Annotated in this window: 44 protein-coding genes and 1 pseudogene (1 of these 45 running past the window's edge); 24 read left to right on the top strand and 21 right to left on the bottom strand. The window is 67.2% G+C overall.

The window, feature by feature from the left end; genetic code table 11:
* From guaA to FM111_RS06245, 3 genes are all read left to right on the top strand, one after another.
* On the top strand, nucleotides 1-818 hold the 3' portion of the coding sequence (gene guaA / locus FM111_RS06255) for a glutamine-hydrolyzing GMP synthase (RefSeq protein WP_087140043.1). 745 nt of this gene lie to the left of the window's left edge; the window shows 818 of its 1,563 coding nt (coding positions 746-1,563); its start codon lies beyond the left edge, outside the window; the stop codon is at nucleotides 816-818.
* 355 nt (nucleotides 819-1,173) lie between these two features.
* Nucleotides 1,174-2,238, top strand: coding sequence for a hypothetical protein (locus tag FM111_RS06250; protein WP_143276052.1), 1,065 nt, complete (start codon nucleotides 1,174-1,176; stop codon nucleotides 2,236-2,238).
* Between the two features lie 144 nt (nucleotides 2,239-2,382).
* Nucleotides 2,383-4,896, top strand: a complete 2,514-nt coding sequence (locus tag FM111_RS06245) for a hypothetical protein (protein WP_087140040.1) — start codon at nucleotides 2,383-2,385, stop codon at nucleotides 4,894-4,896.
* Between the two features lie 19 nt (nucleotides 4,897-4,915).
* Here the strand turns inward: FM111_RS06245 and FM111_RS06240 are convergent, their stop codons facing one another.
* The 4 genes from FM111_RS06240 to FM111_RS06225 all read right to left on the bottom strand — a co-directional run bounded on the left by FM111_RS06240 (nucleotide 4,916) and on the right by FM111_RS06225 (nucleotide 9,359).
* A complete protein-coding gene (locus FM111_RS06240; RefSeq protein WP_087140038.1) occupies nucleotides 4,916-6,424 on the bottom strand; it encodes a type IV secretory system conjugative DNA transfer family protein in 1,509 nt (502 codons plus the stop codon).
* Nucleotides 6,421-7,851 (bottom strand): hypothetical protein, encoded by a 1,431-nt coding sequence (locus tag FM111_RS06235; RefSeq protein ID WP_087140036.1) that lies wholly within the window; start codon nucleotides 7,849-7,851, stop codon nucleotides 6,421-6,423. The genes FM111_RS06240 and FM111_RS06235 overlap by 4 nt, the downstream gene beginning before the upstream one ends.
* A 253-nt stretch (nucleotides 7,852-8,104) precedes the next feature.
* Nucleotides 8,105-9,019 carry a hypothetical protein gene (locus FM111_RS06230; RefSeq protein WP_087140034.1) on the bottom strand — a complete coding sequence of 305 codons (915 nt, stop codon included), beginning with the start codon at nucleotides 9,017-9,019 and terminating at the stop codon, nucleotides 8,105-8,107.
* Nucleotides 9,020-9,047: 28 nt separating this feature from the next.
* The gene (locus tag FM111_RS06225; protein ID WP_087140033.1) at nucleotides 9,048-9,359 is read right to left on the bottom strand and encodes a hypothetical protein; all 312 of its coding nucleotides are present in this window, start codon (nucleotides 9,357-9,359) and stop codon (nucleotides 9,048-9,050) included.
* A gap of 274 nt (nucleotides 9,360-9,633) precedes the next feature.
* Here FM111_RS06225 and FM111_RS06220 point away from each other — a divergent pair, with 274 nt between their 5' ends.
* Entirely contained in the window at nucleotides 9,634-12,273 is a 2,640-nt protein-coding gene (locus tag FM111_RS06220) for a tetratricopeptide repeat protein (RefSeq protein ID WP_179205040.1), read from the top strand.
* A 359-nt stretch (nucleotides 12,274-12,632) separates the two neighbouring features.
* Here FM111_RS06220 and FM111_RS06215 read toward each other — a convergent pair whose 3' ends face one another.
* Nucleotides 12,633-13,799 carry an MFS transporter gene (locus FM111_RS06215; RefSeq protein WP_087140029.1) on the bottom strand — a complete coding sequence of 389 codons (1,167 nt, stop codon included), beginning with the start codon at nucleotides 13,797-13,799 and terminating at the stop codon, nucleotides 12,633-12,635.
* 95 nt (nucleotides 13,800-13,894) lie between these two features.
* On the opposite strand from FM111_RS06215, the gene FM111_RS06210 reads away from it, so the two are divergent.
* From FM111_RS06210 to FM111_RS06185, 7 genes and pseudogenes are all read left to right on the top strand, one after another.
* The gene (locus tag FM111_RS06210) at nucleotides 13,895-14,842 is read left to right on the top strand and encodes a LysR family transcriptional regulator (protein WP_087140027.1); all 948 of its coding nucleotides are present in this window, start codon (nucleotides 13,895-13,897) and stop codon (nucleotides 14,840-14,842) included.
* Between the two features lie 236 nt (nucleotides 14,843-15,078).
* A complete protein-coding gene (locus FM111_RS06205) occupies nucleotides 15,079-17,682 on the top strand; it encodes a TonB-dependent receptor (protein ID WP_179205039.1) in 2,604 nt (867 codons plus the stop codon).
* A 17-nt stretch (nucleotides 17,683-17,699) separates the two neighbouring features.
* A complete protein-coding gene (locus FM111_RS06200) occupies nucleotides 17,700-19,787 on the top strand; it encodes an alpha/beta hydrolase family protein (protein WP_179205038.1) in 2,088 nt (695 codons plus the stop codon).
* A gap of 102 nt (nucleotides 19,788-19,889) precedes the next feature.
* Complete coding sequence (locus tag FM111_RS06195) at nucleotides 19,890-20,477, top strand: RNA polymerase sigma factor (protein WP_087140021.1); 588 nt, start codon at nucleotides 19,890-19,892, stop codon at nucleotides 20,475-20,477.
* Nucleotides 20,441-20,584 (top strand): annotated as a pseudogene (locus FM111_RS16505) (FecR/PupR family sigma factor regulator); the annotation flags it as partial. The gene FM111_RS06195 and the pseudogene FM111_RS16505, both read left to right, overlap by 37 nt.
* Before the next feature lie 192 nt (nucleotides 20,585-20,776).
* Nucleotides 20,777-21,460: a FecR family protein gene (locus FM111_RS06190; RefSeq protein ID WP_256968118.1), complete on the top strand. Its 684-nt coding sequence runs from the start codon at nucleotides 20,777-20,779 to the stop codon at nucleotides 21,458-21,460.
* A complete protein-coding gene (locus FM111_RS06185; RefSeq protein ID WP_087140017.1) occupies nucleotides 21,457-22,596 on the top strand; it encodes a metallophosphoesterase in 1,140 nt (379 codons plus the stop codon). The genes FM111_RS06190 and FM111_RS06185 overlap by 4 nt, the downstream gene beginning before the upstream one ends.
* A 121-nt stretch (nucleotides 22,597-22,717) precedes the next feature.
* Here FM111_RS06185 and FM111_RS06180 read toward each other — a convergent pair whose 3' ends face one another.
* Nucleotides 22,718-23,095: a MerC domain-containing protein gene (locus tag FM111_RS06180; protein ID WP_087140015.1), complete on the bottom strand. Its 378-nt coding sequence runs from the start codon at nucleotides 23,093-23,095 to the stop codon at nucleotides 22,718-22,720.
* Nucleotides 23,096-23,163: 68 nt separating this feature from the next.
* On the bottom strand, nucleotides 23,164-25,233 hold the full coding sequence (locus FM111_RS06175; protein WP_256968114.1) for a TonB-dependent receptor domain-containing protein: 2,070 nt from the start codon (nucleotides 25,231-25,233) through the stop codon (nucleotides 23,164-23,166).
* A 79-nt stretch (nucleotides 25,234-25,312) separates the two neighbouring features.
* Here FM111_RS06175 and FM111_RS06170 point away from each other — a divergent pair, with 79 nt between their 5' ends.
* From FM111_RS06170 to FM111_RS06130, 9 genes are all read left to right on the top strand, one after another.
* Nucleotides 25,313-25,594 (top strand): helix-turn-helix domain-containing protein, encoded by a 282-nt coding sequence (locus tag FM111_RS06170; protein WP_087140011.1) that lies wholly within the window; start codon nucleotides 25,313-25,315, stop codon nucleotides 25,592-25,594.
* Nucleotides 25,591-26,343, top strand: coding sequence for a hypothetical protein (locus FM111_RS06165; RefSeq protein ID WP_087140009.1), 753 nt, complete (start codon nucleotides 25,591-25,593; stop codon nucleotides 26,341-26,343). The genes FM111_RS06170 and FM111_RS06165 overlap by 4 nt, the downstream gene beginning before the upstream one ends.
* Nucleotides 26,344-26,428: 85 nt before the next feature.
* Entirely contained in the window at nucleotides 26,429-26,953 is a 525-nt protein-coding gene (locus FM111_RS06160; RefSeq protein ID WP_087140007.1) for an RNA polymerase sigma factor, read from the top strand.
* 68 nt (nucleotides 26,954-27,021) lie between these two features.
* Nucleotides 27,022-27,960, top strand: coding sequence for a FecR family protein (locus FM111_RS06155; protein WP_087140005.1), 939 nt, complete (start codon nucleotides 27,022-27,024; stop codon nucleotides 27,958-27,960).
* Nucleotides 27,961-28,060: 100 nt separating this feature from the next.
* Nucleotides 28,061-31,636, top strand: a complete 3,576-nt coding sequence (locus FM111_RS06150) for a TonB-dependent receptor domain-containing protein (RefSeq protein ID WP_087140003.1) — start codon at nucleotides 28,061-28,063, stop codon at nucleotides 31,634-31,636.
* Between the two features lie 13 nt (nucleotides 31,637-31,649).
* On the top strand, nucleotides 31,650-32,237 hold the full coding sequence (locus FM111_RS06145) for a biliverdin-producing heme oxygenase (RefSeq protein WP_218779180.1): 588 nt from the start codon (nucleotides 31,650-31,652) through the stop codon (nucleotides 32,235-32,237).
* Complete coding sequence (locus FM111_RS06140) at nucleotides 32,215-32,943, top strand: energy transducer TonB family protein (RefSeq protein ID WP_087139999.1); 729 nt, start codon at nucleotides 32,215-32,217, stop codon at nucleotides 32,941-32,943. Before FM111_RS06145 ends, FM111_RS06140 begins: the two co-directional genes overlap by 23 nt.
* Nucleotides 32,944-33,371: 428 nt before the next feature.
* Entirely contained in the window at nucleotides 33,372-36,308 is a 2,937-nt protein-coding gene (locus tag FM111_RS06135; protein ID WP_179205037.1) for a TonB-dependent receptor domain-containing protein, read from the top strand.
* Nucleotides 36,309-36,498: 190 nt separating this feature from the next.
* Entirely contained in the window at nucleotides 36,499-37,743 is a 1,245-nt protein-coding gene (locus FM111_RS06130; protein WP_087139996.1) for a metal-dependent hydrolase family protein, read from the top strand.
* A 77-nt stretch (nucleotides 37,744-37,820) separates the two neighbouring features.
* On the opposite strand, the gene FM111_RS06125 is transcribed toward FM111_RS06130, so the two are convergent.
* From FM111_RS06125 to FM111_RS06095, 7 genes are all read right to left on the bottom strand, one after another.
* A complete protein-coding gene (locus tag FM111_RS06125) occupies nucleotides 37,821-39,149 on the bottom strand; it encodes an ammonium transporter (protein ID WP_087139994.1) in 1,329 nt (442 codons plus the stop codon).
* 41 nt (nucleotides 39,150-39,190) lie between these two features.
* Nucleotides 39,191-43,717 (bottom strand): glutamate synthase large subunit, encoded by a 4,527-nt coding sequence (gltB, locus tag FM111_RS06120; RefSeq protein ID WP_087139991.1) that lies wholly within the window; start codon nucleotides 43,715-43,717, stop codon nucleotides 39,191-39,193.
* Nucleotides 43,714-45,147 (bottom strand): NAD(P)-dependent oxidoreductase, encoded by a 1,434-nt coding sequence (locus tag FM111_RS06115; protein ID WP_087139989.1) that lies wholly within the window; start codon nucleotides 45,145-45,147, stop codon nucleotides 43,714-43,716. The genes gltB and FM111_RS06115 overlap by 4 nt, the downstream gene beginning before the upstream one ends.
* A 180-nt stretch (nucleotides 45,148-45,327) precedes the next feature.
* Complete coding sequence (locus FM111_RS06110) at nucleotides 45,328-46,152, bottom strand: ankyrin repeat domain-containing protein (protein WP_179205036.1); 825 nt, start codon at nucleotides 46,150-46,152, stop codon at nucleotides 45,328-45,330.
* Between the two features lie 81 nt (nucleotides 46,153-46,233).
* The gene (locus tag FM111_RS06105) at nucleotides 46,234-47,139 is read right to left on the bottom strand and encodes a DUF2974 domain-containing protein (protein ID WP_087139986.1); all 906 of its coding nucleotides are present in this window, start codon (nucleotides 47,137-47,139) and stop codon (nucleotides 46,234-46,236) included.
* Nucleotides 47,140-47,220: 81 nt separating this feature from the next.
* Nucleotides 47,221-47,808 (bottom strand): hypothetical protein, encoded by a 588-nt coding sequence (locus tag FM111_RS06100; RefSeq protein WP_087139984.1) that lies wholly within the window; start codon nucleotides 47,806-47,808, stop codon nucleotides 47,221-47,223.
* 41 nt (nucleotides 47,809-47,849) lie between these two features.
* Nucleotides 47,850-49,301 carry a hypothetical protein gene (locus FM111_RS06095; RefSeq protein ID WP_087139983.1) on the bottom strand — a complete coding sequence of 484 codons (1,452 nt, stop codon included), beginning with the start codon at nucleotides 49,299-49,301 and terminating at the stop codon, nucleotides 47,850-47,852.
* Between the two features lie 206 nt (nucleotides 49,302-49,507).
* Here FM111_RS06095 and FM111_RS06090 point away from each other — a divergent pair, with 206 nt between their 5' ends.
* Together FM111_RS06090 and FM111_RS06085 are read left to right on the top strand one after the other, a co-directional pair.
* Nucleotides 49,508-50,617, top strand: coding sequence for a LysM peptidoglycan-binding domain-containing protein (locus tag FM111_RS06090; protein ID WP_179205035.1), 1,110 nt, complete (start codon nucleotides 49,508-49,510; stop codon nucleotides 50,615-50,617).
* 4 nt (nucleotides 50,618-50,621) lie between these two features.
* Nucleotides 50,622-51,140 (top strand): hypothetical protein, encoded by a 519-nt coding sequence (locus FM111_RS06085; RefSeq protein WP_087139979.1) that lies wholly within the window; start codon nucleotides 50,622-50,624, stop codon nucleotides 51,138-51,140.
* A 78-nt stretch (nucleotides 51,141-51,218) separates the two neighbouring features.
* Here the strand turns inward: FM111_RS06085 and FM111_RS06080 are convergent, their stop codons facing one another.
* The 7 genes from FM111_RS06080 to FM111_RS06050 form a co-directional block, all read right to left on the bottom strand.
* On the bottom strand, nucleotides 51,219-52,037 hold the full coding sequence (locus FM111_RS06080; protein WP_087139977.1) for a DUF1521 domain-containing protein: 819 nt from the start codon (nucleotides 52,035-52,037) through the stop codon (nucleotides 51,219-51,221).
* A gap of 98 nt (nucleotides 52,038-52,135) precedes the next feature.
* A complete protein-coding gene (gene sctT / locus FM111_RS06075) occupies nucleotides 52,136-52,933 on the bottom strand; it encodes a type III secretion system export apparatus subunit SctT (protein ID WP_087139975.1) in 798 nt (265 codons plus the stop codon).
* Nucleotides 52,934-53,206, bottom strand: a complete 273-nt coding sequence (sctS, locus tag FM111_RS06070; protein WP_003164547.1) for a type III secretion system export apparatus subunit SctS — start codon at nucleotides 53,204-53,206, stop codon at nucleotides 52,934-52,936. It abuts the gene before it with no gap.
* Between the two features lie 11 nt (nucleotides 53,207-53,217).
* Nucleotides 53,218-53,877 carry a type III secretion system export apparatus subunit SctR gene (gene sctR / locus FM111_RS06065; RefSeq protein WP_087139973.1) on the bottom strand — a complete coding sequence of 220 codons (660 nt, stop codon included), beginning with the start codon at nucleotides 53,875-53,877 and terminating at the stop codon, nucleotides 53,218-53,220.
* Nucleotide 53,878: 1 nt separating this feature from the next.
* Entirely contained in the window at nucleotides 53,879-54,850 is a 972-nt protein-coding gene (locus FM111_RS06060) for a FliM/FliN family flagellar motor switch protein (protein WP_087139971.1), read from the bottom strand.
* Nucleotides 54,851-54,852: 2 nt separating this feature from the next.
* The gene (locus FM111_RS06055) at nucleotides 54,853-55,512 is read right to left on the bottom strand and encodes a response regulator transcription factor (protein WP_087139969.1); all 660 of its coding nucleotides are present in this window, start codon (nucleotides 55,510-55,512) and stop codon (nucleotides 54,853-54,855) included.
* Nucleotides 55,509-56,609 carry a sensor histidine kinase gene (locus FM111_RS06050; protein WP_087139967.1) on the bottom strand — a complete coding sequence of 367 codons (1,101 nt, stop codon included), beginning with the start codon at nucleotides 56,607-56,609 and terminating at the stop codon, nucleotides 55,509-55,511. The genes FM111_RS06055 and FM111_RS06050 overlap by 4 nt, the downstream gene beginning before the upstream one ends.
* Nucleotides 56,610-56,719: 110 nt before the next feature.
* On the opposite strand from FM111_RS06050, the gene FM111_RS06045 reads away from it, so the two are divergent.
* Entirely contained in the window at nucleotides 56,720-56,962 is a 243-nt protein-coding gene (locus tag FM111_RS06045) for a hypothetical protein (RefSeq protein ID WP_087139965.1), read from the top strand.
* An 18-nt stretch (nucleotides 56,963-56,980) separates the two neighbouring features.
* Nucleotides 56,981-57,643 (top strand): hypothetical protein, encoded by a 663-nt coding sequence (locus tag FM111_RS06040; protein WP_087139963.1) that lies wholly within the window; start codon nucleotides 56,981-56,983, stop codon nucleotides 57,641-57,643.
* Nucleotides 57,644-57,671: the final 28 nt, after the last annotated feature.

Genomic DNA, 57,671 nt, shown 5'->3' with positions numbered 1-57,671 from the left:
AGCTGACCTGCGTCTTCGTCGACACCGGCCTGATGCGTAAGGGCGAGGCCGATCAGGTCACGACCCTGTTCCGCGAGCACTACAACATCCCGCTGGTGCACGTTGATGCGTCTAAGGAATTCCTCGGCGAACTGGCCGGGATTTCGGACCCGGAGACCAAGCGCAAGACCATTGGCCGCGTCTTCATCGAAACCTTCGATCGCGAAGCCGCCAAGATCGAAGGCGCCGCCTTCCTGGCCCAGGGCACCCTCTATCCCGACGTGATCGAGAGCGTGTCTCCGACCGGCGGCCCCTCGCATGTCATCAAGAGCCACCACAACGTCGGCGGCCTGCCGGACTTCATGAAGCTGAAGCTGGTCGAACCTCTGCGCGAACTGTTCAAGGACGAGGTCCGCGCCCTGGGCCGCGAACTGGGCCTGACGGACGCCTTCGTCGGCCGCCATCCGTTCCCCGGACCGGGCCTGGCCATCCGCATCCCCGGCGAGATCACGCCGGAGGCGGTCGCCACGCTTCAGGACGCGGACGCCATCTATCTGGACGAGATCCGCAAGGCGGGCCTGTATGACGACATCTGGCAGGCCTTCGCCGTGCTGCTTCCGGTCAAGACGGTCGGCGTCCAGGGCGACGCCCGCACCTATGAAAAGGTGCTGGCCCTGCGCGCCGTCACCTCGACCGACGGCATGACGGCTGACTTCTACCAGTTCCCGTGGGATGTGCTGGCCAAGACCGCCACGCGCATCATCAACGAGGTCCGCGGCGTCAACCGCGTCGTCTACGACGTGACGTCGAAGCCGCCCGGCACCATCGAGTGGGAATAATTCAGGCCTTTCGGCGGCTTTCGGCATCGCTTCCGAAAGTGCCGATAAGTCACTGACATAAAAATAAATTCTGACGAGACCCTTCGAAGCCTTTCGGAGGGTCTCTCTTTTGTGATGACGGCTTCCATGTCGTCTGCGATTTCGTCCTGGAAACTGCGGATCCCCTCGTTGAGGTCGTCGAACGCGTATTCACGGATCGGCCGATTCCCGCCTGCCCCGGATCCAAGTCGTAGCGACGTCCAAAGGCGGCTACGCGACGGCGCTGTTTGCGCCGCTTTAGAAAAGCTTGAGAACGACATTAAGATTATACGGCTCAAGATTCCTATTCCGGTCCTTCTTTTTGGAGGGCCAGGCCATGCGCGCAGTCGCAACCAGCAGACTGTTCAGAGTGATCGTCGGAGGAGGCCGCACGTCGTTCCTGCGGTCTGCTGCGACGACTTTGCGCAACGCCCTGGTCCCCGGCCCGATCTGCCGGGTCGCCCTGCTGGGTATGGCTCTGTCAGGAGCGGCCTGCGGGGCGGAGTCCGTCGCTGACGATGAGGGAAGCGCCGCCGCGGCTGAAGCGAACGCCGCTTCCGTTTCTGCCGCAGCTTCGGCGCTCCAGGTCGCTTCGACCTCTGCTCTTTCCGCTCAGGAGCGTGCGGCCGTCATGCACGCCGCCGGATTCGTCAGTCCCCAGCCCGACAGCCATTGGACCTGGCGCGATCCCGAGGACGCCGAGAACATCTGCGAAGGGGTTTGGGCTGAGATCGAAGAGGTCCGCGACCTGAACGGCGACGGTCGGCCCGAGGCCGTCGTTAAGGCCGATGGCGATCAGTGTTGGGGCATGAACCAGCATTTCGTTTCGGTTCTGCACCGCACCAGCGAGGGCTTGCGCTCCCTGATCGGGTTTCAGGCGCGGTTCGCGAACTACGGGTTCCATTCTCGGCGCGGCGTCGCCTGGCCCGATATCGAGATCGCCAACGGAGACGAAACCGGCTGCGTCGGCTTCCAGCGCTGGAACGGCCAGACGTATATCGATGGAGGCACGTCAGACGAGGGCGGCATCTGCACGCTGACGTCCGAGGGCCGCGCCGCAGGCGGCGGGGCCGCGCGGACACAGGGTCGGGTCGGGTTTCCGCCGATCGAGAAGGGCTACTACGCCATTGGCGTCAGCTGCGCCGAAGCCGTCGCCGACTCGACTGGCGTGCTCATGTACCTGGACGAGAGGCGCGTGGCCTCGTTCGACGGCGGTCGGCGCATCCAAGGCGTGGAGGCGCTGGGCGGCGACCGCTATCGATTCCGAGGTGCGGATCTGGTCATTACCGTCGCCAGCCGCACGAGCTTCACCAACGAGTACGGCGATCGTCACACGCACTGCCCGACCGGGCAGATGCCCCGCAGCGACCGTGAGGACTGGGGCGATCTCTCGCACCGATAGCACATCTCTTCCTGCAGACCGTGAGTGCGCTGATCCAGGTCATGGCCGACTGGACGCTGGCGGGAGGCCTCCGCCCTCGCCGCGTCCCCAGGTTCCACGCCCGCCGTTCCTATCTTACCTTGGCTGTGCATTGCAGGGGATTCGATGTCCGAGGTCCGCTTCTCTCTTCTCCAGTTCGGCGTCGCCCTGACCGGCGCATTGCTGTTCCTGGTTGTGGCCGCGATACTGATCCGAGGACTTCATCCAGCCTTGGAACGCGGGCTGACCTGGTTCAGACCCTGGTTCCTCTGGCTGGATCGCGGCCTAGCGCTCGGCGTCGCCCGATGGATAGGGCTGGACGAAAAGGGACGGGCGCGTCGTTGGGGACGCCTTCTGGCCGTGCTCTTGGGGACAGGCGCGATCGGCGCCCTGCTTCCTCCGCTGTTCGGCGCGCCGGTGCTGGTTCTGGGCCTGGTCGCCGTGCTCGCTGTGTTCCGGCGTTGGGCCTGGGACGAGGAAGATCGGGCCGCCAACCTGAATCCGGGTCGACGTCGTACGCCGGGAAGCGAAGACTACAACAACGAACTCCTGGTCGCCCTGTCGGCGGTCTTCATGCTGGGCAGCCTGCTGGTCTGGAGACTCACTGGTCTGCACTTCTTCAGTGCGACTTCGGGGATCGGCCTCCTGGAGTATGTGGCCTACGTCGCCTCGGAGGCGCTGGAGGCCCTGCCGATCGTCGGCAATATCGAGGTGATGGGCTACGACAACCCGTCCGGTGTCCAGGCCGTCTTGCCGACCGGAGGCGGGGTCGCCGCCTTTGCTCTGCGCATGGGGCTGGACCTTCTGGTCATCGGCGGACTGCTCCAGGCCCTCTCGGTCGCGCGTCGGATCGCGACTGGGCAGGATCTGCGTCGATACGAAGAGACTCTGCGCGACGCGGAAACGGAGAAGCAGGCGGACGCGGCGCTGCAGGGGCTGGCCGACCTGGCTCGTCGTAACAACGTCGCCGCCCTGGCCCTGCTCGAGACGATCGCGCTTCCGCCGGATGGCGGGACCCGCCACGAGGTCTTCAAACGGCGCGGCGCTGCGGACGTGCTCCTGAACCTCTACGAAGAGGGTTCTGTCGTCGGCGTTTCGGGGCTGAACGCCGCGATCCTGACTTATGATGTCCTGATCACCCCCGAGTTGATGAATGGAGCGCCCCTGCAGTGGGCCAAGTCGGTGGCCGCCAGGGCGCACGCCGCGTATCTGTTGGGCATGCTCCTCGGGGGCGAACAGGGGCGGAGCCGTCTGGTCGAAGCACGCGATGGTTTCAAACTGGCCGCTCAAAGCCTGTCCATTCTCGATGCGCCTCGGCTCGCGGATCGCGCGGAGCTCGGCTTCTGGGCCGTCGAGGGGGAAGGACTTCATCAGGTCGAGGGGATTCCGCCTGAACTTCCGACCTCGTTGATCACGGGAATCCACGGGTTCATCGACCGGATGGGGGCCGACGCGGAAGCAGAGGTCATCGATGAAGCCCACAGACTGATCGCGCGGATCGGAACCTGGATGCTGTCGCACGGCATGACGCCGCCCGCCGGGCCCACGGAGACGCTCAGCACGCCTCTGGCGCAACTGGATCAAGCCGCGGCGACGATCTTGCAGTTCGGCCGCGAACCCTCGAATGACACCTTGGATCGTCTGGATCGGACCATCCGGGATCTCGAGACGCTTCACGCCCAGACACAGGCCGCGGCCGTTCGATCCGACGCCGCCCTGCGTCTCGCTCAGGCTTGGATCGCCCGCGCTCGCGCGGTCGCTTCCGCCCGACCAGAGGCATTTTCGCAGATCGACAGGTGGTGCGAAACGCTTCGACCGACGATGATCACGGCCCCGCGGGTGCGGGCGGTCGTGCGGGAAATCCAGGCCAGCCGCTTCGTGCTGGAGGCCTCGACCACACCCTTCGGGCCGAAGCGAGAGGCTCTCGCGGAACTGGCGATCGAGACCTATCGACAGTTGGTGAACGACCCGGACCTGGGCGGAGATCCTCTTTCGGTCGAAGCGCGAGCCAACATGGCGATCGCCCTTCTCAATTTCGCGGAAGGCGCCCGACCTGACCTCGCACGCATCCGGCTGGAGGAGGCGGCTCAGCTCGCTGACAGCTTGCGCGAGACGGCGGATCCGACGGCGCGGGCGTCGGCGGCTCTCACGGGGTCGAACGTTCGGAGAGATCTCGCGCCGTTCAGGCCCGAGGACCAGCGGCGCGACATGCTGGATCTGGCGATCCGAGATGCCAAGGCGGCGGTCGATGGCTATGCCGAGTTGGGCAATGAGGAAGGACGACTGCTCGCCATGCGGGCGCTGGGCCTGTCCCATATGGAGCAGGCCGTGCTGGAAGGCTCCGGTCCTGAGGCAGGTCGGCATGCCCGAGCGGCGTTTTCGGCGTTGGAATTCGCGGTGGCTCGTCTCGATCGGGAGCGCAACCTGGGCCTCTGGTTCAAGGCGGCGCACACCTTCGCAGACTTGGCGGCCTATCTTGGCGCGCAGGACCGCGATCGGGACAAACTGACCATGGCGGCGGCCCTGCTGGCCGAGTTGCGTCAGCTTTGCATCGGCCCGCTGGAGGCCCAGGCCCCCTGTGTCGACAAGTCGGCGTCGGCCATCGAGCGGGCCCTGCGGGACGAGGACGGACGGCCCTGAGAGCAGCGCCCCCAGGCGATCATGCGGACGTCGACAGGGCCCTGAGCTTCGCCAGGAGCTCCGCCGGCGTGTCGGGTTCGATGACCGGCGGCGCTCGCTCAAACACGCGCAGGACCGGCTTTGATCTCTGAACCGGGCGAGACGGATCGTGGAAGGGATTGACGTCGTACAGGCCCGCAAACATCGGATCGGCACGATAGTTCGGCAGTCGGGCGATCACCGGCATGTCCCCGGACAACTGCAGTAGGATCTCGTCGTCGTCGAGGTCCAGCAACTGCTCGGGCGAGCCGAAGCCGACCAGGCGGGCCATCGCCTCGGCCGCCAGCATGGTGTTCGCTCCGAAGCACTGCACGGCGCGGCAATTGTTGACCATGGTCTGCCAGTCCCGTGGATAGAGGTTCTGCAACTGGCTGGGGTCCTGCCAGAAGCTCCAAGTCTGCAGGCCATAGCCGCGCATCAGGGTGATGGCTCGTCGCAGGTCGTCGAAAGCGCCGAGTTGAGCCGCCTCGTCGAGGATGAACAGGGTCGACTTGGGCGGCCGACCGCTGCGACCCGAGATGAGGGTCATCAGGGTGTGCACCCACAGGCGCAACAACCGGCCGTGGCTCTCGAGCATGTGCGGCGGCAGCACGAGATAGATCGACAGCGGCTCGCCCCGCTGAACCGCGCCGAGGTCGAAGCTTGTGGTTCGCAACGAGGGGGCGATCATGCCCGAGCGTGCGATGTCGACGAGATTTTGGGAGAAGGAGAGAATGCCGCCCAAGGTCGAAACGGCGCCGATCCGCAGCATTCGTCCGATGTTGCGCGCCTCGGCGTTGCGCGAGGCCTCCAGCGCCGCCAACACGGTGCCGGCCAGGCTGCTAGAGGCGTCTTGGCGCTCGGTTGCGGCGCTGTAGAGGCCGATCTCTCCAACGGCCTGGTTGACCAGGGTCCGCACGGTTTCCAGGCAACGACTGGCTGGCGGCAGGTCGCTCATGACATGCAACACCACGCCCAGCACGAAGGTCGCCCCGCGTTCGCGCCAGTAGCCGCCGTCGCTGGCGTCGGTCTCGACATCGGGATTGGCCAAAGCCGAGACCATGGCCATCGCGTCATCGACGAAGGTCGGGCTTTCCGGGTCCAGGATGTCGAGCGGATTGAGCGAGGCGGCGGGCAGGCCTGTCACGCCCATGGGATCGAGGATGGCGACCTCCTGTCCCAGTTCGCGCCGGCGTCGTTCGGTCATCAGGGCGTTCTCGCCCTTCGGATCGACGACGATGACCGGCCCGTCGAAGCGCAGCAACGCAGGTACGATGCAGCCGGTGCCCTTGCCGGCGCCGGTCGGCGCGATGGTCATCAGATGCCCCTCGCGTTCCATCAGAATCGGGGCGACGACGGCGGTCGCTGGATCGGCGGCGGCAACGGCTCCGAACTTGAAACCCACCGGCCGACGTCGATGCTCGCGTTCCAACGACCAGCCGACGATCAGGCCAGGCTCGTCGACGCTGTCGGGCAAGGCCAGGGCGCTGTCCACAGGGATCAAGGTCATGAGGTCGTTTCCTTCGGCTCCAGAACGACGAAGAGGCCGTCCATGCGTTCGGACCGCACGGGGACATCGTCGGTCAGCATCCTGTCGTCGATCATCTCGATCAGACCGTCCGGGGTGAGGGCCAGGCCAGTCGCGAAGAAGCCTTGGTGGTGGCAGACGACGAGCAGAAACAACCAGCGGCCCTCGGCGTCGAAACCGGCCGGTTCGATGACGCGGGCATGGCCCACGCAGAGGTCGCGCAGGGCGTGGGCGTCCGTCGCCCGATCCGCCAGGTCTTCGAAGGACTCCACCGGCTGGAACCGCTCCCCCTCATGGCGAACGCAGTTCATGAAGAGTCGGATGTAGTCCAGCCGCGCACCCTCGTCCTGAAGGTGCGGGCCGACGGCGTCGTTCAGGTCGTGGATCCAGATCGACGTGCCATCGACGGCCAGAACCTTGTCCTCGGTCAGCACGAATGAGGCGATCCCAATCGCTCCGCCGCTGATCCGGCCTTGGGTTTCGATCAACATGATCCCGCCGTGGCAGCGTAGCGGCAGGGTGCGAACCCGATCGCAGAAGCCGGCTAGGGGGAAGGGGGCGCGCGCCGAACCCACCCGGTGGTGCGCGCCGATCAGGCTCAAGACTTCGGCCGCCGCCTCAGGCTCCAGGTCAGTCCAGTCGCCGGGGACGCCGGGCGCCCGGTTCCACGGCTTGCTCGGGGAGCGCACGGCCTCCACAAGCCGCGCGATCTCGATCGCGGTCAGCGGCCAACCCCTGTCGTGCGTCTGCAGCCACGCGAGAGCCAGCTTGCCGGACCACACTGCGCTGGCCATGCCGGGGAGATCGTCGAGTTCGCGGCCGAGCACGATACGGTAGGCGTCTTGGGCGGCCGCATGGAACACTGGATCTGCGGTCACGCTGTCGATCAACATCGGAGGAAAAGGTTTCTCCCCTTCGATCGGCCGTTCGAGCGCCCGAAGTAGGGGCAAGAGTTCGGTCAGGCGGGCGCCCAACCGGGCGTTGGGGGCGATGTTCAGAAGCATCCGCACGCGACGTAGCTGCTGGGCGTCCAGAAGCAGCCGGTTCTTCAACGCGCCGTTGACCGCCGGGAGCGCCTGCATCAGTTCCGCCGCATGACCCAGGAGATAGCTGGCGACCTCGGCGTTAGGCCACATGCGCTCCGTCAGAGTGAAGAAACGACCGCCCAGGTCCGTTGGAGCCAGGACTTGGGACGAGTTGCGCAAGGGCGCGCGAGCGACGGCTTCAGCCATGGCTCGGCACACCCGCGCGTCGTCGGCCAGTTTTTTGCGTGCGGCGGCGCCGGCGTCGATCGAATCCAGGAAGTCCGCTGCGAACCGGAGGGCGTCACCGGCGAGTACGCCGACGGTGACGCCCTCGCGGTAGACGGGATTGAGTTCCGGCGCGAAAGGCGCGGCTTGGGCGGACATGTCTCCATCTCCCATTCGGGATGACAGCGAAGACACCTCGCCGGTCCGGTCGCTGTCAACTATCCATCGACGCAGGCAGCGTCTGTGTCCGGGGATCATCGGCGGACGCGCTCGTCTGCGCGGCGGCGGGAACTCCGAACGCCGGGTGCTTCAGAGGCATATTCGTCAGGGCCCCGCCAAAGGCTGATCAGGGGCGCTACAGACGAGGTCCGCAAGGGAGGCGAACGGATGAGCATGGCGGTTACTCCAAAGGTCAGGTTCGTCGAAGGGGATTGCGGACTAGACCCAGACCCGAGGCGATCAGGCCCGCGCCCGCGATGAGCAGCAGCCAAGGCCCGATCTCGACCGAGATGAGGGTTTCCGCCTGGGAAGCGGCGGCCTCGCCAAGCGGGTTCACGGCCGTGAAGAGGCCCAGGATCGCGGATCGCAGCAGGAAGGTCAGGCCGCCCGCGAGCAGGGCGGCGGCCCCTGCGGCCAGCTCCCACGGACGCAGCGGCGCCCCAGTCCAAGCCTGCCAGATCAGCCACAAGGCAGCGAGGACGGCGGAGAAGCGAAGAATGAGGGCGGTGTCCACGGCCTTCAGGAAGCTGATCGCGCTCAGACCTTTGCGAATCTCGGCGCGCTGTTCTTCCAGCGATGCGATGCGATCGCCGACATTGCCGTAGCCGTAGACGCTGTCCGGAGCGCTGCCTCCGCTCTGCGCGGCCTCCATCCTGAAGCGAGCGAGGTCGCGCTCCAGGTCGGCCAGGCGACGTCTTCCGTGCTCGACCTGCTCCAGGTTCAGCCCGGCGGCGGTCGCGACCTTGTCCAGCTCCAGTTGGGAAGCGGTCAGCGCCGGCGACGACAGGGCCGGCAGGAAGAAGGCGATCAGAACCAGGATCGCCAAGGGCTGCGCCAGCGCGTCCTTGAACAGGCCGATGATTTTCTCGCCCCCAGACGACCGGGCCAGGGCCTCGACCGAGACCGCACCGGCGCCGGTGAAGGCGTCGATGGCTGGATAGACGTCGCGCGCGGTCCCGCCTTCGACGTCGAAATCGACGGCGGCCCCGACCGAGGCGGGTCGTTCGCCGCGCCAATCGGCGGCCTCGTAGCGGTAACGCTTGCCGTCGTCGCCTGTGATGGCTCCGGCCAGTTCGCCGGCGGGGACACCCAGAATCTTGCCCTTCATGGTCGTCCTCCTGTTCGTGGACGCGGCGTCAGGCCGGCTGCGGCGCCGCCGTGAACTCCACCAGGACGTCGTCGACCAGACGGATGTTCTTCTGGGCGCGCCCAATCACCCACCAGCCCATCAGCGCCATGGCTATGCCCGCCGGGATGCCGAGGATGGTCAGACAGACGAGGACACCTGAGATGATCAGCCCCCATCCGCCACGGACCGCCGTTTTCGACGTCTGGATCAGCGACGCCTTCACGGACGCCAGCACGTCCAGGTCCGTGGATCCGGCGCGCTTGAACGCGCCCAGCGCGGCGGATCGTTCGATCCGGTTCGGGAAAAGCGGGTTCTCCATGCCTGTCGGCCTCCGTGACGGAGCGCGCCTGTCGCGCTTCCAGGAGGCCAGCCTGGCCGGTCGGTCCCGCGGAATCCTGACGCCGAGCTAAAGAAGTTCTTAAGTCGTCAGCCGGCGGTCGCTGAGAGTTGCCATCCCGGACCGCGCTCCCTTAGGCTTCGAGATCGCAGACTGCATTCGAGGTGGCTTCATGGCAGAGGGCGGTTCCGGACCGCGCCGGAGACGGCGCAGATGGCGGTTCGCGAACGCGGTGTTCGATGAGGCGGCCTGGACCTTGTCCGTCAACGGCCAGCCGGTGGAGTTGGAGGGCAAGCCGCTTCAAGTTCTGCATGAGCTGTTGCTGAACGCCGGCGAGGCAGTCACCAAGGCGGAGCTGCTCGACGCTGTCTGGCCTGGCATCCACGTGGTGGAGGCTTCTCTGACCACGGCCGTGTCTAAGCTGCGCGGAGCCTTGAGCGAGCAGGGGGCGGACATCGTCCAGACCCTGCCGCGCGTCGGCTACCGCTTGGGGGCCCCGGTCGAGATCGAGCAGTTGTCGACGCCGCTGGCCCCACGCTTCGCCTTCGCTCCGGGGGACCCGGTTCCTGGTCGCCCTCAGTGGATCCTCCAAGAAGCCCTGGACGACAGCGGCGCCGGCGACGTCTGGCGAGCGCATCATCAGAAGGTCGAAGAGACGCGCATCTTCAAGTTCGCTGACGCGCCCGACCGATTGCGCAGTCTGCGTCGCGAGGTCGCCTTGTTCCGGCTGATGCGTAACGTGCTGGGCGATCGGCGGCCCTGTGTCGACGTTTTGGAATGGAACTTCACGGCGGCGCCCTATTTCATCGAGGCGGCGGACGCCGGGCAGGATATGCACGCTTGGGCCGGAGCCCTGAAGGGGGGACTCGGCGCGTTGTCGCTGGAGAAGCGGATCGCGGTGGTCGCCGATCTGGCGCGCGCCGTGGCGGCCGCGCATAGCGCCGGGGTGCTGCATAAGGATCTGAAGCCCGCCAACGTCTTGATCGAGACGCGGCCGGGCGGCGCCCCCATTGTCCGCCTTGCTGACTTCGGCAGCGGCTGGTTGGTCGATCAGGCGGCGCTGGACCTGCACGGCATTTCGGGCGGCGGCTTTCCGCCAGGAGAGGATGACGCCTCGACCCGCTCCGACACCGCCGCCTATCGCGCGCCCGAGGTGGCGCAGGGCGCCGCGCCGGGCATGGCCGCGGACATCTACGCCTTGGGGCTGATCCTTTATCAGATGACCGTGGGCGATCTGGACCGACCGCTCGCCGCCGGCTGGGAAGGGGAGGTGGATGATCCGCTCCTGCGCGAGGATATCGCCCTGGCGGCCGCCGGCGACCAGACCCGACGGCTGGAGTCCGCTGCGCTGCTGGCTGAACGGCTCGGCACGCTTGAACAGCGGCGAACGGCGCGAGCCGAGGCGGAGGCGGAGACGGAGCGACGCGAGGCGGAACGCCGTCGTGAGGAAGCGCGCGCTGCCCGGCGCCCGTGGATTCGGCTGGCTGTCGGCTTAGGCGCCGTCGGCCTTGTCGCAACCTCGACGGCGGCTCTGGTGGCGGTCAACCAGAGGAACGAGGCCAGGGCCCAGACGGCGGCGGCCGAGGCCAGCTACGCCTTCCTGGTGGACGACCTGCTCGGACAGACCAACCCGCTGTCCGGCTCAGCTGCGGAGGAGACGCTGGCGGCCGCTGCGCTGCGCGCGCGCTCGACCGTCGACGCCCGCTTCGCTCGGCAGCCCGAAGTCGCGGCCGGCCTGCACCTGTCGTTGGCCACCGCCTTCGTCCAGCGCGGTCAGTACGATGAGGCGCGCCGATCTTTCCGCCTGGCCGCCGCGGCGTATGAGCGGGCTGGGTTGCAGGATTCGCCGGCGGCGGCGCGCGCCCGACTGCTGCATGCCCGGGCCGAGGCCTTGTCGGCTCAACCGGGCGGTCTGGCCGCGGCCAAGACACTTGCCGCCGCCGAGCGTCGTCGTCTGGGTTCCGCCGCCGACAAGGGCATGCTGGGGTTCCATCTCGCCCAGGCCGAGGCGGTGATCGGCTTCTTCGAGGACCTAGACGCCTCCAGCACCGCTTTCGCTCGGGCCTTGGCCATCGCTGAGACCCGTCCTGCTGGGTTGTCCGAGCGCGACATTCTGCTGGTTCGTCAGCAGCAGGCCATGGTGCTGATGCGCTTGGGGCGGCCGGGCGAAGCTCTGCCGATGGTGCAAGAGGTGGTGGCGGGCTGGACCCGAATTTCGGGGGTCGGTCACGCCAATACGCTGATCGCGCGACAGAACCTGGCGCAGGCCAGGCTGATGACCGGCGACCTCGAAACTGCGCTCGTCGAAGCCGACGCCCTGCTGCCGACGATGACCGAACGGTTCGGCCCGAACAGTCGCTACACCCTCGGTCTTCAGTCGACCCGCTACGAGGGCCTGACTGCATTGGGCCGGTATGCGGAGGCGGCTGGAGCGGCGGAAGCCGTGTGGAAGGGGGCCGAGACCAGCCAAGGGCCGAATGCGCACCAGACGCTCGTCGGTCTTAACGACTTGGGCGCCGTCCTGTGTCGAGCCAACGAGCGACGCCAGGGCCTGCGTCACCTCGATCAGGCCTATCGGGCCTCTCGCGAGGGGTTCGGCGACGACTATCCCCTGACCCATGTGATCCGCTTTTACCTCGGCGAGTGCCTGGTCTTGGACGGGCGGTACGCCGAGGCGAAACAGCTTCTGATTCAAGTCGATCGTGCGCGGGTAGCCGGCCTTGTGGGTGACGCGGACTGGGGTGTGATGCTGGATCTGGCTTTGGCTGAAATCGCTCGAGCGGAAGGCGAGCAGGTCGAACTGCACCGCCTGCGGCCGCGTCTGGAGACTTTGAAGGGAGCCCGAACTCCGCCCTTCGAACGTCGTCGTTATGCAGCGGTCATGGGCGCCGGTTGACCCTGGGCCGCGGCATCTTCGCGGAACCGCGTCGCCAGGACGCCAAAAGAGGAAAGGGGGAGGCGATGACGGGATTTGGGGCGCTGTTCCTGGCGTTTCAGGGTGAATGGCCAGGATCGAGAGGTCTGCGTCCATGGGTCTCTGAGGCTGAACAACAGCGAAGCCGTGCGCGATGCCGCCCTGGCGGGGCTGTGACTGGTTCAACGGGGCGGCTTCCTGGTGAGTGAAGACATCCGCCAGGGCCGTCTGGCGCCGGTCCTGGCAGACTGCCGTCGTGACGAACCGCCGGTCAGCGCCGTCTATCCAACACGCCGACATCTCTCACCCAAGGTGCTGCTGGCGCTGGGCGGTCGCGCAGGTCACTCCGCAGCGATAGCGACGGCCCTTCGCTTGCGGGACATCATCAGGACCAGCACCAAGCCCAGGCTGGATGCGGCGGCGCCTGCCAATGAGACCGCAGGATAGCCGAACCCGCCGGCGATCACCGCTCCGCCGAGGGCCGCGCCGATGGCGTTGCCGAGGTTGAAAGCGCCGATGTTGACCGCCGAGGCGAGGTTCGGCGCGTCGGCGGCTGCCGTCATGACGCGTACCTGAAGCGGCGGCACTAGGGCGAAGCTGGCTATCCCCCAAAGAAAGATCAGGACGGCGGTCGGGCCGGCGAACGGCATCGCCGCAGCAAAAGCGACGAGCACGACGGACAAGGAGGCAAGGGTGACGATCAACGTCCGATCGACCGACCTGTCAGCGAACTTCCCGCCGAGCCAGTTGCCGACCGTCAATCCCAGCCCATAGGTGACCAGCATGGCCGTGACGAAGCCGAGGGACGCCTGGGTTTGCTCGCGCAGGATAGGCGCGATGTAGGTGAAGACAGTGAACATGGCGCTTGAGCCGATCACCGTCAGAGCCAGGGCCGCCAGAACCGGGCCGCGCCCCAAAACACGCAGTTCGGCGAGCATGTTTCCAGCTGCAGGCGCGGGAGTCTTCGGCAGCGTCAGTGCGAGGGCGGCCATGACAGCGACGCCGATTGCGGCAATGCCCCAGAAACTGGCCCGCCAACCCATCACGTCTCCGGCCCAGGTGGCGAGCGGAACGCCCACGACGTTGGCGATGGTCAGCCCCATGAACATGGCGGCTACGGCGCCGGCCTTTCGATTGGGCGGCACAAGTCCGGCGGCTACAATCGCGCCGACGCCGAAGAACGCCCCGTGGTTCAGCGAGGTGATGACCCGCGCGATCATCAGCATCCCGTAGCCGTCCGCGACCGCCGATAGGGCGTTGCCGACCGTGAAGATCGCCGCGAGGCCGATAAGCAGCGTCCGACGCGGCAAACGGCCTGTCGTCAGCGTCATCAAAGGCGCTCCCAGCATGACTCCGAGCGCATAGGCGCTGATCAGCAGGCCGGCGGCAGGGATAGAGACTCCAAGGTCAGCGGCCATGACGGGCAAGAGGCCCATCGGCGCGAATTCGGTTACGCCGATACCGAATGCGCCGGCCGCGAGGGCCAGAAGGGGAGGGTTCAGTTTCATCGAAAGGAAGACTCGCGAGCTAGGGGTGAACGCGCGGACAAATGGACGTTTCACCCGCCAAGCGTTAGGGCTGGCTCAGGCCAAGGATTTTTGAGTTGAACGCAAAGATGCAGATCGGCGGTGTGGATCGCGCCCGTGAGATGGAGGTGTTCGCCGCGGTGGCCGCTCGCGGCAGCTTCTCGGCGGCGGGTCGCATGTTGGGTCTGACGCCCTCTGCGGTCAGCAGAACGATCGACCGGATCGAAGCGCGGCTGGGCGTACGCCTGATGTTGCGCACCACGCGCGTGCTGACATTGACGGCCGAAGGTCAGGCCTACCTGGGCGCGGCGCGGCGGATCATCGCTGACCTTAATGAGGCGGAGCAAGGCATCGCGGACCAGGGCGCTCCGCGCGGACGCCTGCGCGTCAGCGCCTCGCTGGCGCATGGGCGTCAGGTGGTGGTGCCCCTGATCGGGGAGTTCGTAGCGCTCTACCCGCACATTCTGGTCGATATCAACCTGACCGATGTCGTGGTGGATGTGGCGGCGGGTCAGGCCGACGTCGCGATCCGTTTCGGCCCCTTGCCCGACAGTCCTCTGACCACTCGCCGGCTTGGCGAAACGGGGAGGACCATCGTTGCGTCTCCGGATTACCTCGCGCGACGGGGCATGCCCCGCGTGCCGGAGGACCTTCACGATCACGACTGCCTCAACTTCAACTTCCGGAGGCAGGAGCCGGTCTGGCCGTTCCGCAGAGACGGCAGAGATTATGCGCTGACGGTGCGGGGGCCGGTCGAGGCCAACAACGGCGAGACCTTGGCTCAACTGGCGCTGGCGGGCGCAGGGATTACGCGGGTCGGGCATTTCAGCGTCGCCCACGCCATCTCCCGAGGTGATCTCATCCCAATTCTGGAGGCGTTCAACCCAGGCGACCGCGAACCGATCCATGCGGTATTCGTCGGCGGCGCCAACACCCCCGCGCGAGTACGCGTATTTGTCGACTTCCTGACGGAGCGCTTGCGAGGGGCGGCCGCCCCCGTGCACGCTCCAGCCAACTCAGCTTGAGTTGATGGCGTTCCTATGCGCCGCTAGTCGCGGAAAGTCTCAATCCAAGGCTCGCCTCAATGTCCGCAAGCGGCGCAATGCCGACAGTGGAAGCGCATCGCGCAGACTTCCATCGGGATAAAGCTCACGCGGTCATTCAGTTTTTTGAAGCCGTGCATAGCGGATAGCGCCGCCTCGCTCGTCATTACGGCTAAGGCCCGCTCGAGTGGCGCGCGTGGCCGGGGGAGCTGATGGGCATGGACTTCAGGTATCTGCTGCTTGGCACGGTCGCCGTTTTGGCGACGGCGACGTCCGCAGTCGCGCAGACACGCGCCTACAATATACCCGCAGGCGACGCGGCCGCGAGCTTGCAGGCGTTCGCGCGGCAATCCGGCAAACAGGTGTTGTTCCCGTTCGACGCCGTGCATGGACGCCGCGCGCCGGCAATCGTCGGCCGATTAGATGACGCCGACGTCCTTGCACGCCTCGCCCAGGCCGCAGGCCTCGAAGTGGTCACCAGCGATGGACGGACTGTGACGCTCAGACGGGCGACGCACATGCGTTCCGCCAGTCCAGAGGCTGTCGCTGAAAGCGTCACTGAGTTGGACGAAATCGTCGTCGTCGGGTCGCACATTCGCGGCGGCGGCAGCGGCGCTTCGCCGGTTATCCGGTTCAATGATCAAATGATCGCTCAGTCCGGCGCCGCGACGCTTCAGCAGTTTTTCGACAAGCTGCCGCAGAATTTCGGCGGGGGCGCCAATGCCGGGAATAACGCCAACTCCGGGGTGGATCGCGATGTAGGGTCGAACTGGGGAGCTGGCTCGGGTCTGAACCTGCGTGGGCTGGGCACCGGCACCACCCTGACCCTCCTCAACGGGCGCCGCCTCACCGCCTCGAACCAATTCCAGTATGTCGATATTTCGCTGATCCCCGTGTCGGCGGTCGAGCGGATCGAGGTGCTGACGGATGGGGCGTCGGCTCTGTACGGGTCCGATGCGATCGGCGGCGTCGTTAACATCGTGCTGCGCAAGGACTTCGAGGGCTACGAGACCCGGTTGCGTTACGGCGGCGCGACCTCGGGCGGTCTGGAAGAGTTTCAGGCGGTCCAGACGGGGGGCTGGAACTGGTCGAGCGGTCAGGCTCTTCTGAGCTACGAATTCCTGTCGCAGGACAATCTCGACGTCTCCGAGAGACGCTTCTCACGCAAGGCGCCGTTTCAGCCCTATGATCTCTACCCGGAGACGGAACGGCACAGTCTCTATAGCGCGATCTCGCAGACGATCACGCCGGACCTCTCGCTCGAACTGAACGGCCTCTACGCCAAGCGCGACGTCAGATCCGTGCGGGCGACGGCCAGCGATTATCAGATCGGCGCGCCCTCGACAGAACAGTATGATCTTTCGGGCGCCCTGACATACGACCTGTCGGAAGCCTGGCAGGTGCGGCTGAGCGGCGCTGTCGGTCACAGCGATGTCGAACGCACGGGCTTTTCGACGACTCCGGCCGGCGTGGTCAGCCCGGCTTCGAGCTTCAGCATCGCGTCGGATTCCCGGTATGTGGATCTGGCGGCCGACGGCCCCCTCTACGCCCTTCCCGGCGGCGAGATACGGGTCGCCCTGGGCGCGACGTATCGAAGCGAGGAATATCGAAACCGCTTCACCGCAGGCACGAGGCCGCAGCCGACCGTCAGCGGCGCTCGTGACGTCGCTTCGGTATTCGGCGAGGCCATTGTGCCTTTCGTTGGTCCGAACAATCGTTTCGCCGGCGCCGAACGGCTGGAGGCGACGATTGCCGCCCGATACGACCACTACAGCGACTTCGGCTCGACCCTGAACCCCAAGCTGGGTCTGCTGTGGGAAGCCGTGCCGGGCGTTCTGTTCCGCGGCACCTATGGCACATCTTTTAGGGCGCCCATCTTTGAGGACCTGCAGTCGCAGAACGCCGTCGTCGTGGTCGTCAATCTGCCGAACGCGGGGGTCCCGACAGGGCGCACGAACCTGATGCTCCTGCAGGGCGGCAATCCTGATCTGGATGCGGAGAAGGCCACGACCTGGACGGGGGGCGTGGAGTTCAAGCCGACCTTCGTCGAAGGCCTGTCCCTGGGGCTGAACTACTATCGCATCTCCTATACCGACCGGATCGATCGCGGCTTTCCTGGGAATTTCACCACCCTGTTCGCGGGGGATACAGCCCCCTATGCGCCGATCCTGACCTATAATCCGAGCCTGGATCTGATCACCCGCTTCAGGGATATGGGTCTGGCCGGAGCTCAGTATGCGCTGACGCGCGCAGGCCCTTTCGCGGTGCCGGCCGGTCAGGATGAAAGCGATGTCGAGGTGATCCTCGACAACCGCCTGCGGAACAACGCGGCGACCTTCCAGGACGGTCTCGATTTCAACATCGGCTATGAGTTTGACGTCGGTTCCAACCGCGTCGGTCTGACGGCGGCGGGCCAATATATCCTCTCGGGAACCCGCAAGGTGATCGAGACGTCACCGGAAGCCGACGCGCTCAATCAGGCGTTCCTGCCCGTGGATTTCAAGGCTCGCGCAGGCGCGACCCTGGCTCGCGGCGATTGGTCGGCCGCCGCGTTTCTCAACTATGTCGGCGGATATAGTGATCTGGGCAATGTCGCAGACCCTTCTGTCGAAGCCTGGAAGACCGTCGATCTGGACATCCGATATGGCGCGCCGCCGGAAGCGGCGTCCTATCTGCGCGGCGCATCCATCGCGCTCAGTGTTCAGAACCTCTTCAACGAAGATCCGCCGTTCGTCCTGACGCCGTCTGGGAGCGGTTTCGATCCTACCAACGCCAATCCTCTGGGCCGATTCATCTCGCTGACGGTGACAAAGCAATGGTGAAGACCGCCTTCCACACGATGACGTGCGCCCTCCTGCTGGCGTCGTTCACGTCGGCGTCGGCGGCGGATCAGGGCGTGCCGGTCACGCCGGATATCTTGCTGTCCCATATAAGGCGGAACGCCGAGGAGACGCCGGTTCACCCGCGAATGCAGTGGCTGGATAACGGTCGACGCGTTCTCATCAGCACGGTGACGACACAGGCGCAGGCGGGCGCCGGACGCGGCCAATTCGCCGAGTATGTTCCGCTCAGCTACCTGCAGCGGACCGTCGATGTCCGCACCGGGGCGACCACGGATATCGGCGTGGGCTATGATCCCGTCGTGGCGGCGCATGCCGATGTGATCGCCTATCATCCCGAAGGCTCGGGCGGCGGCCGCCTCATCGTCGCGCGGTCAGGCGGGACCGCGACCTGCGAGGTTTCCGTTTCGGAACTGATGCCGGATACCACCGGAATTGAAGCCGTGGCCCTTGCCGCGAACGGCGGTCGTATCGCTGTGGCGGTCGGCTATGGAGCGGCGCGTTTCGCCGCGCCGGCGGCCGCGCCGACCAATGGAGCGGCCGTAAGAGTGCTTGAGGCCGCGGCGCCTGAAGTCTGGGGTCACAACGTCGCCGTCTGGGTTCTTGATGAGCACTGTGGCGACGCGCGCCGCATCGCTGATCTTCCGGAGACGCGGATCGGGCGGATGACGTGGGCCGATCAGGACCGCAAAATCGTCGCCGCCACGGCGACGCCGGTGCCGGGAAAAGGCTTTCCTCGCAGCGATCTGCATCTCTTCGATCCCGCCACAGGGCAGGAAAGCGTCCTGGCGTCGAATATCGGCGGCCAAGGCGCCGCGTTCCTGCAGGCGGCTCCGGTCGGGCCGTATGTCGCCTTCACCTACGACAAGGAAGGGCTCGGCTATCAACTGCGCAAGCAGTTCGCCATCGCCTCGATCGCCGACGGCCGGATTCACGTCGTGTCCACGGACCCCAGAGAGCGTCCCCGCTGGCTCGACGAACGGACGGTGCTGGCGGACATTTCCGGCGCTCATCCCTTAACGCGGCGTCTCGCCACTGTGGACATCGAGGGGCGTGAGACCGAACTCCCTGGAATTCCGGCCAACGCCCTGCCGTCGCCGGATGGCCGCCGCCTGGCCTGGCTCGATATCGACCTCTACGGCGGCGCGAGCCTTTCGGTCGCCGATTTGCGCAAGGCCAGCGGGGTCTGGAAGGCTTCGCCCCGGCGTCAGATCTGGAAGGCAGATCCGCCGTTGGCGTCCTACGCGCGGGCTGAACGCAGGTTCGTCCGCTGCGAAAGCACCGACGGCGTGCGTCCCGAAGCAATCCTGGTGCTGCCGCTAAACCATGATCCGCGTCGTCGGTATCCGCTCATCGTCGACCTTCATGGCGGACCGCGCGGCGGGCTGGACGGCGGAAGCCACGGCGCCTACACGCCCGGCACTATCCTGTCCTCCAGCAGCCTCGAACACGACATGTGGGCGGCCAAGGGCTATGCCGTCCTGGTCGCCGACTATCGCGCGAGCGGGTTCTATGGTTTCGACGCGGTGTCGCGGACGGGCGAGGCCTACGCTCAGGACTTCAATGACATCATGTGCAACGTCGATGCGGTGATCCGCGACGGCGTCGCCGATCCCGACAGGATGGCGGTGATCGGCCACAGCTATGGGGGCTATGAGGTCAACTGGATCATCACCCATACCCATCGGTTCAAGGCGGCCATCTCCAAGGAAGGCGGCTTCGCCGATCACATGGCGGGCTGGGGAGCCGGAGCACGCACGAACCAGCTCGCCACGACGCTCTACGGCACGCCCATCGACAATCCCGATGTCTATCGACGCATGTCGCCGATCAACTTCACGCGCGGCGTAACGACGCCCACCATGTTCGTCAGCCATCGCGGCGGCGCGCTTCCGGGTGATCTTTACGGATGGATGTACGCCGCCTGGCGGGAGCAGGGGGTCGACGCCCAGTATCGCATCTACGACGACCCCAACCATGTCCTCATCGGTGAGGCTGATCAGAGGGACCAGCTTAACGCCGCGATCAACTGGATCGACCGCTATCTCATGCCGGAGCGCGCCGAGGTCGTGGATGAAACGCCTTGATATCGGGGACGACGGTGGTTTCCGTCGCCGCTGCGCAGTCCAGGATGAGTTGACCTGCTTGGCGATAGCGACCGTCACAATCGCGGCTATTCTTGAATCGCAATGAGCAATGCTGACGATGCGCGAAGGGCGTGGTTCCGCCGGGAGATTCTCCCGCTGGAGCCTGGCCTGCGTGCGTACGCACGGCGCTTTTCACGCAGCGGCGCCGTCGATGTCGAAGACCTTGTTCACGAGACCTTCGCGCGCCTCATCTCGTATGAGAACTGGGCGACCCTGACCAATGCGTCCGCTTTCGCCAGTCGGGTGCTCAAGAACATCGCTGTCGATCAGCGACGGCGGGAAGGGATCGTGGCGATCGAGAGCGTGGCCGATGTCGAGGCGCTCTCGATCGGCGTCGATCAGCCTGGCCCTGAACTGGACGTCCTGTGGCGCGACGAGTTGCGGCTGCTCGCCGATATCGTCGCCCAGTTGCCCGAACGCCAGCGCCAGGTTTTCACCTTGCGGAAAGTTTACGGACTCTCGCACAAGCAGATAGCGGATCGTCTGGGATTATCCGTCAGTACAGTTGAGAAGCATCTCGCGAAAAGTCTGCGCATCTGCTCTGACGAGCTGGCGCGCCATCCGCGAACAGAAACGGTCAAGACGGGAGCATCATGGCGCGCGCGTCGTCACCTCGACGGGAAGACATAAGGCAGGCGGCCGCCGAGTGGGTGATCAGACTCACGGCCAGCGACGCCGCGCCCGAGGATCATGCCGCCTTTGAGGCCTGGCGAGACGCCGATCCCGCGCATGAGGCCGCCTATGAGCGTGAAGCCGCAGCTTGGGTCGAGTTTGATCGACTTCAGGCTCTTTGTGCTGGCAGCGGCCCTCCGGATCCGGACCTGTTGGCTCCCAGACGTTCAGCCCCCAGACGTTCAGCGCCGAGACGCTCCGCCACCCGAGCGGCGCCATGGCGAAGGCCGTGGGCCGTTGCAGCAGGATTCGTCCTGATGGTCGGTCTGGTCGGGACGCTGGCGGTGTCGACATTAACATCGCCCGCCTACGCCACGGCGCTCGGGGAACGTCGCGTCGTCGTCTTGCCGGACAGAACACGCATGGAGCTCAACACCAACTCGAAGGTCGTCGTGCGCTACCGCCGGGGACAGCGCGAAGTCGAACTGGTTCGTGGAGAGGCGATGTTCGAGGTCGCAGCCGATCGCCGGCCTTTCATCATTGTGACGCCCGACGGACGCCTTGCAGCGCGGGGTGCTGAACTCGCCGTGAGGCTCATGCCGGGAGACGACGCATCGATCATCGTGCATCAAGGCAAGGTCTCCGCGATGAACCCTGCGGGCCGCGAGGTGGCGAGCCTGACGCGCGCTCAGACTGCGGTTCTGAACGATGGACAGGCGCACGTGCGTACGGTTGGCTTGGGCGAGGTGGACCGGCGTCTGGCCTGGCGACAAGGCGCGATCGCGCTTGATGGCCAGTCCCTCGCCGAGGCCAGCGCCGAGTTCAACCGCTACAATGTGCAGAAGATCGTCCTGATGGATGAAGCGACAGCGTCGTTGAAGCTAGGCGGCTATTTCAGAACGTCCGATATCGACGGCTTCGTGCATGCCGTGACCGATGTCTTTCCTGTTGTGGCTGAAACGACGCCGGACGGCGAAATTCGGCTTCGCCAGGCGTCATGACGTTCTGCGCGACCTGTTCGGCGGCCTTCTTGCTCGCGGTCGGGCTGCTGGGCGAGGCCGGGTCAACGGCGGCGCAGGACGTTCAGCCTGTCGAGGCTGATGGCCCCTATGTTTCGATCCTGCCGGACGGTTGGCGGGCGGATTCGGTGAGGAAGGACGGCGACGTCCGCCGGATCGACGTTGCGGCGGGCGTGGTCACGGTATCCGCCGCAGGCTCTGCACCCGCCTTCGAGGTCGCCTTGCGGCCTCCGCCAGAGGTTGCGGCGTCGATTGAACCGCTGGCGTCCGGAACGCCGCTTCTGGTTCTGGCGGACACCCATGGCGAATACGCCATCCTTGTCGCCTTCCTCAAGGCGCAGGGCGTCATCGACGCGCAGCTTCGCTGGACTTTCGGGAACGGCCATCTTGCAGTCGCCGGGGATATGCTGGATCGCGGCGCGCATCAGATCGAAATCCTGTGGCTGCTGTACAAACTTGAAGCTGAGGCGCGCGCCGCAGGCGGCCGTCTTCATGTGCTGATCGGCAATCACGAGGCGCTCGTGCTGCGCGGCGACCGGCGCTACCTCAATCCGCGCTATCCTGAAGTCGCGAGCCGTCTCGGCGTGACCGACTATGCGCAGTTGCTGGGGCCGGACACGGTGCTCGGCGTCTGGCTGCGGTCCCATCCCGCGATGCTGAAGCTCGGCGATCTCTTGATCGTGCATGGGGGCGTGTCACCCCATCTCACCGAGTCCAGCCTTGACCTCGACGCCGTGAACGCGATCGTCCGGCGTTTCCTGGACGTCCCCTATGCGGTGAAGCCGCTGGACGGATCTCTGGAAGCGCTTGTTCTCGGTGAGAATGGGCCGCTCTGGTACCGCGGCTACTTTCCGATGCGTGAGAGCTCGCCGACCGCGACAGATGCTGCTGTCACGGCGTCTTTCGACCGCTTCGACGTCTCTCGCATCCTGGTCGGCCATACCGTGGTTGAGCGTGTTTCGGCGCTATATGACGGCAAGGTCATCGCTGTGCAGGTCTATCCTCACGAAGACGAAGCTACCGGACAGCCGATCCTCGAAGGCGCGCTGCGTCTAGATGGCGTCTGGTTTCGTGCGACGGCCCAGGGCGAAAGACTACCATTGGACCTCGAAGACTGATCGCCCAGAGAGTCGCCAGGGCGGCGATCCAACTGGTTGCCGCCGTCGCCAAGCATGACCGCATGGGAGGCTGCGAACGCTAGGCGGGCGCGTTTGCGTAATTCATCTGGGGTCCGACAGGCTAGTGGACGTGCGGCCGGCGCCGCCAGTTCATCAGGTGGGCGACGCTCAGCAGAAGGCCGCCGGCGATGGTGATCTGCGTCTCCATCTCGTGCGACGGCCACTCGGCGGCGGCCAGGAACAGCAGGGTGACGCCGAGGGCGCCCAGACCGATCAGTCCCCAGGCCCGGCGGCCGTTCGGCGTTGGACGGGTCAACGTCCAGGCGGCGATAGGCGCTGAGGTCAGGGCGAAAGCCCAGTGCACCCAGGGGGCCTCGGCGAATAGCCCCAGCACCGGCAGCAGTCCCGCGATCAAGGGCAGGGCCAGGCAGTGGACCATGCAGAGGCAGGACAGGCCGATGGCGGCGGCGTCGCCCCAGGTCTGGACACGAGCAGTCATGGCGATTCTTTCAAGACGTCGGTCGCGACGCCGGGGGACGTCGCGACCGGGGGGAGGGGGAGGAAGAGTCAGAAGCGGGTGCGGAAGCCCAGGACGAGGTTACGGCCGCGCAGGGGCGCCAGGTGGCTGATGAAGGAGGCGTGGTTCAGCGCCTTCTCGTCCAGCAGGTTGGTCCCGCGCAGGAAGATCTGGCCGTCAAGGTTGTCGCCCAGGCCCAGACCGCTCAGCGGCACGTCATACGCCAAGGTGGCGTTGACCATGTCGTAGCTGGGTGTCTTGCGCTCGAAGGCGGCGATGCGATCTTGCTCGAAGACGTGGACGTATTCCAGATTGCCGGACCAGGCACCCTGATAGAAGTCGCCGCGCGCCCCCAGGCGGCCGGCTGGAATGCGCGGCAGGTCGCCGCCGTCGCCCTTCAGCTCGGCGCGGACGTAGTCGCCGAACACCGTGGCCGACAGGCCGGGCCGGAAGTCGTGAGTGACCTGGCCTTCGATCCCGGTGAAGCTGGCGTCGTCCTGGCTGTAGCGGATCAGGCGGAAGTCCTCGAACTGATCCAGGGTCCGCGCATAGACGTAGCCGTCGTAGTCATAGTGATACAGGCTGGCGGCGAAGGTGGTGTCGCCCTCCGTCTTCTTCAGGCCCAGCTCGATCGAGACGGCCGTCTCGACATCCAGATTGGGATCGCCGATCTCATAGGTGTTGGTGGCCAGGTGGACGCCGCGCGCATACAGCTCCTGCGCTGTCGGCGCACGCTGCGACCGGGCCAGGGTCATGCTGGCGACATAGCCCGGCGTGAAGGTCCAACTGGCCGCGCCGGAGATGGAGAAGGGCTTGTGTTCAGCGTCGGGCCGTCCGCGCGCACGGGCGTCCTGCCATTCCTGCCGCAGGGCGCCTTCGAAACGCCAGTCGCCGGCGACATATTCCTCGACCAGGAACAGGGCGTGGTTCTCGGTCCGGCTCTCGGGGATGAAGGACTCGGCGCCCACGGCGGCGAAGTCGCTGCGCGAGGTCTGGGCGCCGATCACGCCGCGCACTTCGCCGATGGCGGCGTGCTGCACCTCGACGCGGGCGTCATAGCCTTCGTTGGTGAAGGTGGTGGCGATCTCGCCGTCGTCGATCTCGTCGTGGCGGTAGTCGGTGAAGCCGCCGCGGAAGCGGATGCGCTCGATCCCGGCGAACGGATCCTCGATCTCGCCGCGCACGTCCACGCGCTTGCTGATCAGGTCGACGATCGGGACATGGTCATGATCGTGGTCGTGATCATGATCGTGGTCATGGTCGTCATCGCCGTGGTCGTGCCCGCCGCAATGCAGACTGGAGCCGTGGGGGTGGCAGGACTCATACTCATGGCTGTGCCCCGGCAGGCCGTATTCGCTGCGCTGTTCGGTATAGGCGGCGCCCAGATAGCCGCGCGAACCGATCCATGACAGACCGAGCGTCGCTGTCGAACTGCGGTTGAACGATCCGTCCAGAGCGGCTTCGTCGAAGTTCGGAACCTCATAGTCGTCGGTGCGGCGGCCGGCGGCCTCGACGCGTATGGCGAACGATCCCGCGCCGGCGGTCAGGCCGACCACGCCCGCCTCTTCATTGTCCGCCGTGCCCAGGCGGAACTCGGCGACTCCCTCGCCGCCGTTCTCAGGAATGCGTGTCGGGATCTTCTTGTCGATCAGGTTGACCGCGCCGCCGATCGCGCCGCCGCCGTAAAGCAGGGCGGACGGCCCGCGCAGGATCTCGACGCCTTCCAGCAGCAGGGGCTCGCCGGACACCGCGTGATCGGGCGACACTTCAGAGGCGTCCATCAGGGCTGAACCGTCGCTGAGGACCTTGACCCTGGGCGCGGTCTGGCCGCGGATCACCGGTCGGCTGGCTCCGCCGCCGAAGGTGTCGGAGTTGACGCCCGGCAGGCCGGTCAGCGTCTCGCCCAGGGTCGATTGCCGCCGCTGGACCAGTTCGTCGCCGCGCAGCACCGCCACATTGGACACCACCTCCTTGCCGGACCGGCCCAGGGCGTCGGCGGTCACCACGACGTCCTCCAGACGTGTCGTCGCCGGACCGGACTGGGGCAGGGCGTCCGCCCAGGCCGCTGTCGAAATTACTGAAAAACTCGCGGCCGCGAGCAGGATCGATCTTGAGTGCATGACGCTCCCCATTCATGAAGAGAGTCGCTATTATGTTATATCATAACATTCATCAAGCGAGCTTGAGCGGAGATTGGAAATGAGGGGTGAGGGCGCGGCGGCAGAGGCCGAGCGGGTGCAGTTCGAGGTCTGGCGAATGATCGGACGCGTTTTCGAGACGTGTCGAGCCAACGGTCTCAGCCAGTCCGATCTGGCGAGAAGGCTTGGCGTCCCGCGGGGGCAGGTCTGCCTGTGGCTGAGGGATCGGGAGCGCATGACCCTGAAGGCGGCGGTGCGCCTGGCGGACGCCATGGGCCATGATCTTGACGTGAGGCTGGTTCGTCGAGCGACTCTTCGCGCTGCCCAGGTCGAGGCGCAATGAGCCTGTTCGATCACGTCGAGGCCTTGCAGGGAGACATCCCCTGGGGACGGTTCCTGGACGCCGGAACAGGCGTCAACTCGAGCCTCTGGAGCACGGACCTGACCACGGAGGCCTGGACCGGCGTGACCGCCGCAGCCGGCCATGCAGACCAGGTGCGCGCCTCGGTCGGCGCGCGTTTTCGGACGCAAGACAGGCTGTTGCTCGGCAACTGGACCGACGAGACCTTGTTGGCGGGCGAGGTCCACGACACAGTTTTGGCCGATTACCTGATCGGCGCCGTGGAAGGGTTCGCGCCCTATTTCCAGCAATTGCTGGTGCGCCGATTGAGGCCTCTCACGGGACGACGGCTCTATGTCGTCGGACTTGATCCCTACGTCGTCGGGCCCGCCGATACGGACGAGGCCAGGATGGTGCGGGAGATCGGCAGGCTGCGGGACGCCGTGCTGATGCTGGCGAACGAAACGCCCTATCGGGAGTATCCGGCGGAGTGGATGTTGAACGCGCTCGCCGGCGCTGGATTCAGGGTGCTCTCGGCCCGTCGCTTTCCTAATCGATACAAGGCGAAGTGGGTGAACGGGCAGTTGGATATGACGTTGCGACGGTTGCCTTTTGTGGCTGATCAGTCGCTGGCGTTGCGGCTGCGCGAGACTGTCGAGGAGATGCGGCGACGGGCCCTCGCGCTTTGCGACGAGCGATGCGGCCTCCGGCACGGCGCGGACTATGTCATCGCTTGCGAGCCGATAAATTGACGCGTCCTTGCATGGTTATTTTCATTATTGAGAATCGTTATCAATTAAGTTAGGCGTTTCTCCCCGTCACTGTCGGACCTGCGCCATGTCGTCGCCCATTCCTCTGTCCGAAGATGAGATCGGAGAGACAGACCGGCGTCTGAGGGGCCTAGTCCGCAGCCGGGTTGGCCATCGTGAGGATGGTGAGGATATCGCGCAGGACAGCTGGCTGCGCATGGCGTCAGCCGCGCCGAGCGAAGGGGCGGCCATCGTCAACGTCCGGGCCTATTTGTTCCGCATCGCCTGCAATCTGATTGTGGACCATAGGCGGCGCCATGCAGCGCGGCCGCCGATCGATGGCGATGACGCCCTGCTCTCGGTGGTTGATCCTCGACCCAATCCCGAACGCGTGCTGATCACCCGGATTGAGCTGGCGCGCATGGACCGCATCATCGCCGCAATGCCGGCCCGCCCACGTGAGGTCTTCCGCCTGTCGCGGATCGAAGGTCAGTCCTTCGCCGAGATCGGTCGTCGGTTGGGTGTGTCGCGTCAGACCGTACACGAACACATGGGGCGGGCGCTTCTGGCGCTCCAATTGGCGGCGGATACGGATTTCGACGCAGAGACCTGACAAGGAACGCGGTCTTTCGTCCTACACAGGGAGCGCCTGGATTGGCGCGCGGATCATAAGAGACAGATGTGAGCGCAAGGCGAAGCCAGGCCCAGGCGGACCCGGTCGTGGAGGCGGCGATCGCCTGGTTCGTGCGTCTGCACGACGACCCGGCCGATTCCAGCCTTCATGCGAGTTTTGAAGCATGGCGCGACGCTGATCCACGCCATGCCCGCGCCTATGAACGTCTGCAACGCCTGTGGGGCGCGTCAGCCCACCTGCCCAGTCTGGCCGACTCCAAGCCGGCGATGGATCGGCGGACGTTGCTGCGTGGCGCGGTCGGCCTCGGCGGGACGGCGGCTGTGGCCCTTGTCTGTGGCCGTCTGGCCCTGGGGCCGCACCCCTTCGCCGACTATGCGACGCGGCCGGGCGAGACGGCGCGCGTCACCCTGGCGGATGGATCGAGTGTCGAACTTTCGACCGCCACGGCGATCGACGTTGACTTCAGCGCCGGACGACGCCGCCTGCGCCTGCTAGGCGGCGAAGCATGGTTCCAGCCGGCTATGGCGGACATTCGTCCTTTCGTCGTGGAAGCGGCGGGCGGTTGGATCGCGGCGGGCGAGGGGGCTTTCGCCGCAGCGATGGAGGCGGACGGCGCGCGCGTCGCGGTGACGGCGAAGACGGCGCGGGTCGGGGTGGGGCACGCTGCGGCGACCGTGCAGGAGGGCTATGGTCTTTCCTATGGGCGCGCCGGGCTGCAGCGGCCACGCCTGCTGTCAGAAGAGAGTCTGGCCTGGCGCGACGGGCGTCTGGTCTTCGTCAATGAGCCGTTGCGACGTGTCGCGGCGGCGCTTGATCGGTGGACCGGGGGGCGCACCCTGATCTGGGACGACGCTCTGGCGGCGCGGCCGGTCACCCTGATCACCCAGACAGCCCAGGCCGCGTGGGCCCTGGAGCGACTGGCGCAGGCGGCGCCTATGCGCATTCGACGCGGCGGGACGCTGCTAACGATTGTGACCAGTAATTGAAAATAAATCTCATTTGCACCTGACGCGCGATGGGCGCCTTCGTCTTCCTCAGCGAGGGCGGGCGCCAAGGGCCTGCCGATTTTATCCCGCGTGAGGGCGTATGAAGACGAGATTGGGCGACGGCCGGGCTTTGATGATGGCCGTCTTGATGGGCACCACCGCACTGGGCGCGATTGGCGTGTCGGGCGCGCCGGCCTGGGCGCAGACGCAGGATACGGCGTTCGACATTCAGCCCCAGCCTCTGGGCGCCGCCCTGGCGGCCTATAGCCGGGCGACAGGCGTGAACCTGGTCTATGGCGCGGCCATGCCTGACGTGCGTTCGCCCGGAGCGGTCGGGCGGATGTCGTCTTCGGAAGGCTTGTCGCGCATTCTGGTCGGCAGCGGTCTGACCTATCGCTTCATGGGAGCGGGGACCGCGCGACTGGAGCCGGCGCCGCAGCGCGCAGGAGGCGAGAGCGTGATCCAGCTCGGCGCCGTGCGGGTGGAGGGGGCGACGACCTCGACCGGCGTTGCTGGAACGGGCGCGGGTCTGAATGACGATGCGATCTACAGCGAACCGGCGCCGGTCGCGCATATCGGCGCGGACCGCATCGAACGCTATCGCGGGTCGAGCCCGGCGGACGTGTTCCGCGGCACGCCTGGCGTCCTGTCGGGCGAGGCCCGCAACGGGGCGGGGGCCATCGACCTGAACATCCGGGGTCTGCAGGGTTTTGGCCGGGTGACGACCAAGATCGACGGCGCCGAGAATGCGGTCACCGTCTATCAGGGTTATCAGGGCGTCTCGAACCGAACCTTCATCGATCCTGACTTCATCGCCGGCGTCGATGTGACCAAGGGCGCTGACGCAGCGGCGTTCGGCAACGCCGGATCGGTCGCCATCCGCACCCTGGACGCGGGCGACATCGTGCGTGAGGGTGAGACCTGGGGCCTACGGGTGCGCGGCGGTCTGCGCGGAAACACCTCGGACCCGACGGCTGGGGACCGCAGCGGCTATGTCTATCGCTCGGTGGTTGGAAAGGCAGACCCGTCCGAGACGGGTATGGGCCGTCCTGGCACCCTGGAGCCGACGAGCGGTTGGGCCAGCGTGGTGGCGGCCTTTTCGGGCGATGCGATCGATCTGCTGGCTGGCTACACCTATCGCGAACAGGGCAATTTCCATGCGGGCGAGCACGGCCCGGTCGCGCGTCCCCTGAACATCGGAGACACCAAGATCTGGAGCGGCGTTCAGCCGAACACCATGATCAACGCTGGTCTCGCCAACTATCGTGCAGGCGAGGAGGTGCTGAACAGTCAGTTGCGGACCGAGTCTTGGCTGGCCAAGGCGACAGCTCGGTTCGGCGACGGTCAGACGGTGCAGCTGGGCTATAACGCTTATCGCAGCGAGGCGGGCGATCGCCTGGCCTCGCGCCAGACCAGCCGGGAGGGGCAGGCGCTGCAGCAGGCGGACACCGCCGGCACGCGGCTGGACTCCTACACGGCCCGATATCTATGGGCGCCGTCCGACAGTGACCTGATCGACTTGAAGGCCAACGCCTACTGGTCCCACCTGGAGCTTCGCAATCCGATCCGCGGCGGGCGGATGGCGACGCCCAAGAGCCTGGGCCTGGCCGAGAACTTCCGGGTCGGTTCCGACAGCGACCTGTGGGGCGTGGATGTCAGCAACCGCTCGCGCTTCTTCCTCGATAGCGGTGATCTGGAGCTGACCTATGGTCTGTCCTATCGCGGCGAAGACACGCGCGGCAGCCGCCACACCGCCGTTCTGGAAGGGTGGAACACGCCCCGCGACGGTTTCCGGCATGAGGTCGCGGGCTTCGCCAAGGGCGCCTATACGCCGCGCGACTGGCTGACGCTCAACGGCGGGCTGCGTTACACTCATTACTGGTCCGAGGACCGCTATGATCCCTATGAGGTGTTTCAGAATACGCCCGAGAAGCAGGATATCCGCACTGACGACGGCGGCTTCAGTCCCTCTCTGGGCCTGATCCTGAGGCCGACGGATGGCGCCCAGATCTACCTCAACTATTCCAGCACTCTGCGCGCTCCGGCCCTGACCGAGACCATTTCGGCCTTCAACAGCTTTGTGGCCAACAGGCAAATTCAGCCCGAGCGGTCGAAGAACTGGGAACTGGGCGCCAACCTGGTCCGCAATGATCTTCTGGCTCAGGGCGATCGCGCCCAGTTCAAGCTGGGTTACTTCAACTGGGTCGTGGACGACTATATCGCGCGCAATGTCCGCACCGAGCCGATGATCGCCCTGAACATCGAGAACATCCATCAGGCCCGGTTCGAAGGGGTGGAGTTCAACGGCCGCTATGAGATCGGCGGCCTGACGGCGGACTTCGGCGCCAACTACTATCTCGACATCGCCTATTGCCGCACGGCCGACACCTGCGGTCAGAAGTCGCTTTACGGCGACTACGCCACCAATCACGTCCCGCCGGAGTACACCCTCGAGCTGGGGCTGTCGCAGACGCTGATGCAGGAGCGGCTGACCGTCGGCGGACGGGTGCAGCATACCGGCCCGCGCGCCATCGGCCACGGCGACGTGACGGCCCAGGGAGCCGGCCAGTTCGTCGCCCTGGTGGACTGGAAGCCCTATACGCTGACTGATCTGTTCGCCGACTATCGGGTCACGGACCGGCTGACGGCCAGCCTGCGCGTCGAGAACCTGTTCGATCGCTACTACATGGACCCGCTGGGGCTGGTGACGCAGCCGGGGCCTGGGCGCACGGTTTCGTTCAGCCTGACCCAGCAGTTCGGCGGAGATCGGCCGATCGCCTGGCTGGCGCCCTTCAGCCTGGAGTCCGGCGAGGTCACGCGGGACTGGACCGGCTTCTATGCCGGGGCGCACGGCGGCGGTCAGTATGCGTCCTCGTCAGGAAATGCGACCACGCTGAACGGAGCGGTCAATCCCAATGCGGAGCGCGAGGCGGCGGAATGGAACGCGGCCAGCGGTCTGATGGGGCTGCAGGCGGGCTATAATCGCCAGTTGTCGAACCGGTGGGTGGTCGGCGTCGAGGCTGACTGGAGCCGCACCTATCTGCGTGATCGGGTAAAGACCCTGTCGCTTGACCCGGGCATGGCCGAGAAGGGCTATCTGGAAGCCGATCGGGCTTTCGACGTCAGCTGGACGGCGGGCGTGCGCGGCCGATTGGGCTACGCTTTCAGCGACCGCCTCATGGCCTATGGCGCGGGCGGTCTGGCGCTGGCGCACGAGACCCAGTCGCGCGATCAGTACATCTCCAACTCGGGCCATGTTTCGGCGCCGCTGGGCAGCGAGACCAGCGTCTTCTTCGTCGAGCGCGCCTCGGTGACGCGCAAGGGCGTCTCGGTTGGAGCGGGCGCGGAATACGCCCTTAGCGACCGCTGGTCGCTCCGTGCGGAATACAACTACAGCCGCTTCGGCAAGCAGGACATCGACTTCGCCAGAGCGAGAGCCGGTACCGGCGCGGACTACACCAGCCAGCGTCAGATCGGCGTCGAAATCTATGACCCGTCGAAGGATCCCAGCATGGCCTGGCTGTGCGACATCGACGCCTCGTTCTGCAGGCCGCGCGAACGGCCGGTCTACGAAACGGTCCAGCATGTCGGCACTTCGTCGGTAGAGGAGCGGCGGCGCGCATCCAGCGACCTAGATCTGCACGCCGTCCGTATCGGCCTGAACTTCCGATTCTGAGGCGGAGATGACGATGATCCAAATCGATCCCTCGCGCGCGCGCCGTCTCAAGGCGCACACGGCTTCCGCCCATGATCGTCTGGACCAGTCGGTCATGGCGGCGGCGTCTTTCGAGACCTTGTCCGCCTATGGCCGGTTCGTGGCGGCCCAGGCCCTGTTCCACCACGATATCGGAGCCCTCTATGAGGATGCGGCGCTCCAGGCCCTGTTGCCGGGACTGGTCGAGCGACGTCGGCTGATGCTGATCCGCACTGACCTGGCCGACCTGGGTCTTGAAGATCCCGTTGCGTCAGCTGTTCCTGTATTCAGCAAGGACGGAGCGATCGATACGCCGAGCGCCCTGGGGTGGCTCTATGTGGCTGAGGGTTCGAACCTCGGCGCTGCACTGCTGCGCAAGCAAGCGGCGAAGCTCGGGTTGTCCGACGAACGGGGGGCTCGTCACCTGGCTCCGACGGAGGAAGGCCCGGCCGGTCACTGGCGGCGCTTTACCGCGGCTCTGGACGCGGCGGACCTGACCTTGGAGGAGGAGGGCCGCGTGGTTGACGGGGCCGTAGCGGCCTTCACTCGGATGCAGCGGCATGTCGACGACCGTCTTGGTTGAGCCGCAGGCCCGGCGGCCGCGCCGCCAACGCAGCGCCTGGGGGCGCGGGGTGGCGGCGTCGTTGCTCCTGCATGCGGCGCCCCTGGCTATCGCGGGCGGCTTCTGGGCTGCTCATCCCGAGATGGTTCATATCCCCGATCAAGCCTTCGAGGTCGAACTGGTGCGCATGCAGGCGCCGCCCAGGCCGCCGTCGGAACAGCCGCCTGGTCCGCAACAGACCGAGGCGGCCGCCGCGCCCGCTCAGCCCAAACCGCCGATCCAGCCTCGCCTGCAGGCGGTCGCGCCCGCGAACGTGGAGACCTTGCCGCTGGCGGTAGAGCCTGCGCCGACACCGGCGGTTTCAGCCGCGCCTCCTGCGCCGGCGACGACCGCGCCGCCTGCACGTCCTGCGCCTCCGGCGGCCGTCGCTGCTTCGGCGCAGACGTGGGAAGGAACGCTGCTGGCCCATCTTGAGCGACGCAAGCGCTATCCGGTCGAGGCGCGCGCGCAGCGCCGCGAGGGCGTGGTCCATGTCCGCTTCACCATGACCCGTGAAGGACGAGTCCTGTCGGCGGTGCTGGAGCGTAGTTCCGGCCACGCGGCGCTGGATCGCGAGGCCGTGGCCTTGCTCCGCCGGGCGCAACCCTTGCCCAAGCCGCCGCCGGAAATCCCCGGCGATCCCGTCAGCCTGTCCGTGCCGGTCGAGTTCTTCCTGCGGAGCCGGTGAGGCTTGCTCGTCGTGCGGTAGCAGAGCGGTCGGGTCGACCAATTTCTAGCGACGGCCAGAATCCTTGGGTTAGCGATGCTCTGCTTCATCGGGCGTCGATCCTGCCGTCTCGACCGGCGCGCCGAATTGAGTTCTCCCTCAAAACATCACCGTAGCTGTCCTGAAGAGAGGAAAGATTTTGCAATCGGCGCGTAATTTCGAAAATAATTTCGAATTTTAAATAACAACGCCGGTCGAGTGGCGAAATTTTTCGCTTAAAATAAAGTGGCGAAAAGGGGGCGATTTTTGGGGATCAGCCTGCGCTGAGGGGCGCTGGTGGAAGAAACGTCAGCAATAGAGGGGATTTCATGTTTTCTAGTGGTTCTCGGGGCCGTCGCCCCGCGATGTATCGTGTCCTGCTGGCTGGCGGGTGCGCATCAGTAGCCCTGATGAGCGCGGCGAATGTCGCCGTCGCTCAGGAGGCGTCCGAAGATCCGGGCGCCGCCGTCGAAGTCAGTGAAATCGTCGTCACGGGCTCGCGCATCGCCCGCCGCGACTACGTTTCCAATAGCCCGCTTGTCTCCGTGACGACCGAAGCCATCGAGAACACCGGGCAGGTCACGGTCGAAAAGGCCCTGACGCAGATGCCCCAGTTCTCGGGCGCCATGGGGCAGAGCACGGCCGGATCGTCCTCCACTTCGCTAAACGGAGGCCAAGCCTACGCAAGCCTGCGCGGCCTGGGCTCCAAGCGCACCCTGCTGTTGTTGGACGGCAAGCGTCTTCAGCCGTCCAATCCCGACGGTTCGGTTGACCTGAACATCATCCCCGAAGCTCTGATCGGCAATGTCGAGGTCATCACCGGCGGCGCCTCGACCGCCTATGGTTCGGACGCCACTGCGGGCGTGGTCAACTTCATCCTGAAGCGCAACTTCAGCGGCGTGACCGTCGCGTCGCAGTACGGCATCAGCGACTACGGCGACGGCGAGACCTTCCGCACGTCGATCACGGCGGGCGACGCCTTCGCCGAGGGGCGCGGCCGGGCGGTGATCTCGCTCGACTACTCCATGCGCGACGTGGCCTATCAGTCCAAGCGCGACTACTATTTTGTGCGCAACCGCCAGTCCAACACGGCCATCATCTCCCAGGGGGCGGCCTGGTTCGGCAGCAACCGACCGACGCTGAGCGCCGTGAACGACGTCTTCGTGGGTCAGTACGGCGTCAATCCCGTGCTGGGAGCGGGTAATTTCTACAACGGCCAGATCGGCTTCAACACCGGCGACCAGACCCTGTTCAACCTGGGCGGCGCCTCGCCCGTGATGAACCTGAAGGATCCCGAAACCGACAACCACTTCCTGAACGCCGCAGGCACCAACATGCTGTGGGGCTGGAACCGTGGGCGTATCCAGAACGAGAACGAACGCTATTCGCTGTTCAGCCGCGTCGATTATCAGGTCACGCCCGAGATCGACTTCTTCCTGCAAGGTTCGCTGACCAGTTATGAATCTGAGGGCACCTTCAACCCGACGCTGGCGGGCCTAGCCTATGCCCTGTCGGCGCCGGTGACCAACCCCTACATCGGGGCCGACTTCGCCCACATCCTGGCCTCCCGGCCGAACCCCACGGCGGATTTCGCGCTGTGGAAGGATCTTGATTTCGCGGGCGAGCGCCTGCAGTCCTACGCCTATAACGTCTATCAGTTCATCGGCGGCCTGTCGGGTCAGGTCGGCTATAAGGACTGGACCTGGGAAGCCTACGCCAGCGCATCCAAGGCCGACTTTGACAACGTCCAGACCGGGGGCGTCAGCCGCTCGGCCATCACGCGCCTGCTCTACAGCCCCACCGGCGGGTCGGAATTCTGCGCCGGCGGCTTCAACCCCTTCGGCAACCACGATCCCTCAGCCGAGTGCGTGGACTATGTGCGGCGCAGCACCACCAACACCAATGAGCTGACCCAGCGTATGGCCGAGGCGTCGATGCAGGGCGGGCTGTTCAACCTTCCGGCGGGCGAGGTTCGCTTCGCCGCCGGCCTGGGCTATCGCTACAACCACTTCGACTTCCGTCCCGACGGCGCCCTGGACCAGCCCGACGGCACCAGCGACATCCTGGGCTACAGCGAGTTGCGGGCCTCGTCCGGCGATGTCGATACGACCGAGGTCTTCGCCGAGTTCCTGGTGCCGCTGCTGCGTGACCTGCCGTTCGTCAAGTCGCTGGAGATGGACCTGGGCTACCGCTTCTCCGACTACAGCTCGGTCGGCGGCGTCCATGCCTATAAGGCTGACCTGAACTGGCAGGTGAACGACGTGGTGCGCCTGCGCGGCGGCTACAACCGCGCCGTTCGCGCCCCCAGCGTGGGCGAGCTGTATTCCCCCGTCTCTTCGGCGACGGTCGATATCGGCACCCCCTCCGCCAGCAACACCAACGGCGACCCCTGCGACTACCGCAGTTCGTTCCGCAACGGCCCCGACGCCGAAAAGGTCAAGGCGCTGTGCGTCTCGCTGGGCGTGCCTTCGGCCCTGATCAACGATTTCCAGTTCGGCGCCGCCCAGGTGTTCGCCCTGACCGGCGGCAACCCCGACCTGGAGGAGGAAACGGCCGACACCTATTCGTTCGGCACGGTGCTGCAGTCGACCTTCCAGTCGCCGTGGCTGAGCAACATAAGCGCCTCCATCGACTGGTATCAGATCAAGGTGGCTGACGCGGTCGGCGTCCTGGGCGTCGGCAACGGCATCCGCTACTGCTTCAACGACGGGGGCAATAACCCGACGTTCGATCCGAACAACTACTACTGCACCCTGCAGGATCGCGGGACCAACGACGGCTATATGATCAACCCGCGTCAGCCTCTGCTGAACCTGGGCCAGTTCAATGTCACCGGCGTCGATCTGCAGCTGGACTGGCGCCTGCACCTGGGCGATGTCGGCCTGCCGGACGAGGGGCAGCTCAGCATCAGCTCGGCGATCAGCTATCTGAACAGCTTCGAGATTCAGGCTCTGCCGGGCGCGCCGACCTATGATTACGCCGGCACCTGGGGCACGGCGATCGAGGCCAACGCCGGCCAGGCGCACCCTGAATGGAAGGCGTCGACCAGCGTCACCTATTCGCGCGAAAGCTGGAACGTCGGCCTGCGCTGGCGCCACATGTCGGAGATGATCAACAGCGCCCGTGTGACCTCGCCGACCAGCACCGCGCGCGGCGTGGACGCCTATGACGTGTTCGATCTGAACGCGCGGGTGACGTTGCCTTACGACACGTCCTTGCGCTTCACCGTGACCAACCTGTTCAATGAAGCGCCGCCGCAGGTGGGGGATGTCCGCGGCACCTACGATGCGCAGAACTACGACACCATCGGCCGCTATTACACGGTCGCGGTCACCAAGACCTTCTAGAGCTCCGCAAGGAGGTCTGAAGTCACAGCGGCGGGGCGACCGTCCTGCCGCACCTGATCCCGGCCTCGCGCCGGTAGTATTTCAAATGGGGCGGCGACCTCTCGCCGCGTGGAGGAGGACAGTGCAGTTGTCATCTAAAAAATCATGGGTCGTCGGCCTTGCGGCCGCTCTTCTCGCTTCAACCCCGGCCATGGCGCAACAGGCCGCCGCCGCTCCGACCGTCTCCTACATTCACGCCGGGCGTCTGCTGGCTGATCCGGCCACTGGCCGCGTGACCCAGAACCAGACCCTGGTGATCGAGAACGGTCGCGTGCGCGAGATCGTCAACGGCTTCGTCGGCCAAGGCGACGTGGTCGATCTGTCGGACAAGTTCGTGCTGCCAGGCCTGATCGACAGCCACGTCCACATCACCAACCAGCAGGGCGAGGGCAACCGCGTCGCTCGCTTCACCAACACCGCCGCCGACTCCGCCGTTCAGGGCGCGGCCTACGCCCTCGTGACGCTGCGCGCCGGCTTCACCACCGTCGCCGACCTGGGCGGCGCCAGCGACGCCGTCGTGGCCCTGCGCAACGGGATCGCGGCGGGCAAGATTCCCGGCCCGCGCCTGCTGGTCTCGGCCGGCACGGTGACGCCGCACGGCGGCCACGGCGACGCCAACGGCGTGAGCAGCGCCCTGGTCCCCGTGTTGCGCCAGAACGGCGTCTGCTCGGGCGCCGACGATTGCCGTCGCTCCGTGCGTGAACGCGTGCGCGCGGGCGCCGATATCATCAAGATCACGGCCACGGGCGGCGTGCTGTCGGACACCGGCGCCGGCTTGAACCAGCAGTTCTCCAATGAGGAGCTGCAGGCCATCGTCGAGACCGCGCACTTCATGGGCCGCACGGTGACCGCCCACGCCCACGGTACGGACGGCATCAACAGCTTCCTGCGCGCCGGCGGCGACTCGATCGAACACGGCACCTTCCTGGACGATGAATCCATCCGCATCTTCAAGGCCAACAACGGCTGGCTGGTGCCGACCCTGCTGGCCGGCGATTTCGTCGCCCGCGAGGCCGCGCGTCCGGAAAGCTTCTTCACGCCGAACCAGCGCAAGAAGTCGCTGGAAGCCGGTCCGCAGATGCTGGACATGGCGCGCCGCGCCCATCGCGCCGGCATCCAGATCGCCTTTGGCACCGACTCCGGCGTGTCGCCGCATGGTGAAAACGCCAAGGAGTTCGGCCTGCTGGTCCAGGCGGGGCTGACCCCACTGGAAGCCGTCCGCGCCGCCACCGTCGGCGCGGCGACCCACTTCCGCCTGCAGAACGAGATCGGTCGCCTGGCGCCCGGCTACGCCGCAGACGTGATCGCTGTCTCGGGCGACCCGCTGAGTGACGTGACGACGCTGGAGAACGTCAAATACGTCATGAAGGGCGGCGTGACCTATCGGAACGACTGAGGTCGGTAGACGACGTCAATCGATGGGGGGCGGCGAGAGCCGCCCCCTTTTTTTTTTGCGTTTCTTCCGGGCGGCTCCTAGTGCAGGGCCTCGCCGTGTTGGCTGAAATCCAGACCCTCGATCTCGGCCTCGGTCTCGACGCGCAGGCCGACGGTGCATTTGCAGATCATCAGCACGATGAAGGTGCCGACGGCGCTCCAGACCATGGCACCGCCCAGGCCGACAGCCTGTTTCCAGACTGTGGCGCCTTCGGCCAGCGGGTTGATGGCGGCGTTGGCGAAGACCCCGGTCAGCAGGGCCCCGGCGATGCCGGCGACGCCATGCACCCCGAAGGCGTCCAGGCTGTCATCGTATTTGAGCTTATGTTTCAGCCAAACCGCGCCGACATAGGCGACCGGACCCGAGATCAGACCGATCAGGAAGGCGCCCTTGGGGTCGACGAAACCGGCGGCGGGGGTGATGGCGACTAACCCTGCGACCACGCCGGTCAGCAGGCCCAGCAGGGTTGGCTTCTTCTTCAGCGTCCACTCGACCGCGATCCAGCCGACAGCGGCGGCGGCGGGGGCCAGCAGGGTGTTGAAGACGGCGACGGCGGCGATCTCATTGGCGCCCGCGGCCGAGCCGCCGTTGAAGCCCATCCAGCCGACGAACAGCAGGCCCGTGCCGATGGCGGTGAAGGCCAGGTTGTGCGGGGCCATGTTGTCCCGGCCCCAGCCATGACGCGGACCCAGAACGATGGCGCAGACCAGACCGGCCACGCCCGCATTGACGTGGACCACGGCGCCGCCGGCGAAGTCGAGCACGCCCAGTTCGCCCATCCAGCCGCCGCCCCAGACCTGATGGCAGATCGGCGCATAGACGATCAGGTGCCACAGGGTGAAGAAGAGCACGCTGGCCGAGAACTTGATGCGCTCGGCGAAGGCGCCCGCGATCAGGGCCGGGGTGATGATGGCGAAGGTCAGCTGATAGCTGATCCACAGGAACTCGGGCAGGCCGGGGGTCAGGGTGTGGGCGGTGTGGGTGCCGACTCCATTCAGGAACAGGGCCTGAAGACTGCCGATGAAGCCGTTGGACGGGCCGTCGCTGGTGCCGAACGACAGGGTGTAGCCGGCGACGAACCACAGGACGGTGACGATGGCCATGGCCGCCGTCGAATGGGCGATGGTGGCGATCAGGTTCTTCTTGCGCACCATGCCGCCATAGAAGAGCGCCAGACCCGGCAGGGTCATCATCAGCACGAAGGCCGTCGAGGTCAAAATCCAGGCCGTGCCGGGACCGTCCAGCGCCAGCGGGACCTGATGCGCTAGCAGATCAGGCGGGGCGGCGGCGAAGGCGGGCGCGCAAAGCGCAACGGCGAAAAGGCCGCAACAGAATGCTGCGGCCCTGGTGATCGTCGGTGATGTCATGAAGGTCTCGGGGAGAAGACGCTGCGGAAGGGAAGGCGACGTCAGGCCGGTTGGGCCAGCCTGACGTCGGTGTTTGCGGCCTCGGCGGCGAGGACGGTCTTCGGGGCGATGCGGACGAAGCGGGGCGCGAACGACGCCCAGTCGGCCAGGATGGGCCGCGCCAGAGGTGAGGCGGTGGCGCTGGCGTGGGCCTCGATCAGGGTCTTCAGTCGAGCTTCCGCCTCGGCGTCGATGGCGCCGACGCCGGCCATGTCGCCGTTCAGGGCTTGAGCGGCCCGGCCCTCGGCGTCGAGCACGAACAGCTCGCCGCCGCTCATGCCCGCCGCCAGGTTCCAGCCGACCGAACCCAGAACGACGACACGACCGCCGGTCATGTATTCGCAGCCGTGCGCGCCCAGACCCTCGACCACGGCCTCGGCGCCCGAGTTGCGGACGGCGAAGCGTTCGCCCGCCGCCCCCGCCACGAACAGACGGCCCGAGGTGGCGCCATAAAGGGTGGTGTTGCCGCAGACCTGCTGATCCGCGCGCCACTCATGGGGGCGGACATGGATGTCGGCCCCGGACAGGCCCTTGCCGACGTAGTCGTTGACCTCGCCGGTGACGTCGAGGATCAGGCCCTTGGCTCCGAAGGCGCCGAAGCTCTGACCGGCGATGCCTTCCAGCTTCAGCTTCAGACGGCCCTGCGGACCCTGCGGGCCGAACTTGCGGACAATGGCGGAGGAGACGCCCGCGCCCGCCGTGCGCTGGGTGTTGTTCAGCGGATAGGACAGCTCCAGCGTCTGGCCGCGCTCCAGGAAGGGGGCGGCGTCCTTCAGCACCTGGGCGTCCAGGCTTTCGGGGACGGGCTTGCGCACCTTGTCGGCCCAGCGGCCGGGACGATCGACGTCGACCTTCATCAGCAGGGGGTTGAGGTCCAGATCGTCCAGATGCGAGCCGCCGCGACGGGTCTGACGCAACAGGTCGGTGCGGCCCACAATTTCATCGATTGTGCGCGCGCCGATGGAGGCCAGGATTTCGCGGACCTCCTCGGCGATGAAGGTGAAGAGGTTGACCACCTTCTCCGGCGTGCCGGTGAACTTGGCGCGCAGGCGTTCGTCCTGCGAGCAGACGCCGACGGGGCAGGTGTTGGAGTGGCACTGACGCACCATCAGGCAGCCCATGGCGATCAGGCCCGAGGTGCCGATGCCGTATTCCTCGGCCCCCAGCAGGGCGGCCAGGACCACGTCGCGGCCGGTGCGGATGCCACCGTCGGCGCGCAAGCTGACCGAGGAGCGCAGGTGGTTCAGGCTGAGGACCTGATGCGCCTCCGCCAGGCCGATCTCCCACGGCATGCCGGCGTGCTTGACCGAGGTCTGGGGCGAGGCGCCGGTGCCGCCGTTGTGTCCGGCGATCAGGATGGCGTCGGCCTTGGCCTTGGCCACACCCGAGGCGATGGCGCCGATGCCGGTGGCCGAGACCAGTTTCACCGTGACCTTGGCGTCGGGATTGATCGCCTTCAGGTCGTAGATCAGCTGGGCTAGGTCCTCGATCGAATAGATGTCGTGGTGCGGCGGCGGGCTGATCAGGGTGGTGCCGGGGACCGCGTGGCGCATCCGGCCGATGAACTCGGTGACCTTGAAGCCGGGCAGTTGGCCGCCTTCGCCGGGCTTGGCGCCCTGGGCCACCTTGATCTCGATCTCGCGGCACTGGTTCAGGTATTCGGCGGTGACGCCGAAGCGGCCCGAGGCCACCTGCTTGACCGCCGAGTTGGCGTTGTCGCCGTTCGGACGCGGGACGTAGCGGGCCGGGTCCTCGCCGCCCTCGCCGGAGACGGCGCGCGCGCCCATCCGATTCATGGCGATGTTCAGGGTCTCGTGCGCCTCGGGCGACAGGGCGCCGAGCGACATGGCCTGGGACAGGAAGCGGCGGCGGATGTCCGAGACGCTCTCGACCTCGTGCAGCTGGACCGGGGTCAGGCCGTCCTTGAAGTCCAGCAGGTCGCGCAGGGCCAGATCGGGCTGTTCGCGGACGGCGGCGGAGTACTGCTTGAAGCGCTTGAAGTCGCCGCGGTTCACCGCGTCCTGCAGCAGGTGGATGGTCTTCGCGTCATGGGCGTGGGCCTCGCCGCCCGCACGGATGCGGAAGAAGCCGCCCATGGACGGGGAGGGAACCGCCGCGCCGAAGGCGACGGTGTGACGCTTGAGCGCCGCCTGCTCCAGACCGGCCAGACCGATGCCCGAGATGCGCGAGGGGGCGCCGGGGAAAAACTCGGCGGCCAGAGCCCGCGACAGGCCCAGGACCTCGAACTCGCAGCCGCCGCGATAGGCGGAGATGATGCTGATGCCCTTGCGCGCCAGCACCTTGAGCAGGCCGGCCTCGATGCCGTGCTTGTAGTTGAGGCAGGCGTCGTGGAGCGTCAGGCCCGGATAGGCGCCGCGATCCAGACGGTCCTGGAACAGTTCCTGGGCCAGCCATGGATTGACGGCGGTGGCCCCGACCCCGACCAGAACGGCGAAGGCGTGAGGGTCGAGGGTCTCGGCGGACCGCACGACCAGCGAGCAATAGGTGCGCAGGCCCGCGGAGATTAGGCGGCCATGCGTCCCGGCGGTGGCCAGGATCATCGGCGAGGCCAGACGCTCTGCCGAGGCGTGTTCGTCGGTCAGGACGATCAGGGTGGCGCCTTCGCGCGCAGCGGTCTCAGCCTCGTCGCGGATGCGGTCCAGCGCCTGACGCAGGCCGGCGCCGGAGCGGTCGCTGTCGGCGGGCAGCGGATAGGTGCAGTCGATCACCGTGGTCGAGCCGTCGGCGATGACGCCCAGCAGGCGCTGGTACATGCCGGTGGTCAGGACCGGGCTGTCCAGCACGAAGACCTCGGTCTGGGCCTCGTCCTGGGCCAGGATGTTGCCCAGGTTCTTGAAGCGGGTCTTCAGGCTCATGGCCCCGGCTTCACGCAGGGGGTCGATGGGCGGGTTGGTGACCTGCGAGAAGTTCTGGCGGAAATAGTGGGCCAGGGGGCGCGGCAGGCTGGACAGGACGGCGGGCGGGGCGTCGTCGCCCATGGAGCCGACCGCTTCCTTGCCGTCGCGGACCAGGGCGTCCAGCAGCAGGTCCAGATCCTCGCGGCTGAAACCGGCGGCGATCTGGCGGCGGATCAGGGCCTCGCCGACAGCGGCGCGCGGTTCCGGTCCGGGGCCGATGATGGGTTCCAGATCGACCATGTTGTCCAGCCAGTCGGAGTAGGGCTGGGCGGCGGCCAGGGCGTCGACAGCCTCATGCTCATCGTAGATGCGGCCGTGCTTCAGATCGACGGCGATCAGCTTGCCGGGGCCGATGTGCAGGCGGCGCTTGATGCGGCCCTCGGGCAGGGGGACCAGACCGGCCTCCGAGCCGGCCAGCAGCAGGCCGTCCACGGTTTCCACGGCGCGCAGGGGGCGCAGGCCGTTGCGGTCCTTGCCCGCCACGACCCAGCGGCCGTCGACGGCGCACAGGGCGGCGGGGCCGTCCCACGGCTCCATCACCGCGTTGCAGTAGGCGTAAAGGGCGCGGTGCTCGGGCTTCATCACCACGTCGTCCGAGGACCAGGCCTCGGGCACCAGCAGGGCCTTGGCCAGGGGCGCGGGACGCCCGGCGCGGACCAGAACCTCGAAGACGTTGTCCAGGGCCGCCGAGTCCGAGCCGCCCGGCTGGACCACCGGCTTGACCTCCTGGTCGCGGTCGCCGAAGGCCGAGGCCGCCATGCGGATCTCGTGGGCGCGCATCCAGTTCAGGTTGCCCTGAAGCGTGTTGATCTCGCCGTTGTGGGCCAGCATGCGGAAGGGCTGGGCCAGCTTCCACTCGGGGAAGGTGTTGGTCGAATAGCGCTGGTGGAAGACGGCGTAGCCGGCCTCGACCGTCGGGTCGTTCAGGTCGTGGTACAGCTGGCCCAGCAGCTCGGCGCGGACCATGCCCTTGTAGACGATGGAGCGGGCCGACAGGGAGCAGAGGTAGAAGCCGTTCAGGCCCGACGCCTGCACCGCCTTTTCGATGCGGCGGCGACACAGGAAGAGCTCGCGCTCCAGCTCCTCGATCTCCATGCCTTCCGGCGCGGCCAGCATGATCTGCTCGATCTCGGGCCGGGTGGCGTCGGCGCGCACGCCGACCACCGACAGGTCCAGCGGCGTCTGGCGCCAGCCGTAGATGTAGAAACCCGAGCGGATGGCCTCGGCCTCGACGATGGCGCGGGCGTGGTCCTGGGCGCCCAGGTCGGTGCGGGGCAGGAAGACCTGGCCGACGGCGATGGGGCCGGCGCGCAGGGTCTGGCCGACCGCGCGCACCTGGGCCGCGAAGAAGGCCTGGGGCAGTTCGATCATGATGCCGGCGCCGTCGCCAGACAGGCCGTCGGCGTCGACCGCGCCGCGGTGGGCCACGGCCTTCAGCGACTTGATGGCCATCTCGACGATCTCGCGCCGGGGCTTGCCGTCGATGGCGCAGACCAGGCCCACGCCGCAGGCGTCGCGTTCCGACGACGGGTCATAGGCGCCGCCCTCGATCAGACGGGCGCGGTTCTCTTCGTACTGGGCCAGCCAGTTCTGTTGCGATGCGTCGGTCATGCCGCGGCTTCCTCGGTACGCGCGCGCAGGTAGCGGTCGATTTCGGCCGCGGCGTCCTGGCCGTCGCGCACGGCCCAGACGACGAGGGAGGCACCGCGCACGGCGTCCCCGGCGGCGAACACGCCGGGCAGGGTGGTGGCGAAACCGCCACACGCCACCTGCAGGGTGTTCCATTTGGTCAGGCCGAGGCCCGCGTCGATCTGCTCGTTAAAGGCCTCAGGCTCGAAGCCCAGGGCCTCGATCACCAGATCGGCGGGCAGGTCGAAGTCCGAGCCGGCCACGGGGGCGATGTCGCGACGCTGGCCCGAGGCGGATTCCGTCAGGGCCATGCGCTGGGCGCGGACGGCGGTGACGGCCTCGCCTTTCGACATCAGGGCCTTGGGCGCGCCCAGCCATTCGAAGCGGACGCCTTCCTCCTCGGCGTTCTGCACCTCGCGGGCCGAGCCCGGCATGTTGTCGCGGTCGCGGCGATAGAGGCAGACGACGCTGTTCGCGCCCTGACGGACGGCGGTGCGGACGCAGTCCATGGCCGTGTCGCCGCCGCCGACGACGACCACGTCGCGACCGGCCGCGTGAGGCGCCGAAGCGTCGGCGGCGTCGCCGCAGTCGACGCGGTTCTGGGCGATCAGGAAGTCGAGGGCGGCGACAGTGTCGTTCGGCCCGCGACCCGGCACGCTGAGGGTGCGGGCCTGATAGACGCCCATGGCCAGCAGGACGGCGTCATGGCGCGACCGCAGTTCATCCATAGTCACATCGACGCCGACGTTGGTGTTGAGCACGAACTGTACGCCGCCCTCGACCAGGCGGTCGATGCGGCGCTGGACGATGCGCTTCTCCAGCTTGAAGCCGGGGATGCCGTAGGTCAGCAGGCCGCCGGCGCGGTCGTGGCGGTCATAGACCGTGACCTGATAGCCCTCCCTGCGCAGGCGGTCGGCGGCGGCCAGACCGGCGGGGCCTGAGCCGACGATGGCGACGCTCTGGCCGCGTTCGACGAGGGGGCGGATGGGATCGACCCAGCCGTTGTCGAAGGCGGTGTCGGCGATCCAGGCCTCGACCGAGCCGATGGTGACGCCGTCCCAGCCGGATTGCTGCAAGGTGCAGGCGCCCTCGCACAGACGGTCCTGCGGACAGATGCGGCCGCAGATTTCGGGCATGGTCGAGGTGGCCGAGGCGACGCGCCAGGCCTCGCGAACGTCGCCGTCGGCCGACAGGGCCAGCCAGTCAGGGATGTTGTTCTGCAGCGGGCAGGCGTTCTGGCAGAAGGGCACGCCGCAGTCGGTGCAGCGCGACGCCTGGACCGTCCCGCTAGCGGCGGTCGGTTTGAGCGTGATCTCCGTGAAGGCGCGCACGCGCAGCTCAGCGGGCTGTTTCTCCAGCCGACGCTGCTCAATCAGAAAACCACCAGGGTTGGAACGGCCACCTTTTTGCATGTGCACATTAAACGAGGTGGTGGCGCTGTGTGCAAATATTATTCCAATTTAGGCAAGTTGATGCCGTAACAAAAGGAAAGAATAGCTATTAATGCCAAAATACGGCATTAATTTATCCATCAATAGTGTGCAATGCGATGGTTTTTTCGCGTGCGAAATTGGCGGCGATGCGGTGACGCATTAATTGGACCACAGTTCTCGCATCCGTCGCACCAGTTCGGGCGAGGGCGGACGGCCGCCTTCTGCGCCGACGGGAGGCCAGCGGCCGGCGAGGACGTCGGCGCGCACGGCCTGCGCCGAGGGCGGTGGGAAGCGCCAGCCGGCGGCGGTCATGCGGGCTTTGACGCGGAATTCGGCCTGGGCTTCGACGGACTCGCTGGGACGGACAGGAGTGTTCAGGGCGGCGGCGATGGTGTCGCCGTTGACGCCGACGGCCCAAGGATCGGCGCCGCGTTCCAGCAGAAGTTCGGCGATGCGATAGTTGCGCATGGCGACGGCGGCCTCCAGCGGCGTGCCGCCGGTACGGTCGGCCCGGTTCACGTCGGCGCCGTGATCCAGCAGCAGGCGAACCGCGCCCAGGGAGTTGAGCGCGATGGCCTCGTCCAGCGGCCAGAAGGCGCCGGGCGCGACCGGATCAGGCGAAGCGCCTGCCTGAAGCAGGGCCTGTGCGTGCCAGGGTTCGCGGGCGCGCAGGGCCAGGCTGAGCGAGGTCTCGCCGTTCGGTCCGTCGGGCGGGGCGCCCTTTTCCAGCAGCAGGCTGACCATGGCCCGGTCGTCACGCGCGACGGCCAGGGTCAGCAGGTCCAGATTTTGTCCGTCGCCGATGCGCGCCAGGGCAGGATCGGCGTCCAGCAGGCGGCGAGCTTTCGTCAGGTCGCCGTCGCGGACCGCCTCGACCATGTCGCGGGTGGAATGACCGTCCCGGCCCAGCGCGGCCACGCTGGCCGGGGAGGGCAGGACGGTGCCGACGACAAAACCCTCGGCGCGGGCGTCGCAACCGCTCATCAGAACTCCAGCGAGAAGGATCGGCGTGAAGAGGCGCATCTTGGCGTTGAACGGACTGCGGGTCGAGGCCGTTCCGCCTCCTTATCGCATGGCGTCCAGGCTGGACTGGAACCATTCGACGCCGTGCAGGGCGCCGGGCGTCCAATTCCACCAGGACTGGTCCTCGGGCGGGGTGGGAGACACGGGTATGCGGTCGCCGACGGCCTCGGGCGCGTCGCCCGCCCATCCGGCGGCCACGCCGCCGAGCGGGCCGAGCAGAATCGCTCCCAGGCCGCCGAGGATGATCCGGTCGCCGCCGTCCTGCAGCAGACTGAGCGGATCGCCCTTGAGGTAGAAGGCGTCGATGTCGGGCGTGGGGCGTCCGCCCGCCTGCGCGCTCTCGATGGTGGAGGCGTGCAGGCCTGAGGCGTTGAAGGTGTCCGCGTCGTGGCCCGACGCCAGGGACGCGGCCGAGGCCATGCCGCCGCCGAGCGAGTGACCGGTCAGGGTGACGTCCGCCTCGACAGCGGACAGCCTCTGGCCGATGCGCAAGGCCTTGTCGTAGTGCTCGGAGGACAGGCCCAGCGCCTGCTGGCCGTTGTTGAGCCAGTCCTCGCCCGCCTGGGAGCCGCGGAAGGCGACGACGTAGCGGGTCTGACCGCCCTCGTCGCTGACATAGACGCGGGCGCGGAATTCGGAATCGGCGCGCTCCAGCAGGTCGGGCGTCAGGCGCAAGCGGTCCAGGTCGTCCGGTCCCGCCACGTGCCAGCCGTCGGGCGGCGAGGGGGTGTCGTTATAAACGTCGGCCGACAGCGCCAGATGCGTCCGCGCGGCGTCCAGATCGACGACATTGTCCGAACGGGCGGAGGAGACGACGGCCTGGGCCTGAACTGGCGCGGCGGGCGGCGGCGCCCAGTCCAGGGCGACGCGCGGGTCATCGTCGAAGCGCGTCGGCGTCGGCGCCGCTTGAGGTTGGAACGATGTCGCGCCGATCCGGTCGATCTGCATGGTCGCCTCCCGATCCTATGCAGTCACCCTATCGCTGCTCGCCGAACCGCGCTGCTAGGGTCTTCCCTAGACTGTGGGGCCTTAGCGCACGGCGCCCGCGTGCAGAGCCTGGTCGAAGGCGGCGCGGGCGGGGCGAGGCAAGGCGTCGATGCGTGCTGAAAGCCATTCGGAGACGTCCTGGCCGGGAGCGGGCGGGACGACGCCTGCGCCTTGAGCGAAGTCGGGCAGGGCCTTGGGGTTTTGCGACAGCGCGGCGGCGATTCCGCCTGTGAAGAAGCCGGCGTCCTCGGCGCGAGGATGCCAGACGCCGCCGTCCCTCTGTTCAGCGGTAGACAGGGCGGTGGGGTCTGCCGTCAGCGCCGCCCATTGCCGCCCCAGACGATCCGCCTGTCCGCTTTCCAGCATGGCGGCGGCGTAGGCCTGCAAGGCCCGACGACCGCCCAGACCACTTTGAAGCTGGTTCGCCACGCCCGCAGGGTCGGCGTCCACGGCGTCCGCCAGGGCGGGCAGAGCGTTCGCGTCGATCCGGGCGGCGGCGGCGATGAAGCTCTCGGTCGTGACGGCGGCGGGCGTCGCTTCGGGCGCGGCGTCAGGGGCGGCGGGGGAGGAGTCGCAGGCGGTCAGCATGGTCAGGGTCGCCAGGATCAGAAGCCAACGGGGGGCAGGCAAGGCCGCGTCCTTTCCGTCCGGGCGCGGCCAGACTCTGAGGATCAGTTCAGCGGAATCCGCGTCACGGACTCCCAACCCTCGTTGTAGCTGACTTCGGCCGGGCCGTCATAGGGGCGGCGGCCGTCCGCGCCGGTCGGGGTGGTCAACGCCACGATGCTCTCGAACAGGTCGGCCTGACCGCTCTGATACTGGCTCAGGGCCGTGTCGAAGACCTGGTCGCTCAGCCAGCCGGTCGCATCGCTGACGCCCGGCCCAGGCAGCTTGCCGGTGGCGAAGCCGAAGATGGTCTTCAGCGTCTCGACGTTCTCGGCCGCGCCCTTGTTCACGCCTTCGAAGGCTTCATGAAGGGCGCCGGAGAAATAGCCCATACGCTCGGCGGCCGGATAGAAGACGCCGCCGTCCTGCTGCGTCGGGGCGGTGAAGCGTTGCAGCATGTCGCCGTTCAGATCATTGCCGCGCGCCAGCTGGTCGACCAGGCCGCGGATCGTGTCGGCTCCGCCGTCCTGACCCAGGGTCTCCTGCAGGAAGGCGGTCATGCCCTTGCCGGCCTGATAGTCCTGCTCCAGCGCGTCGACCACGCCGTTGACGTCGGATTTCAGCAGGCCCTCCATGCTGGCGCGGATTTCGTCGGCGGCTTCGCCGGTCCCTAGCGAGGGCGTCAGCACGCCGTTGGCGTCTGAGACGCTGGCCATCTGGCGGCCCGCCAGCTCGAACACCCGCGCCTTCAGCTCGGCGTCGGGGCTGGTGGCGGCGGCGTCGACGACATCGGCCAGCGGCCCGGCGTCATAGCTGTAGGTCGGCGCGCCGCCTTGCATGTTCGCGTACATGGTCTGCTGGGTTCCGGCCTCGAAGACGGCCGACAGCTGGGTGTCGTTCAGCGATCCATAGGCGGTGCTGAGCGCAGAGGCGTTGCCGCCCAGGCTGCCCAGCACATGGGCCACGGCCAGGCCCTCGGCATCGCCCATGTCGGAGATCATCACGCCGCCCATGCCGTCGGCCTCGGTCGTCTGAGGCGCCAGGGCGGCGATGAAGTCGGTCTTTACGTCGGAAGTCGCGTGGGCGGCGACGCCCTGCGCCAGCTCGATCTTCTGCTCGCGGTTGTCGTAGGCGTTGTAGACGCGCTCCAGCTGGGTCGCGTCCAGCGAGCCGCCAAGCGTCGTGTGAAGGTCGCGGCGCTCGTCCACGTTCAGCCCGCCGCCCATGCCGAGGAAGCCGGAGTTGTCGAGTTCGTCCGTCCACTTGTTCAACTCGTCGTCGGACAGTTCGGAGACGACGGCGTTGCGCTCTTCCGCCGTCAGGCCGTTCAGCGTGGCGTTGATGTCCCTGAGGTCGCCCTGGGAGACGTCGTTGAAGAAGCCTTCGTCCAGGCGATCGCGGATCGTGTCCAGCGCCTGATCGACCCGGCTGGTCGAGGGCGATCCAGCGACAGGACCGCTGACGGGCGAGGCCAAAACGCGAGTGTCGGCGGACGACGAAAGGGGCGTGACGGTCATGACCGGCTCCTGCACGATACGGGCGAATACTGGAGCCAGCCTATGATCGGGACGGCGTCGGCATAAGCTGGGGGCGTCCTTAGCTAGGGACATCCCCTACGCCTGATGGGCCGCGAATGGCGCCGCTAGGGAAAGCCCCAGATTTCAGACGCGCGAAGAGACGCCAGAGTGGCCTGACGGATCACCGCGTCTTTTGGAGCCGACCCATGTCTCTCGCCGCTTCCTCCGCCACCAGCCAGTCCGCCGCCGCCGGGGCGCGCGACGCTGCGCCCGCCCACACAGTCGGGGCGGGCGAAACCCTGTCCGGCATCGCCGAACGCTATGGCGTCAGCGTGGGCGACCTGCTGGCGGCGAACCGCCAGATCACCAATCCGAACTTGATCCATCCCGGCCAGACCGTGACGCTGCCGGTCGGCGCGGGGGAAGGCCGGGGCGCCGCGCAGGCCGAGGCGACGGCCGTTCATACGGTGCGCGGCGGCGACACCTTGTCGGGCATCGCCCAGCAATACGGGATGAGCTGGCGCGAGTTGGCGGCGGACAACGGCATCGCCAATCCGTCGCTGATCCACGTCGGACAGCAGATCCGCCTGAACGGCGCGGCGCCTGAGACGGCGACGCCGGTCCAGTCGACGCCTGTTTCTGAACCCGTCGCAGAGGCGACGCCCGCGGCGGGGCAGGAAGGCGTCAATCCGAACCTGGGCGCCCTGTCGGCGCGCTATGAGACGGGCGGACGCGGCCCCGGCACGGTGTCTTCCGGCTCGGGCGATCCAGGCGGGGTGTCCTACGGCTCCTATCAGCTGGCGGTGAATCGCAACCGGCCGCAGGAGTTCCTGGCCGCCGACGGCGCGCGCTGGGCCGATGAGTTCGGCGGAACGGCGGCGGGTACGCGCGGCTTCTCCGACACCTGGCGCGCCATCGCCGCGCGCGAGCCGGAAGCCTTCCAGGCCGCCCAGCACGCATTCATCGAGCGCACCCACTATGACGTGCAGTCCGCCCGGATCGAGAATGCGGGCCTGGACATCTCCAACCGCTCGCACGCGCTGCAGGATGTGGTGTGGTCGACCTCGGTCCATCACGGCCCGAACACGGCGGTCGTCACCCGCGCTATGGCGGCGGTTGAGCGCCAGGGGGTCGATGCCGCCAGCGCTGACTATGATCGGGCGCTCATCAACGCCGTTTATGACGAGCGCGGCCGTCGCGACGGCAACGGCGAACTGGCCTACTTCTCCAGCTCGCGCGCCGATGTTCAGGCGGGCGTGGCCCAGCGGTTCGAGGACGAGCGTCGCGACGCCCTGAACATGCTGGACGGCCGCTGACCGCATGACTGAATCCAGTGCTGTCACCGGCGCGAACGGCGCCTCGGCGGTTTCCGCCGGGGCGTCTTTCGCCGAGAGCCGCGCATTGGCCGTCGGCGCCGCCGTGCAGGCGATGGCCGAGCTGGCCGGCGCGGTCCTGCCCGATCCGGCGGACAGTCTGGATCGAGGGGTGGCCCTGTCTCAGGTCAGGGCCGAGCAGGGGCAGCAGGGCGGGGCGGTGGTCGGCGGCGATATGCGCGTGCTGGCCGCCCAGACCGGCCAGGCGGTCGCGGCGCGGCTGAGCGCCGTCTCTCCGATCGAAACGGGCCGCATCGACCGCGCGCTGACCGATTTCGTGCGCGCGGTTCAGGATCACGCCCGCGCGACGCCGCACCTGACCGCGCCCGCCGTGGTCGAGCCGATGCTGCGCGCCCTGGCGGCGGGTCTGGCGCGTGAAGAAGGCCCCGCCGCCGCCCGCGACAGCGCCGTCGAGCAGTTCGCCCGCATGGTGGACGCTGCGACCGCTTCACTGGAGCGGCGCTGAGGCAGATCCCTTGCTGTGACGCAAAGCAAACCCCGCGGACCGAAGTCCGCGGGGTTCCGCGCTGAACCGCAGGTAAGTTCAGCGCGTCGGCGTTGGGCCGAGGGCGACGCGCGGGCTGCCGGGCTCGCTGGTTTCAGAGGCGCCGCCCAGGGCTTCGGCCAATCCGCTCAACACGCCGGTCAACAGCCAGGCGCCCAGGACGCCGCGCAGGGCGTCGCTGAAGGCTTGAAGCGTCTCGGGCAATCCGGCGTTGCCGATCTTGGTCAGGTTGAAGTCTTCCTGACTAACGGCGTCGCCGGTGATGCCGCTGGTCCAGCCCGATCCAGCGGCGTCATCCTCGCGGATGGTCAGGCCGTCGCGATAGGCGGCGTCGAGGGCGTAGCCGTTGTTGCTCATGCTGATGTTCAGGTCGCCCAGCCGGTTCTGGCTGACGCCGTCGATGATCATGGCCTGGTCGCCGCGCGTGATAACCAACTGGCTGGTGACGGTGGCGTTGGGATTGTTGCCGAAGGGCTCGGTGTTGACGGTGATCTTGGTTCCGTTCTCGAGCTCCAGAGTCATGGTGTCCCAGAAGTCGCCGACGTGCTGGCCGTTATAGTTGAAGTGCGGATCGCCCCAGATCTGGGTAACGTTGCCGTCGGCGTCGCGCACCACGAATTCGGAGTTGGCCTCGTTGATCTCCAGCGTATAGCCGTCGCCCAGGTCCACCGTGGCCTTGCCGTCCTGGGGCATGGAGGCCGAGAAGGCGGGGGCGGCGGGCTGGAAGGCGCCGTTGAGCATGACACCCAGCTGGAAGCCCATCTGGGCGAAGTTGGCCGCTGTGGCCATGCGGTCCGCGACCGCGCCGAGCACGAGCGTCCCGACGGCGTTGGAGAAGGCGGTGTTGATGCTGGTCATCGTGCAGCCCCGAGGTTGATCTTGCTGACCGGCATCGGACCATGCAGGGGCCCGGCTTCACAGTCGGGACGGTCCCCATCAGGGACGACCCTAGCTTGCTAGCCGGAGCGCCGTCCCATCGCCTTCAGCACCTCCAGAACCGTGTCATGGCGGCCCATGATCTCGTTCAGCAGGGTCTGCACCAGGCCGGTCATCATGATCAGGATGATCAGGGTCGCCAGCCAGGCCTTGATCGACAGCGACAGGGAGAAGACGTTCAACTGCGGCGCATAGCGGTTGACCAGGCCCAGGGCGCCGTCGGTGACGAACAGCACCACCAGAACCGGCGAGGCGAACAGCACGGCCAGCGTCATCAGCCGTGTGAACTCGCCCTCGAACAGGCTGAGGCTGCTCATGGTCAGCACCGGCGTCAGGCTGCCGATGGGCCAGATGACGAAGCTGTCCAGTATGGTGCCGACCAGCAGCAGCAGGCCGCCCGAGAACATGAAGACGAAGTTGGCCAGCCGCCCCAGGAACTCGCCGTTCAGTGAGGTCTGGTGCCCGCTGAGCGGGTCAACCACCTGGGCCATGGTGGCGCCGACCTTGGTGTCGATGATCTGTCCGGCGGCCTCGAACGCCCACAGCATGGTGGCGAAGAAGAAGCCGATGACCACCCCGACCAGAGCCTCCTTGCCGAACAGCAGGATCCACTGGACCGTCGGCAGGGTCATCTGGGCCACCTGCGGCTGCATGGTCAGCACCGCCAGGCCGAACACCAGGAAGATGGAGTTGCGGACCATCGCCGGCACCGTCTGCGGCGACAGCAGCGGCATCAGCAGGAAGGTCGTCGCCACACGCGTGGTCGACACCGCCACCAGGATGGCGTTGTCGAACAGACTGTCCAGACCCTCGAACACCTAGCGGCGCACCAGGGCCGGGAACTCGGTGAAGATGCGGTCGCTGAACTGATACAGCGAGCCGCCGATCAGCGCCGCGGTGGCGAACAGGGTCAGCACGATGGCGAAGAATTTGGCCGTATATTGCAGGGTCTGCTCCTGAAGCTGCGTCGCCGATTGGATCACCGCCACGATCAGGCCGACGATGGAGGCGGCGATGATCGGCGGGGCCGACAGGAACAGGACGAGCCACAGCGCCTGATTGACGAGCTCGATGGCCTGGGCGTTCATCATGGGGCGTTCTCCTAGACGTAACTGAGCACAAGGCCGTGGGACAGCTTCACCCATCCGTCGATCAGCACGAACAACAGCAGTTTGAACGGGAGGGAGACTGTGGTCGGCGACAGCATCATCATCCCCATCGCCAGCAATATGTTGGACACCACCAGGTCTATGATCAGGAAGGGCAGGAAGATCAGGAAGCCGATCTGGAAGGCCGTCGCCAGCTCCGACACGGTGAAGGCGGGCACGACGACCAGGAAGTCCCGCGCGGTGATCTCGGCGCGCTTTTCAGGGGTGGAGATGCGCTGGGCTGTGCGCAGGAAGAAGGCGCGCTCGCGCTCGGACGAGTGCTTGATCAGGAACTCGCGCAGCGGTTCCTTGGCGCTGTCGGCGTAGGCGAACAACTGCTGGGTGTCGCTGAGAGCGGCGGTGGGCGGCATGTGGTTGGTGGCCTCGGCCATGCGCTGGCCGACCGGGAACATGACGTAAAGCGTCAGGATCAGCGCCATGCCGTTCAGCACGATGTTCGGCGGCACCTGCTGCAGGCCCAGGGCGTTGCGCAGCAGGGACAGCACCACCACGATCTTGGTGAAGGACGTCACCATCACCGCCACGAAGGGCGCGAGCGCCAGCAGGATGACGGTGACGAGCGCCGAACCCGGCGAGAACTGGGACAGGTCCATGTCAGACGGCCTCCTTCGGGTCGGCGACGGCGTCGATCAGCACGGCGTAGGCTTCGCCCAGGGATACCAGGCGGCCGCGCGCGAAGGCCTGGCCCGCGCTGCGCAGGGTGACGCGCATCTCGGCGTCCAGTCCGGTCAGGGGCAGGACGGCGCCGGGGCGCAGTTCGGTCAGGGTCTTCAGCGGCGCGGCGGTCTCGCCCAGATCGACCGTCACGGCGATCGGCGTGTCGGCCCCCAGCGTCAGTCCATGCTCGTTTTCGGCAGGTGGGGCGGCGGCCTCGGTCATGCGGCTTTCCTTGCGTTGATGAGTGAAGCTTCGGGTCGCGGGGTCGAACAGGCCGACGATCGTCCCGCCGGGAACCGACAGGCGCGCGGACCAGGCCCCGGCCTGAGCGGGGATCAGCAATAGGTCGCCCGCGCGCAGGCTCGACAGATCGTCGGGCGACAGGCGCGGCCCCTCGATGAGCAGGCGGACGGGCAGGGGCAGGTTCAGCCCCGGCGCTTGATCGCCGACACGACGCAGGCGCATGGCCACGCCGGGCGGCAGGGACAGGCGCGCCTCGTGCAGCGTGCGCTCGCCGTCGCTGAGGCGGACCTCGACGTGCGCCGCCTCGGGGGCGTCCGAACGCACGCCGACCGGCGTCAGCGCTTCGGCGCCGGCATCCTCCAGCGCCGCCAGCAGCGGCTCCAGCGTCGAGACGGCGGCCAGCAAGGCGGCGTGGTCGCCGTTCTCGAAGGCCGCGCCGTCGATCGTCAGGGGCGCGACGCGGACGGCGCCGTTCGGCGTGGCGAAGGTGACCTGCTCTCCGACGAAGGCCTCGTCCTGATCGGGGATCAGAACGCTGGCGCGCAATCCGTCCAAAACTAGACCGTCCAGGGCGGCGACGACGGCGGCGCGTGCGCGCGCGGTCGGTTCGTCCAGCCGGGGCGGGCGCGCGGGCGCGAGCGAGGAGGGCAGGGCGTCCAGGGCCACGCTCACGCCTCCTCGACCTGGCCGGACACCGCCATGCGGACCAGATGGGTCAGGGTCGGCGCCTCCATCTTGGTCATGATGCGGGCGCGGTGCAGTTCGACCGTCTTGGGGCTGATGCCCAGGTCATAGGCGATGACCTTGTTGTAGGAACCGGCCACGACCAGATCCATGACCTCGCGTTCACGCGCGGTCAGGCGAGACAACCTTTCCTGATAGGCGAGGGACAGCGGAGAAGCGGTTGTTTCGTCTTCTGTTTCCGATTGCGTGGTATGGAAGGCCAGGGCGATGGCCTCTTCCAGCGCCTTCTCCTGAAAGGGTTTCTCCAGGAAGGTGACGGCGCCGCGCCGCATGGCCTCGACCGCCAGGGGCACGTCGCCGTGGCCGGTCATGAAGATCACCGGCTGATCCAGTCCGCGCTCGCGCGCCGCCTCCATCAACTCCAGCCCCGACATCCCCGGCATCCGCACGTCCAGCAGGAAGCAGGCGGGTTCGGCCGGGCGCTCGGTCATGGCCTCCAGGAAGGCGGCGGGCTCTTCCCAGCACTCGACCTCATAGCCCAGGCTTTCCAGCCACCAGGCGGCGGACTGGCGGAACTCGGCGTGGTCGTCGACCAGGCAGATGCGGCCGGACGGCCCGTCAGCCGGTGTTGCGACGGCGCTCATGGGCGGGCCTCCTCGGTCGGGGTTTCGGCCGCGGCCAGCGGCAGGGCGATGTGAAAGACGCTGCCGCCCGTCTCGCCGGGCGTGAACCACAGGCGGCCGCGATGCAGTTCGATGATCGAGCGGCAGATGCCTAGGCCGACGCCCATGCCGCCGCTGCGGGTGCTGAAGAAGGGCGAGAAGACGCGGGCGGACGCCTCTTCCGGCACGCCCGGCCCGGTGTCGGTCAGGGTCAGCTCGATTTGGCGCGCGTCCAGGCTGTGGCGCGCCTCTATGGTCAGTTCGCGCCGGGGCAGGTCGACGCCGCGCATGGCGTCCAGGGCGTTGCGCGCCAGATTGACCAGCACCTGCTGGATCATGATCGGATCGCCCAGGACGGCGGGCAGGTCCGGCGGCGTGGCGGCGCGCGCCGTCACCCGGTCGCGGGTGATCTCCCAGTCCAGCAGATCCAGGGTGTTGCGAGCCAGGCGGGCCAGATCCAGCCGCTGCACCTGGGGTTGGCGTTGATCGACGAAGGTGCGGACGCGCTGGATGACGCCCGAGGCGTAGAGGGCCTGCTCGGTTGCGCGGTCCAGGGCCTCGGCGCCGGTCTCAACCGTCAGGGCGCCGCGTTGCAGCCGCGCCTTCAGCCCGCGCAGGATGTTGGCGATGGAGCCGATCGGCTGGTTCAGCTCATGGGCGATCATGGTGGCCATCTCGCCCACCGACAGCACGCGCGAGGTGGTCAGCAGTTCCTCACGGTCGGCCAGGTGACGCTGCTGGGCCTCCTGCCGCTCGGCGGCGTCGGACAGCTCCAGGAAGACCAGGCTGTCGGACAGGGCCAGGCGGGCGTCATGCACCCGGCGGCCGCCCGGCTGGACGATCAGGGCGTCCGAGGAGCCCTCGCGCCGGGCCGCCGCGATCGCCTCGGACAGGCCGGGCAGGCGGGTTTCGACGACCGGCAGGGCCTCGCCCTCGCGCCACTCGGGGAAGGCGGCGGCGAAGGCGGGGGAGCGCCAGGTCAGGCCGCGCGCGTCAAAGGCGGCGGCGCAGATGTTCAGCGCCGAGAGTGCGGCGTCGGTCCATTGCGGCGCGTCGAGCGGGCGAAGGGCGACGGTCATCGGCGCGCCTCCGGTCCGCAGGCGGCTAGGGAAGTCCCGCATGGCGAGGGCCCGTCGATGCGCCTAGATTGGCGGCCTAGCGTGGAGCGTTCCACGTCGAGGAGACCGCCATGACCACGATCCGCACCGACAACGCGCCCCTGTCCGGCGTCTGGTCGCGCGATCTGTCGGCCTCGACGCCGCTGGGCGCCGAAGCGCGGGCTCACGGTCGCGGCGGTCAGGCCTTCGGCGACTTCACCGCCTTCGCCGGCGACGATGTGCGCGTGCGGGTGTCGGACCGGCTGGACATGGACGTGGCCGCCCGCGTCATCGCCGATCATCTGACCGAAACCCGCGACAACGGCTTCGGCTGAGGCTATGCCTCGGTCATCGTGACCGATCTCGTTCTCAAGGCTGAACCCGACTGGGCCGGCGCGGCCCAGGCCCTGATCGACGGCTTGCATGGCCAGTCGACGCCCGATGCGCGCGTCACCGTGCTGCAGCGCGTCTGCGACGGTCTGGGCGAGGCGCTCTATCCCGGCTTTGTCAAACTGCTGGCCGCCGTGGCGCGCTTCGGCGACGAGGAGGCGCGGCGTCTGGCCGCCGACGCCCTGGCCCGCGCCCTGACGACCGATCGCCTGCCCGCCACGCGCCTGCCGGCTTGGGGCGCGGCGGCCTTTTCGAGCCTGTCCGGTCCCGGCGGGGGGCTGATGACCAACGCCCGCAGCGTGGGGCCGCTGGAGTTCCTGTGCGTCTGGCTGACCCGCGACGTGGTGGGTCAGCCGCTGGAGGACGAGGCGTTCGAGCGCGCGGCCGCCCTGGTGCTGACCCTGATCCAGACCTCGCCCGAGGCGGCGCGCCTCTATGCTGGAAAGCTGGCGGCGGACGCCGATAGCCCGACCGAAGGACTGCATAATCGCCAGAGTCGCCGTTTGGTGCGGTTGACCGCCGAGGGGCTGGCGGCGGGCCGCGCTCCAGCCGAGACGGCGCGCGCCGTGCTGGACGCCGCCCGCGCCGATCGCGACCAGGGCCGCTGGGATTTCACGCCGCGCTGAGATCATGGCTCACCGCACCCCGTCCGGC

Origin of the sequence: Brevundimonas diminuta 3F5N (assembly GCF_900163625.1) — a bacterium.
Lineage (GTDB): Bacteria > Pseudomonadota > Alphaproteobacteria > Caulobacterales > Caulobacteraceae > Brevundimonas > Brevundimonas diminuta_A.
The sequence above is the reverse complement of the archived record's forward strand: the minus strand, read 5'-3'. Positions and strand labels throughout refer to the sequence as shown.

What these genes read in the sequence shown, in the direction of transcription:
- FM111_RS06145 (WP_218779180.1), top strand. Translation starts at nt 31,650, where the DNA reads ATGATCCAAATCGATCCCTCGCGCGCGCGCCGTCTCAAGGCGCACACG.
- FM111_RS06080 (WP_087139977.1), bottom strand. Translation starts at nt 52,037, where the DNA reads ATGACCAGCATCAACACCGCCTTCTCCAACGCCGTCGGGACGCTCGTG.
- FM111_RS06175 (WP_256968114.1), bottom strand. Translation starts at nt 25,233, where the DNA reads ATGCACTCAAGATCGATCCTGCTCGCGGCCGCGAGTTTTTCAGTAATT.
- FM111_RS06045 (WP_087139965.1), top strand. Translation starts at nt 56,720, where the DNA reads ATGACCACGATCCGCACCGACAACGCGCCCCTGTCCGGCGTCTGGTCG.
- FM111_RS06215 (WP_087140029.1), bottom strand. Translation starts at nt 13,799, where the DNA reads ATGAAACTGAACCCTCCCCTTCTGGCCCTCGCGGCCGGCGCATTCGGT.
- sctS (WP_003164547.1), bottom strand. Translation starts at nt 53,206, where the DNA reads ATGATGAACGCCCAGGCCATCGAGCTCGTCAATCAGGCGCTGTGGCTC.
- FM111_RS06195 (WP_087140021.1), top strand. Translation starts at nt 19,890, where the DNA reads ATGAGCAATGCTGACGATGCGCGAAGGGCGTGGTTCCGCCGGGAGATT.
- FM111_RS06055 (WP_087139969.1), bottom strand. Translation starts at nt 55,512, where the DNA reads ATGAGCGCCGTCGCAACACCGGCTGACGGGCCGTCCGGCCGCATCTGC.
- FM111_RS06135 (WP_179205037.1), top strand. Translation starts at nt 33,372, where the DNA reads ATGAGCGCGGCGAATGTCGCCGTCGCTCAGGAGGCGTCCGAAGATCCG.
- FM111_RS06245 (WP_087140040.1), top strand. Translation starts at nt 2,383, where the DNA reads ATGTCCGAGGTCCGCTTCTCTCTTCTCCAGTTCGGCGTCGCCCTGACC.
- FM111_RS06125 (WP_087139994.1), bottom strand. Translation starts at nt 39,149, where the DNA reads ATGACATCACCGACGATCACCAGGGCCGCAGCATTCTGTTGCGGCCTT.
- FM111_RS06200 (WP_179205038.1), top strand. Translation starts at nt 17,700, where the DNA reads ATGACGTGCGCCCTCCTGCTGGCGTCGTTCACGTCGGCGTCGGCGGCG.
- FM111_RS06115 (WP_087139989.1), bottom strand. Translation starts at nt 45,147, where the DNA reads ATGCAAAAAGGTGGCCGTTCCAACCCTGGTGGTTTTCTGATTGAGCAG.
- FM111_RS06235 (WP_087140036.1), bottom strand. Translation starts at nt 7,851, where the DNA reads ATGTCCGCCCAAGCCGCGCCTTTCGCGCCGGAACTCAATCCCGTCTAC.
- FM111_RS06160 (WP_087140007.1), top strand. Translation starts at nt 26,429, where the DNA reads ATGTCGTCGCCCATTCCTCTGTCCGAAGATGAGATCGGAGAGACAGAC.
- FM111_RS06105 (WP_087139986.1), bottom strand. Translation starts at nt 47,139, where the DNA reads ATGCAGATCGACCGGATCGGCGCGACATCGTTCCAACCTCAAGCGGCG.
- FM111_RS06230 (WP_087140034.1), bottom strand. Translation starts at nt 9,019, where the DNA reads ATGAAGGGCAAGATTCTGGGTGTCCCCGCCGGCGAACTGGCCGGAGCC.
- FM111_RS06240 (WP_087140038.1), bottom strand. Translation starts at nt 6,424, where the DNA reads ATGACCTTGATCCCTGTGGACAGCGCCCTGGCCTTGCCCGACAGCGTC.
- FM111_RS06250 (WP_143276052.1), top strand. Translation starts at nt 1,174, where the DNA reads ATGCGCGCAGTCGCAACCAGCAGACTGTTCAGAGTGATCGTCGGAGGA.
- FM111_RS06050 (WP_087139967.1), bottom strand. Translation starts at nt 56,609, where the DNA reads ATGACCGTCGCCCTTCGCCCGCTCGACGCGCCGCAATGGACCGACGCC.
- FM111_RS06180 (WP_087140015.1), bottom strand. Translation starts at nt 23,095, where the DNA reads ATGACTGCTCGTGTCCAGACCTGGGGCGACGCCGCCGCCATCGGCCTG.
- FM111_RS06190 (WP_256968118.1), top strand. Translation starts at nt 20,777, where the DNA reads ATGGTCGGTCTGGTCGGGACGCTGGCGGTGTCGACATTAACATCGCCC.
- FM111_RS06185 (WP_087140017.1), top strand. Translation starts at nt 21,457, where the DNA reads ATGACGTTCTGCGCGACCTGTTCGGCGGCCTTCTTGCTCGCGGTCGGG.
- FM111_RS06165 (WP_087140009.1), top strand. Translation starts at nt 25,591, where the DNA reads ATGAGCCTGTTCGATCACGTCGAGGCCTTGCAGGGAGACATCCCCTGG.
- FM111_RS06140 (WP_087139999.1), top strand. Translation starts at nt 32,215, where the DNA reads ATGTCGACGACCGTCTTGGTTGAGCCGCAGGCCCGGCGGCCGCGCCGC.
- FM111_RS06150 (WP_087140003.1), top strand. Translation starts at nt 28,061, where the DNA reads ATGAAGACGAGATTGGGCGACGGCCGGGCTTTGATGATGGCCGTCTTG.
- FM111_RS06225 (WP_087140033.1), bottom strand. Translation starts at nt 9,359, where the DNA reads ATGGAGAACCCGCTTTTCCCGAACCGGATCGAACGATCCGCCGCGCTG.
- FM111_RS06110 (WP_179205036.1), bottom strand. Translation starts at nt 46,152, where the DNA reads ATGAGCGGTTGCGACGCCCGCGCCGAGGGTTTTGTCGTCGGCACCGTC.
- FM111_RS06090 (WP_179205035.1), top strand. Translation starts at nt 49,508, where the DNA reads ATGTCTCTCGCCGCTTCCTCCGCCACCAGCCAGTCCGCCGCCGCCGGG.
- sctR (WP_087139973.1), bottom strand. Translation starts at nt 53,877, where the DNA reads ATGGACCTGTCCCAGTTCTCGCCGGGTTCGGCGCTCGTCACCGTCATC.
- FM111_RS06085 (WP_087139979.1), top strand. Translation starts at nt 50,622, where the DNA reads ATGACTGAATCCAGTGCTGTCACCGGCGCGAACGGCGCCTCGGCGGTT.
- gltB (WP_087139991.1), bottom strand. Translation starts at nt 43,717, where the DNA reads ATGACCGACGCATCGCAACAGAACTGGCTGGCCCAGTACGAAGAGAAC.
- FM111_RS06205 (WP_179205039.1), top strand. Translation starts at nt 15,079, where the DNA reads ATGGACTTCAGGTATCTGCTGCTTGGCACGGTCGCCGTTTTGGCGACG.
- FM111_RS06130 (WP_087139996.1), top strand. Translation starts at nt 36,499, where the DNA reads ATGGCGCAACAGGCCGCCGCCGCTCCGACCGTCTCCTACATTCACGCC.
- FM111_RS06170 (WP_087140011.1), top strand. Translation starts at nt 25,313, where the DNA reads ATGAGGGGTGAGGGCGCGGCGGCAGAGGCCGAGCGGGTGCAGTTCGAG.
- FM111_RS06095 (WP_087139983.1), bottom strand. Translation starts at nt 49,301, where the DNA reads ATGACCGTCACGCCCCTTTCGTCGTCCGCCGACACTCGCGTTTTGGCC.